Below are 57,671 nucleotides of genomic sequence, written 5' to 3' on the forward strand. Positions count from 1 at the left end.
CCCGCGATCAGCGGGTTTTTTCATGCTTGCCGGAAGATCAGGCTTCAGAAGCCTTGGCCTTGGCAGCCGCTTCCTTGATCAGGGTTTGCAGCTCACCGTTCTCGAACATTTCCAGCATGATGTCGCTGCCGCCAACCAGCTCACCGGCTACCCACAATTGCGGGAAGGTCGGCCAGTTGGCGTATTTTGGCAGGTTGGCGCGAATTTCCGGGTTCTGCAGGATGTCGACGTAGGCGAACTTTTCGCCACAACCCATCACGGCCTGCGATGCACGCGCAGAGAAGCCGCATTGCGGGGCATTCGGCGAGCCTTTCATGTAAAGCAGAATGGTGTTGTTGGCAATCTGCTCTTTGATCGTTTCGATGATATCCATGTAGCACCTCGGCTGAACTATCCGACACAGTCGTCGGCACGGTGTCGCATTGTAACGGAAAGCCGAGCGCCGTGCTCGGCCTTGCCGTTCCTCAAGCGGCCTCGACCTGCACAGGTACGCCATTGAGCGCAGCGTTTCCGGATACCTGGTCCCGAAAGCGCTCATCGGTCAGGTCATTGGCACTCACGCCAGGTTGCGCCTGCGCGATTTGCATGCGCACACCCTGACGACCATGACCAAAGCCATGGGGCAAGCTGACCACACCGGGCATCATGTCCTCGCAGGCCTGCACCTCGACCTCCAGTGAGCCAGTACGTGAACGGATGCGCACGCGCTGGCCATCCTGCAGGTGCCGCTGCTGCAAGTCTTGCGGGTGCATCAACAACTGATGCCGTGGCTTGCCTTTCACCAGGCGATGGAAGTTGTGCATCCACGAGTTGTTGCTGCGCACATGGCGGCGCCCGATCAGCAGCAGTTCGCCCGGCGCCGGGGGCGTCATTTGCGCCAGGCGGTGCAGGTCGTCGAGCAAAACCTGCGGGGCTGCTTCGACAGCCTTGCTGGCAGTCGCCAGCCGCCCAGCGAGGTTGCTGCGTAACGCCCCCAGGTCAAGCCCGTGCGGGTGATCGTCCAGTGTTGCCAGGGAAAGCTGCCAACGCGTTGCTTCACCGTAGCGCCCTTTGCGCAGGGCTTGATCAATCATCTGCGCAGGCGACCAGGTCGGCTTCAACTCCAACTCGGCACGCTTGGCAAACGCCTGCGCCAGACCGACGAAAATCTCCCAGTCATGCAGTGCCCCCTCCGGCTTGGCCAGGATCGCCCGGTTGAAGCGCGTGACGTTGCGCACCGCCAGCAGGTTGAAGGTGCTGTCGTAATGATCGTTTTCCAGCGCGGTGGTAGAGGGCAGGATCAGGTCGGCATGGCGGGTGGTTTCGTTGATGTAGAGATCGATACTGAGCATGAACTCCAACCCCTCCAGCGCCGCATCCAGCTGGCGACCGTTAGGTGTGGACAACACAGGGTTGCCGGCGACTGTCACCAGGGCGCGCACCTGCCCTTCGCCCGGTGTTTGCATTTCCTCCGCCAGGGCCGCCACAGGCAGCTCGCCGCCGTACTCGGGCAAGCCCGACACACGGCTCTGCCAGGCATTGAAATGGCCACCCGAGGTGGTTGCCACCAAGTCGACGGCAGGCTCCGTGCACAACGCGCCGCCACTGCGATCGAGGTTGCCGGTCACCAGGTTCACAAGTTGCACCAGCCAATGGCAGAGAGTGCCAAATGCTTGGGTCGAGACGCCCATGCGGCCGTAGCACACGGCCTGCCCGGCAGCGGCGAAGTCGCGTGCCAGCTGGCGGATGTCCGCTGCAGCAATACCACATTGGGCGCTCATGGCCTCGGCACTGAACGGCGCAATAGCCTCGCGCACCTGCTGCAGGCCGCTGACCGGCAAGTGTGAGCCCCGAGCCAGGCCTTCTTCGAACAATGTGTTGAGCAAGCCGCACAACAGGGCTGCATCCCCACCGGGGCGAATGAACAAGTGGCGGTCAGCCATTGCCGCCGTTTCGCTACGCCGAGGGTCAACCACCACCAGGCGCCCACCACGCGCCCGCAGGGCCTTCAGGCGCTTCTCCACGTCCGGAACGGTCATGATGCTGCCATTGGAGGCCAGCGGGTTGCCGCCAAGAATCAGCATGAACCCGGTGTGGTCGATGTCCGGAATCGGCAGCAGCAGCCCATGCCCATACATCAAGTGGCTGACCAGGTGTTGGGGCAACTGGTCCACTGAAGTGGCAGAGAAACGGTTACGGGTCTTGAGCAGGCCCAGAAAGTAGTTGCTGTGGGTCATCAAGCCGTAATTGTGCACACTCGGATTGCCTTGGTAGACCGCCACGGCATTGCGCCCATGGGCCTGCTGGACCGCCCACAGTTTTTCGGCAGCCAGTGCGAAGGCCTCATCCCAGCCAATGGCGTGCCAATGCTCGCCTACTCGCTTGTGTGGCTGACGCAGGCGATCCGGGTCGTTCTGAATGTCCTGCAACGCCACGGCCTTGGGACAGACATGGCCACGGCTGAACGGGTCAAGTGGGTCGCCCTTGATCGAGCTGATCAGGGCCCGCCCGTCCTGCTCATGGCTGACTTCGATGTTGAGCCCGCAGATCGCTTCGCACAGGTGACAGGCACGGTGATGCAGGGTCTTGGTCATGGCCGCCTCTGCCTTGTTGTTGTCGAACAGTGACTATGCGCCCGCCCCCTGCCTGCGGCCAGTGCGCTTCGCCGTGTGAATCCACCGACATCAGGCGCACGATTTACGACAGCCATTTGCCAAATTGCCGGCAAGCCGTGTACAACCTTGTGTAGCAAATAAAGAACAGCACGGGCCGACGGGCAAAGACACCCTTTGCAACACCCTTTGCGATCAGGCCGCTTTTCCCCCCTTGGCTTCAGGCGACATTTACTTATAGTATTGCGCCTTTCCCTATTTCGTCCGCCCCGTGCGGCTTACGCCGCAGGTCACTCCCGTTGTCAAAAAAACCATACGGTCGACCTGCATACCGTTGCAGATAAGGTAGTCAATCATGAACGCTAGGCACTTTCTCTCCCTGCTGGACTTCACCTCCGACGAATTGCTCGGGGTGATCCGCCGCGGCATCGAGCTGAAGGACCTGCGTAAGCGAGGCGTGCTGTTCGAACCGCTGAAGAACCGTGTACTGGGCATGATCTTCGAGAAGTCCTCGACCCGTACCCGTGTGTCCTTCGAGGCCGGCATGATCCAGCTCGGCGGCCAGGCCATCTTCCTGTCGCCTCGCGACACACAGCTGGGCCGCGGCGAGCCGATTGGTGACAGCGCCATCGTGCTGTCGAGCATGGTTGATGTGGTGATGATCCGTACCCACGCCCACAGCACCCTGACCGAGTTCGCCGCCAAGTCGCGCGTGCCAGTGATCAACGGCCTGTCCGACGAATCGCACCCGTGCCAACTGCTGGCCGACATGCAGACCTTTGTTGAACACCGCGGCTCGATTCAAGGCAAGACCGTGACCTGGATCGGCGATGGCTTCAACATGTGCAACTCCTACATCGAAGCCGCCAGGCAGTTCGATTTCAAGTTGCGCATCGCTTGCCCCGAAGGCTATGAGCCGGATCAACGTTTCATGGCACTGGGCGGTGACCGCGTGCAGATCATCCGTGATGCCAGGGAAGCCGTGCGTGATGCACACCTGGTGGTCACCGATGTCTGGACTTCCATGGGTCAGGAGGAGGAAACTGCACGGCGCCTGGCGCATTTCGCGCCTTACCAGGTCACCCGCGAACTGCTCGACCTGGCGGCACCCGATGTCCTCTTCATGCACTGCCTGCCCGCCCACCGTGGCGAGGAAATCAGCCAGGACCTGCTCGACGACCCACGTTCGGTCGCCTGGGACGAGGCTGAAAACCGCCTGCATGCACAGAAGGCGCTTCTCGAATTCCTTGTAGAACCGGCTTACCACCACGCATGAGTCAACCCCTACTGCTCAACCTGCGCAACCTCGCCTGTGGCTATGGCGACCAGCGCATCGTCCAGAACCTCAACCTGCACCTGAACGCAGGCGACATCGGTTGCCTGCTGGGTTCATCCGGTTGTGGCAAGACCACCACCCTGCGCGCCATCGCCGGTTTCGAGCCGGTGCACGAAGGCGAGATCCACTTGGCCGGCGAGGTCATTTCCCGGGCCGGCTTCACCCTGGCCCCGGAAAAGCGCCGCATCGGCATGGTATTTCAGGACTACGCGCTGTTCCCGCACCTGACCGTTGCGCAGAACATTGCCTTTGGTATCGCCAAACACCCACGCCAGGCCGCCGTCATCGAAGAGATGCTGGAACTGGTCAAACTCGGCGGGCTGGGCGGGCGTTACCCCCATGAGCTGTCTGGCGGCCAGCAGCAACGTGTCGCCCTGGCCCGGGCGCTGGCACCCGAGCCGCAACTGCTGCTGCTTGACGAGCCGTTCTCCAACCTCGACGTGGAGCTGCGCCGGCGCCTGAGCCATGAGGTTCGCGACATTCTCAAAAGCCGCGGTACCAGCGCCATTCTGGTCACCCATGACCAGGAAGAGGCCTTTGCCGTCAGCGACCAGGTTGGCGTCTTCAAGGAAGGTCGTCTGGAACAGTGGGACACGCCCTACAACCTTTACCACGAACCGCAGACGCCATTCGTGGCGAGTTTCATCGGCCAGGGATACTTCATCCGTGGGCAAATGAGCAGCCACGAGGCGGTCAATACCGAAGTGGGTGAACTGCGTGGTAACCGCGCCTACATCATGGCGCCGGGCAGCTCGGTGGATGTACTGCTGCGCCCGGATGATATCGTGCATGCGCCAGGCAGCGCGCTACTGGCGAACATCATTGGCAAGAGCTTCCTCGGCGCATCGACGCTCTATCGCTTGCAGTTGCCCACCGGTAGCCAGCTGGAAGCGATCTTCCCTAGCCACAACGACCACGAGGTCGGTGAGAACGTGGAGATTGCAGTGAAGGCTGATCACCTCGTGCTATTCCCTGTACCGGGTAGCGTTGCGGCACAGTTGCCACGCCAGGAGAATGGCGTGCGTCGTTACAGTTCGGCGACTTGACTTCAGCGCCATGGGGCCGCTTGGCGGCCCCATGCTCTCAGCCTCGACCGATCCCGGCAAACGTGCCCTGCGTATGCTCCGCCAGCACCGCCGCTGCCAACTCCACTTCCAGGCCACGCCTACCGGCGCTGACATGGATAGTTGCAAAACTCTGCGCCGAGTCATCGATAAAGGTTCGCAGGCGCTTCTTCTGCCCCAGCGGGCTGATGCCACCCACCAGGTAACCGGTCGCCCGCTGCGCCGCCGCCGGGTCGGCCATCTCGCACTTCTTCACCCCGGCAGCATGGGCCAGGGCCTTGAGGTCCAGGGTGCCCACCACAGGCACAACCGCTACCAGCAATTCCCCTTTCTCGCTGCTTGCCAGCAATGTCTTGAACACCTGCTGCGGGTCGAGCCCGAGCTTTTCCGCCGCCTCCAGGCCATACGACGCCGATTTCGGGTCATGTTCATAGCTGTGCACGCGATGCTCGGCACGGTGCTTCTTCAACAGGTCTAGGGCGGGGGTCATGCAAGGGCTCCAGTCAGGGATGACTCGGCGGCTACTTTAGGACAATTCCTACATCCCAGCCAGCGGACAGCAATAGCGCACCTCTAGTACGAGGATCCGCAGCTGATTCTAGCGGCCATATCGTGACTGACCGTTCACTTTCGACCTTTGACATCAGCGTTTCTTGTCTATATTTTTTCGTTTCTGAATAAGCGATGCACATTTAAGGTGCATTTCCTACATCACCCGGGGTCAATGGGGATAGACACCGGGTTTTGCTGTCGAGCGCCACGCGCCTCACAACAAAAAAAACGAGGTCATACATGACGACTGCTCTGCGCCAACCCACACTGTCCAGCCAATGCCTGGCCGAATTTCTCGGCACCGCCCTGCTCATCTTCTTCGGTACCGGCTGCGTCGCCGCCCTCAAGGTCGCGGGCGCCAGCTTCGGGCTTTGGGAAATCAGTATCATATGGGGCGTGGGCGTCAGCATGGCCATCTACCTCACCGCCGGTATTTCCGGTGCGCACCTGAACCCAGCCGTGAGTATCGCCCTCACACTGTTCGCAGGGTTCGACAAGCGCAAGCTGCCCTTCTACATGCTGGCCCAGGTATGCGGCGCATTCTGTGGCGCCGCACTGGTCTACACGCTGTACAGCAACCTGTTCTTCGATTTCGAACAAGCCCACGCCATGCTGCGCGGTAGCGAAGGCAGCCTGGAGCTGGCCTCGGTGTTCTCCACCTACCCGCACCCGTCGCTGTCCACCAGCCAGGCATTTCTGGTCGAAGTGGTGATCACTGCCATCCTGATGGCCGTGATCATGGCCTTGACCGACGACAACAACGGCCTGCCGCGCGGCGCCATGGCCCCGCTGCTGATCGGCCTGCTGATTGCGGTGATTGGCAGCGCGATGGGCCCATTGACGGGGTTTGCGATGAACCCGGCCCGTGATTTCGGGCCAAAACTCATGACATTCCTGGCCGGTTGGGGCGAAATCGCCTTCACTGGCGGGCGGGATATTCCTTATTTCCTGGTTCCGGTATTTGCACCGATCCTGGGCGCCTGTCTGGGTGCAGCTGGCTATCGCGGCCTTATTGCACGCAACCTGCCATTAGCGCCCGCCGCGATCCCTGAGACAAATGACATTCGCCAGGGCGATACTCAAGCCAATTGATGCTGCCACCACGCACAGCCCTGACCCTCTATTCTTGCAAGGCCTACGACCATGACAGACACCCAGGATAAGAACTACATCATCGCCCTGGACCAGGGCACCACCAGTTCGCGGGCGATCATTTTCGACCGTGACGCCAATGTTGTGGGTACCTCCCAGCGCGAGTTCGCACAGCATTACCCGCAGGCGGGCTGGGTCGAGCATGACCCGATGGAGATTTTCGCCACACAAAGCGCGACCATGGTCGAGGCTCTGGCCCAGGCAGGTATCAGCCACGCCCAGGTCGCCGCGCTGGGTATTACCAACCAGCGCGAAACCACTGTGGTGTGGGACAAGGAAACCGGGCGCCCGGTGTACAACGCCATTGTCTGGCAGTGCCGCCGCAGCACCGAGATCTGTGCCCAGCTCAAGCGTGACGGCCATGAAGACTACATTCGTGAAACCACCGGCCTGGTCACCGACCCGTATTTCTCCGGCACCAAGCTGAAGTGGATCCTCGACAATGTCGACGGCGCCCGTGAACGCGCCGAGCGTGGCGAACTGCTGTTCGGCACCATCGACACCTGGCTGATCTGGAAATTTACCGGCGGCAAGGTGCATGTCACCGACTACACCAACGCCTCGCGCACGCTGATGTTCAACATCCACAGCCTGCAGTGGGACGACAAGCTGCTGGAGATCCTGGGCATCCCACGGCAAATGTTGCCAGAGGTGCGCCCCTCTTCTGAAGTGTATGGCCACACCAAGAGCGGCATAGCCATCGCCGGTATCGCCGGCGACCAGCAATCGGCACTGTTCGGCCAGATGTGCGTGGAGCCGGGCCAGGCCAAGAATACCTACGGCACCGGCTGCTTCCTGTTGATGAACACGGGCGACCAGGCGGTGAAGTCATCCCACGGCCTGCTCACTACCATTGCCTGCGGCCCGCGTGGTGAGGTGGCCTATGCACTGGAAGGCGCGGTATTCAATGGTGGCTCTACCGTGCAATGGCTGCGTGACGAACTGAAGATCGTCAACGATGCCCTGGATACCGAGTACTTCGCCAGCAAGGTCAAGGACAGCAACGGCGTGTATCTGGTGCCAGCCTTTACCGGCCTGGGTGCCCCGTACTGGGACCCGTATGCCCGTGGTGCGCTGTTCGGCCTGACACGTGGCGTGAAGGTGGACCACATCATCCGCGCCGCATTGGAGTCCATCGCCTATCAGACCCGCGATGTCCTCGACGCCATGCAGCAGGACTGCGGCCAGCGCTTGTCCGAGCTGCGCGTGGACGGCGGTGCAGTGGCCAACAATTTCCTCATGCAGTTCCAGGCCGACATCCTCGGCACCTGCGTGGAGCGGCCACAGATGCGCGAAACCACGGCACTGGGCGCCGCCTATCTGGCAGGCCTGGCCTGTGGCTTCTGGAGCGGCCTGGACGAGCTGCGCGACAAGGCGATCATCGAGCGCGAGTTCAGCCCGCAGCTGGATGAAACGCAGAAAGAAAAGCTGTATGCCGGCTGGAAGAAGGCAGTCGAGCGTACCCGTGACTGGGAAGATCACGAGGCATAATACCTGTTGGGGCCGCCATGCGGCCCCAAACGTCCACTGGCCGTCATCCCTTTCCTACGGCATCATTGCAGAATTTGTCCGGCAGCCCAAAAGGACCGCCCATGAATCTGCCCCCCCGCCAACAACAAATCCTCGAACTGGTGCGCGAACGCGGCTATGTCAGTATCGAGGAAATGGCGCAGCTATTCGTTGTCACTCCCCAGACCATCCGGCGCGACATCAACCAGCTTGCCGAGCTCAACCTGCTGCGCCGTTACCACGGCGGTGCGGCTTACGATTCGAGCATCGAAAATACCGCCTACGCCATGCGTGCCGACCAGATGCGCGACGAAAAACAGCGCATTGCCGACGCCGTGGCCCGACAGATTCCCGACCATGCCTCGCTGTTCATCAACATCGGCACCACCACCGAATCGATTGCCCGGGCACTGCTCAACCACAGCCACCTGAAAGTAATCACCAACAACTTGCATGTGGCTGCGATCCTGGCCGCCAAGGACGATTTCGAAGTGCTGGTGGCGGGTGGCACGGTGCGCCGAGATGGTGGTGTAGTCGGCCAGGCCAGTGTCGATTTCATCAACCAGTTCAAAGTCGACTTCGCTCTGGTGGGCATCAGCGGTATCGACGAGGATGGCAGCCTGCTCGATTTCGACTATCAGGAAGTGCGCGTGTCGCAAGCCATCATTGCCAATGCCCGACAAGTGATTCTCGCGGCTGACTCCAGCAAGTTCGGGCGCAATGCCATGGTACGTCTGGGCTCAATCGACCTGGTCGACTGCCTGGTGACCGACCAGGCTCCTACCCCACCCCTTACCCAATTGTTGAACCAGAACAAGATCAGGCTTGAGGTGGTTTAAGGCTTGTGGGCGCATGCCGCCAGGTTCGTGGCGGCTGTGAAACCAGGCGCCGTCCGCGCGGCGCATCGCCAGCGAAGCTAACGCCTGCATCTGTTTCGGGCCAGTTATTCCTGAGGCAGAGGCGCGCCCCAACCAGAACCCAAGCCGTATCCTCCTGAATTTTCACAAATGTTCACTTTATTGTCATTTGATCAGTCTTTTCTATAAAAACTGGCTAGCGACCGGCTTTCTATTGCGCTAGTATTTTCGAAAGCGAACATTAATGTTCATATTCGATATGAACAGCACCAGGAGGCCTTGCCCGTGTCCCAGCCAGTTTCGTCCCAGCCCCCAACAGCCGACTGCTATGATATTGCCGTAATCGGCGGTGGCATCAATGGCGTGGGCATAGCTGCCGACGCCGCTGGTCGCGGCTTGAAGGTCTTCCTTTGCGAAAAGGACGACCTGGCCCAACACACGTCGTCAGCCAGCAGCAAACTGATTCACGGTGGCTTGCGCTACCTGGAGCACTACGAATTTCGCCTCGTACGCGAGGCCCTGGCTGAACGCGAAGTGCTGCTGGCCAAGGCGCCGCACATCGTCAAACCTATGCGCTTCGTGCTTCCGCACCGCCCGCACCTGCGCCCTGCCTGGATGATCCGCGCCGGCCTGTTCCTCTACGACCACCTGGGCAAGCGCAAGCGCCTGGGCGCCTCGCGTAGCCTGCGCTTCGGCCCGGGCTACCCGCTGAAGCCAGCAATCACCCGCGGCTTCGAATACGCCGACTGCGCTGTCGATGACGCTCGCCTGGTGGTACTCAACGCCATGGCGGCCCGTGAGCTAGGCGCACATATCCACACCCGCACCCGCTGCTTGCGCGCCGAACGTGTAGAGGGCTTGTGGCAGGTAGAACTGCAGCACGCCGATGGCACCCTCCAGACGATCCATGCCCGCGCACTGGTCAACGCCGCCGGCCCGTGGGTGGCCAGCTTCATCAAGGACGACCTCAAGCTCGAGGCGCCTTACGGCATCCGCCTGATCCAGGGCAGCCACATAATCGTGCCGCGCCTGTATGAAGGCGAACATGCCTACATTCTGCAGAACGAAGACCAGCGCATCGTCTTCTGCATCCCGTACCTGGACCGCTTTACCCTGATCGGCACCACTGACCGGGAATACAGCGGCGACCCGGCCATGGTCGCCATTACCGAGCAGGAAACACATTACCTGTTGAAGGTGGTCAACGAGCACTTCAACCATCAACTGAGCCCAGCCGACATCCTGCATACCTACTCCGGCGTTCGGCCATTGTGCAACGATGAGTCGGACAACCCTTCGGCGGTGACCCGGGACTACACACTCGCGCTTTCGGCAGAGGAAGGCCAGGCACCGCTGCTGTCAGTGTTCGGCGGCAAGCTCACCACCTACCGCAAGCTGGCCGAATCGGCCATGGTTGAACTCAAGCCCTTCTTCACCCAGATGCGCGGCGCCTGGACTGCCAGTGCGCCACTGCCGGGCGCAGAGGGCATGACAACGGTACAGGCGCTGATCGATGCCGTGCTGGCACGTTGCGGCTGGTTGCCTGTTGACCTGGCCAAACGCTGGGTGCTCACCTACGGCAGCCGCGTGTGGCGGCTGCTCGATGGCGTTCACGGCCCCGAGGACCTCGGGCAGGCTATCGGGGCCGGGCTGTTCACCCGCGAGGTGGACTACCTGCTGGAGGAGGAATGGGCAGAGCAAACCGCTGACATTATCTGGCGTCGCACCAAGCTGGGCCTGTCGCTGACCGCGCAGGAGCAGAGGGCTCTGGAGGCGTATCTGCAGCAAGCCCGCAAGGTGCGCGCGAATAGTCGCGCAGCCTGATATTGACGGTGAAGCCCTCTTGATTCGTCAAGGGGGCGTATTCGCCCAGCGCTCATAGGCTTCACGCGCCAAACGTGCCAGCAATGCCCGCTCGCTGCGATCGTAATCAGCCTTCAGTGCTTCACAGCGTTGCAGAAACTCGCTTTCGTTGATCACTTGCTCATCTACCTGAGCCTGCAGGGCTTCCATGCGCTGGTGCAGTGGCTGTACCAGTTCTTCAAATCGCTGCGCATGAAACTCTCGCGCGTATTGCTCCCAGAAAGGCCGCTGTGCCAACGAGGCTATCAGGGCATCCGTCGACTCATTTTGCAAAACCGCGTCCTGGACTCGCAGCACGTCGCTGGTGGTTACGTTTGCAAAACCCGGGTAATGCATTTCGTCGAGCTCGATCGGCAAGCCCAAGGGACGCGCAAGCCGCTGTCGGTAAAAAAGCCGTGTCTCGATTTCATCGATATGTGGAGCGTGCTCGGCATGCATGCGTTGCACGTGCAACGTCGCGTGACGGTCGACCTCGTCCAGGCGAAACAAACCACGCGCCAGGCTTAACAAACGAGCTTCCATCCGACTGCCATGAGCATCTTCGACGGCGCGCAGCACCAGAACCCCAAGTTCCATCTGCTCCAGCAACAGCAGCAGGCGGTCTTCACAACTGCGCCGGCCAGATGCCTCGAGAAACAACTGATGACGCAACTGCTCGTGCTGCTCACACGTTTCCAGAATCCGCCAGATACGGCTGCGGTAATGCCCTGGATGTTGTTCAAAGTCCTCGCCGTGGACGAAGTCTGCCAGAAAGCGAAACATTCCATCTGACTGCGGTTCCTCAAGCAGCGCTGTCCATATGGCCTGCTGGCGATCACGCTCGGCGTCGGCTGTACTGTTGGCCCAGGTGTTGAAAAGATCACTGTCAATGGCGCGATGGCGTGCGGACGCAGACCCCCACTGCCCCGGGGTTACACCTCGAGCCTCATCGAGCAGCAATGCGTCAGCTTCGCCTATTGGATTATCGTGCAAGGACAACTGGTGCACCTGCAGGCGCAGCTGCTGCACCTCTCGGCGCAGTGTGCGGATGTTGTTGTTACGCAAGTCTATGTGGGCACGAAATGAAATCCGCTCAGGCAACGCCTCAAGGCCGGCAGAGCGCAGGTTGACTTCACGCAAATTGCCCAGGCGCGTCAGTACCGGCGCCCTTCCCAGCGGGTTGTGGCTGAGGTCGAGGTACCGCAGCGCGCTCATTCCGGCAAGACGCAACTCACCGGCCTCATCCATGATCACGCTGTTGCGGCGCAGGTTTAGCTGCCGCAGGCGGGGCATATGTTCAATGCCGTGAGGGATCGCAGTCAGGCGATTGCCGGACAGGTCGAGCTCAATCAGGTTGGGAAAACGTCGAAGAAAGTCCCCATTGATTTCACCAAGGCGCAGGTCACTGAGGATCAGCCGTCGCACATGATCAAAGCGCACGCCCTCCGGTAATTCGGGCAGACTACCGATACGCTCTCCGCTGATGATCAGCGCGTAGTCCCCGGCCTCGTCGGTTATCTTGCGCCGCCAGCTTCGCCTTACGGCAGTAGCAACACGGCGGCGGCGTAGCGCGTCCAGTGGGTTACTGGCATCCCTGCGCCACTGGCGCAGGCTCTGACGCAGAAGCGTCAACTGCCCCGTGAGCTGGCTGTAGTGCTCCCACAACCCTACTCGCCGCTCCATGAGGTCAAGCAGATAGGCTTGTAGCTCCCCGTCTGTCATTGTCGGAAACACTTGGTGAATACCACGCCCTATGGCACGCCGACTGCTCTCCCCTCGCCCACTCAAGGCATACCCGATACGCCCATCCCCCAACCGGGTCGGGGGTCGCAGGCCAACGCCCATACGGGGCATGCCACAGAGCTCAGCCGCTTGGGTACGATCACCGGCAGCGGCCTCGATCAGCAACGAGCCCAAGGCGCCTGGACTGACAGCAGCATCGCCGAGATCGGCTGTGTGCGTCTCGTCCAGCGCAGACAGCAGTGCCGCCAGGTAGGGGCCGGATGCGCCTTGACCGGCATAGCGGTAGCCGTCGCCGCGGCGCACGATACACCGTACATCCTGCGCAGACTCAGCGCCGATACCGGCCAGATACCGCCCACTCGGGCTACCTTCGCGCAGTTCGATGCGCAGGGCGTCCGGCCATTTCAGCTGACGCTTGAGCAAGCCCAAAGCCAGACGTTCGGTGTCAGGATTGACGCAACGCGGCAGGCGCAACCCCGCACAGGCCCTGTCCAGACGGCTTTCGCGCAGTGACCATCGTGCGCGCTCGGCCACTGCCAAAGGGATCCGCTGCGCGGCGCTGAGCATATCGAGCTGCGCACCGCTGCATTGCTGAAGCAGCTCACGCGTACAACGAGCCGACAGGCCCGGGAAAGTGCGCTGCAATATCCGCTCGATGCCATTGGGCTGCACTTGCCGGGCAGCAACGTACTGCGCCAGTTGCGGCGCGCTGAAATCCGGGTGTAATGCATGTGCCTGATAAAGCTCCAGGGCATCGAGCAATCGTGCAGGTGCACCCATGTGTTCGACGTGCAAACGGCGAATCTGCGCCTCACTCAGCCCTGTCACCTGGAGCAGATAGTCGCATGTCGCTTCCGGTAGCTCTGCCAGGGGCGTACTCAGGCGGCGTACCAGATTGGCCCGCCCTTCCCAGTATTGGGGAGCTTCGAGTTCATGGCGCCAGCCACCGGCGCCATTCTGCTCGATCACCGGCCGGTAGGCGCTGGGACGACCAGGGTGCAGGATCCTGGCGCGACCATCCTGCGGGTCCTCCATCACCCGATAGCGGCCGCTATCGAGGTGCCATAACCATTCCTGTGCGCCGACACCACGCAAAGGTTGGGCATCGTAACCCGGTAGATCCATGGCCATGAGCTTGACCTTGCCTGCGGAGGTGCACACCGGTGCCAAGTCATCCACAAAGGCCAGACGCTCAAGGGCACGCACGGCCACTTGGCTGCCGGCTGCGATCATCCCGCCGACCACCACGTTTTCGGCAACGTTGAACAGGTGGTTCAACGCCCCTTCGCGATCACCTATGCGCCAATCTGCATATCCTTCATAAACCTCGTCAGCGATCTGAACCGCGTTTGCCACCAGCAGCACCTCGCCAAGTACCGGCACGAAGGCCCCCGCCACGCTCAGCAAATTCATACCCAGCTCTTTGTAGCCCTGCATGCGCGCTTCGCGGTCTTCGTCATCTTCGACATCGGTGGGCACCGCGAGCACCTTGGCGTCATCCTTGATCTTGGCGAGGTATTGCCGGCGCAGGTGTACGAACGGCGCGTCAGCGATCGGTGCAGAACGGGCGTCGAGTTCCACCCCGGCTGTCGATGCCTGCGCGACCCGTTCGTTCAATACCCGATAGAAATTGATGCGCTCACGCTCGGTAATGAAGCGCGCGAAAAAGCGCCGATAGGCCGGCGCACGGAAGCGCTTACCGAGGTACTTGTCGAGTGCATCCCAGCTGGCATGACGGGAGACGGGCTGATGAGGGTCATCGGGTATCCAGAGCACCACCGACGCCACTGCGCCATCAGCTGAGGGACGCACTTCCAGCGCCAGCACGCCTTGAACCGGGCGGCCCAGCAGGTACAACTGCCGGGGGACCACAGTGCCAACCAGCGCAGGCACCACCGGTTTTTCGGCAATATGTGGCAACAGAAGAAAATACGTGCGTTCGTCAATGTCCTGTTTCAACGCAGCGATCCGCATCGCCACCTCGAAATGGGCCTTGAAACTCGCTTCGAACAGCCCGTGCAAGCGGGAAATGGCCTGGCCCGGTTCATCCTCCAGGCCGTCTTCAGGCTGCAGATGGTGCGTGAGCAACGCTTGGTACTTGCCACCTGCATCGACCTCGCGACACGCGGAGGCAAACGCGTGGAAGCTCATCGGCAGGCGGTTACCATTGCCATCGACCAGTTCCCCTCTGCGCATCAGCCCGGGGCGTGTCTCCCTGCGATGATAGTTATGCAGCGCCGCCTCCAGCAACGACCGCCTGGAGCGGCGAACATAGGTAGGCCGCAGCAGCGCAGGCGAAGCGCTGGGCAGCAACAGACGCTGCGAGACCCGTACCTTCCAGCCCGTCACGTCCGGGTTGCTGAGGCCGCTCTTGCGCAGTTTCGTTTTGAGCAACTCTGCTGCGTAGGCCTGCAAAGAAGGGATGGCCTGGAGGATCGGGCCAAGCCGCGCATTGCAGTGCGCCTGGCGACGCAGGGCGTTACGTAACGCATCGAGCCTTTCCGGTTGCACGTGGTCGACTAGCCATCCAGGCAAGTTTTGGGCAATCAGGCTATCGATGGAATCGTTCGGGGGCTGGTGCGGTGACATCTGTGAAGCTCTCCAGACAAAGAGGAGAGCACACTACGTCTGCGCCCTTGCCGCGCACTGCATAGTTACCACAAGCGATACCGGGATGCGCGGCAGCCCATGCGCTCGGATAACGTTCGGATTACCGAACGAGCAAGCCCTGTTTATTCGGCCTGACGAACCCCAGAGAGAGGTCGAGACTGTCAAGCGCGAGCAATACCAGTGGTTTAAGGTCGACAGCAGGGCTTGGCACGAGTCATGCTCTACACTTGGTAGCCGAATGCACCCGCTTCTTGCTGTATTCGTTGAACGAAGAGTCCGCCAACGGCTCCATAAAAAAAACAAACACGTCGAGGAAAATTTGATGCGTATCGTTCGTCAATTGCTGGGCGCAGCCATCGCGGCTGCAGTCATCGCTTCGCCGGCCATGGCCGAGGAGCTCACCGGCACCCTGAAGAAGATCAAGGAATCGGGCACCATCACGCTGGGGCACCGCGACTCCTCCATTCCATTTTCCTACCTGGCCGGCAAACCCGAGCCCGTCGGTTATTCGCATGACATCCAGCTGGCTGTCGTCGACGCGCTGAAGAAGCAACTGGGCACGGACATCAAGGTCCGTTACAACCTGGTCACCTCGCAAACCCGTATTCCGCTGGTGCAGAACGGCACCGTCGACCTGGAGTGCGGCTCCACCACCAACAACGTCGAGCGCCAACAACAGGTCGGCTTCTCGGTCGGCATCTTCGAAGTCGGTACCCGCCTGTTGACCAAGGTCAAGGACGGTCAACCTGCATACAAAGACTTCCCGGACCTGGCCGGCAAGAACGTGGTGACCACCGCCGGTACCACCTCCGAGCGCATCCTCAAGGCGATGAACGCCGACAAGCAGATGAAGATGAACGTGATTTCCGCCAAGGACCACGGTGAAGCCTTCAACATGCTCGAAAGCGGCCGCGCCGTGGCCTTCATGATGGATGACGCCCTGCTCGCCGGTGAAATGGCCAAGGCGCGCAAGCCAAAAGACTGGGTCATCACCGGTACGCCACAGTCGTATGAAATCTACGGCTGCATGGTGCGCAAGGAAGACGCTGCGTTCAAGAAAGCGGTCGACGACGCCATCGTTGCCTACTTCAAGTCGGGCGAAGTCAACAAGAGCTATGACAAGTGGTTCATGCAGCCGATCCCGCCTAAAGGTCTGAACCTCAACTTCGAGATGAGCGAAGAGCTGAAAAAACTGATCGCCGAGCCGACCGACAAGGCCGCGGACGAGAAGAAGTCCTGATCCTCAGCAAATAGTGGCCTGGTGCTCACAAGCACGAATCAATTCTGCAGGCCACTCATTAGTGTCTAACCTTTCATCCGAGGGCGCCTTGCGCCCCCGGATGCTCGAAGGTGCCCGTGAAACAACCGTCTGAGGGGAAATCCCGATGAATTACAACTGGGACTGGGGCGTGTTCTTCAAGTCCACCGGCGTGGGCAGCGAAACCTATCTGGACTGGTACTTCACCGGCCTGGGCTGGACCATCGCCATCGCCATCACCGCCTGGATCATCGCGCTGCTGCTGGGGTCACTCCTCGGCGTCATGCGTACCGTGCCGAACCGCCTGGTATCGGGTATCGCCACCGCCTACGTGGAACTGTTCCGCAACGTACCGCTGTTGGTGCAATTGTTCATCTGGTACTTCCTGGTACCCGACTTGCTGCCAGAAGGCTTGCAGGAATGGTTCAAGCAGGACCTCAACCCGACCACTTCGGCACTGATCAGCGTGGTCATCTGCCTGGGCCTGTTCACCGCCGCACGCGTCTGTGAGCAAGTGCGTACCGGTATCCAGGCGCTGCCCAAAGGCCAGGAAGCTGCCGCCCGTGCCATGGGCTTCAGCCTCCCGCAAATCTACAACAATGTGCTGCTGCCACAGGCCTACCGGATCATCATTCCGCCGCTCACCTCCGAGTTCCTCAACGTGTTCAAGAACTCCTCGGTGGCGTCGCTGATCGGCCTGATGGAGCTGCTGGCGCAGACCAAACAGACCGCTGAGTTTTCCGCCAACCTGTTCGAGGCGTTCACCCTGGCCACGCTGATCTACTTCACCCTGAACATGGGCCTGATGCTGCTCATGCGCATGATCGAGAAGAAAGTCGCCGTGCCTGGCCTGATCTCCGTGGGGGGCAAGTAAATGGAAATGGATTTCAGCGAAATCATCCCCGCCCTGCCTGCCCTCTGGGACGGCATGGTCATGACCCTCAAACTGATGGTCATGGGAGTCATCGGCGGTATCGTGCTGGGCACCATCCTGGCCCTGATGCGCCTGTCGTCGAGCAAACTGCTGTCGAACCTGGCCGGTGCCTACGTCAACTACTTCCGCTCGATCCCGCTGCTGCTGGTGATCACCTGGTTCTACCTGGCGGTGCCGTTCGTGCTGCGCTGGATCACCGGCGAAGATACCCCGGTGGGTGCCTTCACCTCCTGCGTGGTCGCCTTCATGATGTTCGAGGCCGCGTACTTCTGCGAAATCGTCCGCGCCGGCGTGCAGTCGATCTCCAAGGGCCAGATGGGCGCCGCACAAGCACTGGGCATGAACTACGCGCAGACCATGCGCCTGATCATCCTGCCCCAGGCCTTCCGCAAGATGACCCCGCTGCTGCTGCAGCAGAGCATCATCCTGTTCCAGGACACCTCGCTGGTGTACACCGTGGGCCTGGTCGACTTCCTCAACTCGGCTCGCTCCAACGGCGACATCATCGGGCGCTCCCATGAGTTCCTGATCTTCGCCGGCGTCGTCTATTTCATCATCAGCTTCTCCGCTTCGTGGCTGGTCAAGCGCCTGCAAAAAAGGATCACCGTATGATTTCCATCAAGAACGTCAACAAGTGGTACGGCGACTTCCAGGTACTGACCGATTGCAGCACCGAGGTCAAGAAAGGTGAGGTAGTGGTGGTCTGTGGCCCGTCGGGCTCGGGCAAGTCCACCCTGATCAAGTGCGTCAATGCACTGGAGCCGTTCCAGAAGGGCGACATCGTGGTCGATGGCACCTCGATTGCCGACCCGAAGACCAACCTGCCTAAGCTGCGCTCGCGAGTGGGCATGGTGTTCCAGCACTTCGAGCTGTTTCCGCACCTGACCATCACCGAGAACCTGACCATTGCCCAGCGCAAGGTCCTGGGCCGCAGCGAGGCAGAAGCCACCAAGAAAGGCCTGGCCCTGCTTGACCGTGTAGGCCTCAGTGCCCATGCCAAGAAACACCCTGGCCAGCTCTCTGGTGGCCAGCAGCAGCGCGTGGCAATCGCCCGCGCCCTGGCGATGGACCCGATCGTCATGCTGTTCGACGAACCCACCTCGGCACTGGACCCGGAAATGGTCAGCGAGGTACTGGACGTGATGGTGCAATTGGCCCACGAAGGCATGACCATGATGTGCGTAACCCACGAAATGGGCTTTGCCCGCAAAGTCGCCAACCGGGTCATCTTCATGGACAAGGGCAGTATCATCGAAGACTGCACCAAGGAAGAGTTCTTCGGTGACCAGAGCGCCCGCGACCAGCGCACCCAGCACTTCCTCAGCAAGATCCTGCAGCACTGACCCGGCCACAGCTTCCGCTGCCAGGGACCACCAGGCAGCGGAAGCTGGTCGTTACAAGGCCACTGTGATGAAATGCGACCCCTCGCTACTTCGCCCTGCCAAGCCTGCCGTGAATTCCCGCCTGATCCGTCAATTGCTGTTACCGCCGCTGATCATCCTGCTGATGGTCGGCCTGGGAATGGCTGGCTACCTGATCAGCGAGAGCAACGGCATCCGCACCCTCAGCGAAAACGGTGAACGCCAGCTGGAGCTGCACGCACGCACGGTCGAAAGCGAAATCAGCAAGTACACCTACTTGCCGAGCCTGCTGGAGCTGGAAGACAGCGTCTCGCACCTGCTCACCGACCCGGACGGCGGCTCACGCCAGACGGTCAATGAATACCTTGAAGGCCTGAATCGTCGCAGTCGCAGTCGGGCCATCTTCGTCCTCGACACCAATGGCCGGGTGCAGGCCACCAGCAACTGGCGCGATGCCGACTCGTTCCTGGGTGAAGACCTGTCGTTCCGCGCCTACTTCCAGACTGCCGTGCGCGGCGAACCCGGGCGTTTCTACGGCATCGGCAGTACCACGGGCGAGGCCGGCTATTACCTGGCCCATGGGCTTGAGGAGCACGGCAAGATCATAGGCGTTGCGGTGATCAAGGTGCGCCTGGACACCCTCGAGGAGCGCTGGCAGCGTGCCCGCCTGGAGGCATTCGTCAGCGACGAGAATGGCATCATCATCCTCTCCAGCGACCCGGCCCGGCGCCTTAAGTCGGTGCGCCCGCTGACCCCGCAAATCAAGGAGCGCCTGGCGCGAAGCCTGCAGTACTACTGGTGGCCGCTGAACGAATTGCAGCCTCTGGCCCGGGAGACCCTGGCCGATGGCGTGGAAAAACTGACCTTCCCGGCCAACACCGAAACCGCTCATGGCAAGCCGCACGAAGTGGCCTACCTGGCGCAAACCAGGCGCCTGGTCGACACGCCCTGGCATTTCACCCTGCTGACCCCCCTGCAGGACCTGCGTCGCGAGTCCATGGTGCAGGGCATTCTGGTGGGCGTGGCCTTTGCCTTGCTGGCGATCCTCGGCATTGCCTGGAACGAGCGGCGCAAAGTGATCGCCACCCGCCTGGCGGCCCGCGAAGCCCTTGAAGAAGCCAACAGCCAGCTGGAGCGGCGGATTGCCGAACGCACCGCCGACCTGCGCGCCAGCAACGAACGCCTGAAGGGCCAGATTCGCGAGCGCCGGCACGCCGAGCAGACCTTGCGCCACGCCCAGGATGAGCTGGTGCAGGCGGGCAAGCTGGCCGCCATCGGGCAAATGTCCACCAGCATTGCCCACGAGCTGAACCAGCCACTGGCTGCGCTGCGCACCTTGTCTGGCAATACTGTGCGTTTCCTCGAGCGCGGGGCGCTGGAAACCGCCAGTACCAACCTGCGCACCATGAATGACCTGATCGACCGTATGGGCCGCATCACCGCCAGCCTGCGCTCGTTCGCCCGGCGCAGCGATGACAGCGGCCAGGCTTCACTGGCCAAGGCGGTGGAGGCCACCCTGCAGGTGCTGGCCAACCGCATCAGTGCCTGTCACTTGAAATTGCACCACCAGTTCGAGGACCAGCAACTGGCCATCGACCAGACCCGCCTGGAGCAGATTCTGGTCAACCTGATCGGGAATGCCCTTGACGCCATGGCCGCGCAACCGCAGCCTGAGCTGTGGCTGGAAGGCGAGTTGCAGGGCGACAAGTACCGTTTGCAGGTGCGCGACAACGGCCATGGCATCGACGCCGAGGCGCGCAAGCACCTGTTTGAACCCTTCTTTACCACCAAACCGGGTGAGCATGGCCTGGGCCTGGGCCTGACCCTGTCGGCGAGCCTTGCTGCCGCCGCCAAGGGAAGCCTCAACGTCGAGCATCCCGCCACCGGCGGCACAGCCTTCGTCCTGGCCCTGCCTCTGGTTTTCCCCCCTAGCGAATCGGCAGAGCATCCATGAACCAAGCGCCTCTTACCGTCCTGATCGTCGAAGACGACCCGCATGTGCTGCTCGGCTGCCAGCAGGCGCTGGCCCTGGAGGATATCGCCTGCGAGGGCGTAGGCAGCGCCGAACAGGCGCTGGAACGCATCGGCGACGATTTCGCCGGCATTGTCGTCAGCGATATCCGTCTGCCGGGTATTGATGGCCTGGAGCTGCTCAATCGCCTCAAGGCCCGTGACCGCAGCCTGCCAGTGGTGCTGATCACTGGCCATGGCGATATCGACATGGCCGTTGGCGCCATGCGTAACGGCGCCTATGACTTCATGGAAAAACCGTTCTCCCCCGAGCGCCTGGTCGACGTGGTACGCCGCGCGCTGGAACAGCGCGGGCTGTCACGCGAAGTGGTGGCCCTGCGCCGCCAGCTGGCCGAACAGAGCAGCCTGGAGGGGCGCATCATTGGTCGCTCACCGGCCATGGAGCACTTGCGCGAACTGATCGCCAACGTCGCCGACACCTCAGCCAACGTGCTGATCGAAGGTGAGACCGGCACCGGCAAAGAGCTGGTCGCGCGCTGCCTGCATGACTTCAGCCGCCGCCAGAGCCACCCGTTCGTGGCGCTGAACTGTGGCGGCCTGCCGGAAAACCTGTTTGAAAGCGAGATATTCGGCCACGAGGCCAACGCCTTTACCGGTGCCGGCAAACGCCGTATCGGCAAGATCGAACACGCCAATGGCGGCACGCTGTTCCTCGATGAAGTGGAGAGCATGCCGATCAACCTGCAGATCAAGCTGCTGCGCGTACTGCAGGAGCGCACTCTGGAGCGACTGGGCTCGAACCAGAGCATCCCGGTGGATTGCCGGGTGATCGCCGCGACCAAGGCCGACCTCGATGCCTTGGGCCAGAGCGGCCAATTCCGCAGTGACCTGTATTACCGGCTGAATGTGGTAACCCTGGAGCTGCCACCGCTGCGTGAGCGCCGTGAAGACATTCTGCAGTTGTTCGAACACTTCCTGCAGCAATCGGCCCTGCGCTTCGACCGGGAAACACCGACACTGGACAGCCAGACCCTGTCGCGCCTGATGGCCCATGACTGGCCGGGCAACGTGCGCGAGTTGCGCAACGTGGCCGAACGCTATGCCCTCGGCCTGCCAGCGTTCAAGAAAGGCCCCAGCGGTGGTGCCAACCAAGGCCTGCTTTTTGCCGAGGCGGTGGAAGCATTCGAACGCAACCTGCTCACTGATGCCCTGCAACGCACCGGCGGCAACCTGAGCCAGGCCAGCCAGGAACTGGGCATGGCCAAGACCACGCTGTTCGACAAAGTGAAAAAATACGGCCTCGGCTGACCTGAACCCAAACTGGAAAGCCTGAGATCGGAGCAGCACCTGTGAGAGCGGGCAAGCCCGCGAAGAAGCCGGCGCGGATTCAAAGCCCTGCGATGTGCGTGACCTCTTGCCTATGCGCCTGCAAATAAGGCAACACCGCCCCCAGCAGCGGCGCCTTGAACGGCTCTTGAAAACGGTGCGCCAGCCCCGGGATCAAGCGCAATTGGCTACCTTGAATATGCGCCGCCAGGTGCACGCCATGCATCACCGGCAATAACGGGTCAGCCGTACCGTGTACCACCAGGGTCGGCACGCGCAGTTGGTTGAGCAACTCGACACGGCTCGGCTCGGCCAGTATCGCCATGATCTGGCGCTTGGCGCCGTCCGGGTTGAACGCCCGGTCGTAGGCCATTGCCGCCTGATGCAGCAACACGTCACGGTCGTCGTGCACTTCCGGGCTGCCCAAGGCCGCCAGCAGGTCGGCCTGCTGCTCGATAGCCACTTCGCGGTTCGGTGCGCTGCGCCGGGCCAGCAACTGCACCAACGCCGGGTCCGGTGCCGGCAAACCCGCCGCCCCTGAACTGGACATGATCAGCGTCAGGCTGCGCACACGCTCGGGCGCCATCGCCGCCAGATGCTGGGCAATCATGCCGCCCATGCTCACCCCCAAGACATGAAACTGGCGCACGCCCAACACGTCCATCAGGCGCAAGCCGTCATCTGCCATATCAGTCAGCGTATAGGGCGCCGACACAGGCAGGCCCAGCTTGTAACGCAACAGCTCGAGCGTCAGGTTGGCGTGCGGTGGCACCTGGTTCCAGCGTGACAGGCCGACATCGCGGTTGTCATAGCGGATCACCCGAAAACCTTGTCGGCACAATGCCTCGACCACGTCGTCCGGCCAATGAATCAGCTGCCCGCCCAAGCCCATGACCAGCAGCAAGGCCGGGTCGCGTGGCGCTCCGACGCTCTGGTACACCAGGCTGACGGCACCCAGTTCAGCACGCTGCACCGGCACATGGGCGTCACAGCGCTGTTCGGCGAAACTCGCCGGTACGCTGAACAGGAAGAAAAGAAAAAGCCAAAAAGCCCGCATGAAAGAAACACCAGAATGCAGATCCCCAGTAGAGCGCGAGTCTGATGAATTCTGTTCGGGCGCGCTGCCACAGTTCGGTGACAGTTTCATGACTCCCGCCAGGCGGTGCGACGATCGCCCAGTCGACAGATGTAGCATCATGAGAGAAACTCAACTCATTACCTGGTTCCTCTATTCCATACCCCGGAGTCATCTGTGCTGGAGATCCGTCACCTGAAAACCCTTCATGCCCTGCGCGAAGCCGACAGCCTGGTGGAGGCCGCCGAACGCCTGCACCTGACCCAGTCGGCGTTGTCGCACCAGTTCAAGGAGCTTGAAGAGCGCCTGGGCCTCCCGATTTTCGTGCGCAAGACCAAGCCGATCCGCTTCACCAGCGCCGGGCTGCGTCTGCTGCAACTGGCCGATGCCACCCTGCCGCTGCTGCGCGGTGCCGAGCGTGACATTGCACGCCTGGCCGGAGGCACTGCCGGGCGCCTGCACATGGCTATCGAATGCCACAGCTGCTTCCAGTGGCTGATGCCGACCATCGACCAGTTCCGTGATGCCTGGCCGGAAGTGGAACTGGACCTGGCCTCCGGCTTTGCCTTCGCCCCGCTGCCGGCCTTGGCCCGTGGCGACCTTGACCTGGTGGTGACCTCCGACCCGGTGGACCTGGCAGGCATCACTTATGTGCCGCTGTTCACCTACGAGGCGATGCTGGCAGTGGCCAACCAGCACCCGCTGGCCAGCAAGCCTTACATCGTGCCGCAAGACTTGCTCGACCAGACGCTGATCACCTACCCGGTGGAACGCGATCGCCTGGACATCTTCACCCGCTTCCTGGAGCCGGCCGATATCGAGCCAGCCGCCGTGCGCACCTCGGAGCTGACGGTGATGATGATGCAGCTGGTGGCCAGCGGCCGTGGCGTATGCGGCATGCCGCATTGGGCGCTGCACGAGTACAGCTCGCGCGGCTATGTGAAGGGCAAACGCCTGGGCGAGAAAGGCCTGTTTGCCACGCTTTATGCCGCCGTACGCACCGACATGCTCGATGCCCCATATATGCGCGACTTTTTGCTGACGGCCAAGGACACCTCGTTCGCCACCCTCGACGGTGTCAGCGCGGTGCGTTGAGCGCCTGGCGATACAGCGGCAGGATCAAGTCGCGGGTCAGGGGGGCCAGTTGCATGACGGGCGCCTGATCTGCTGCCAGCCAGACCACCTCCTCGATCTCTGCGGCCGGCACCACAGCAGCGGCGCTGTCGACACGGAACAGTTCAGCTTGCACTTCGAAGCCTGGCTCGTTGGCGGCGGGGGCACTGAACTGGCCCAGGTGCACGGCCTGAGCCGGGTCGATACGCAGGCCCAGTTCCTCGTGCAACTCGCGCACCAGCGCCTGTACCGGCGTTTCACCGGCATCGATCTTGCCGCCTGGCTGCATGAAAGCCTCGGTGCCACGCTTGCGCACCAGCAGGGTGCGGCCCTGAGGGTCGATCAGCAGGGCAGCGGCGATGCGGATGATGTTGGGCATGGGGGTGGGCTCGCTGAAAAAATGACCCGCGAGGATCCCATGGGGTCATTGGCCTGACAAGGCCGGTCATTCCTGTGCCGGCCTGACAGGCCAACTGGGCGTTACACGTATCTGGTCGAGGCGGCACGCTATTGAGCAGGATCGAAAATCTTGATCACAGCACGTCCCCCCCTGTAGGAGCGGGTTCACCCGCGAATGCGATGGTGAGGCTCCCGACGCATTCGCGGGTAAACCCGCTCCTACAGCGGTATGCGTTGCACCCAGGCAATTCGGCTCGGGTCGAGAATGATTTTCGCTACCCCGATTTTAATTTGCAGCGCCCGGCAACTTGGCTATGGTCGGGGTTTGCCCCCAGGCCCTGAGCCTGACCGCGCCATCGCAAGGACCCTGTATGAGCCTGTCACTTCTCAGTCGCTATGCCTTCTTCGCCGCCTGCGTGCTGTTCACCCTGGCGAGCATCCCCTTCAGCCACCACGAATGGTTGTGGCCGTTCACCCTGACCACTGGCATCCTCAGCCTGGTCGGCCTGTTCGATTTACTGCAGCAGCGCCACGCCGTACGCCGTAACTACCCGGTTCTTGGCAACATCCGCTATCTGGTCGAGGCCATTCGCCCGGAAATCCGCCAGTACCTGCTGGAGTCCGACAGCGATGCCCTGCCCTTCTCCCGCGCCCAGCGCTCGCTGGTGTATGCCCGGGCGAAGAACGAAGCCTCGGACAAACCTTTCGGCACCCTGATCGACGTATATGAATCCGGTTTCGAGTTCATCGGCCACTCCATGCGCCCGGCACCGCTGGCCGACCCGGCCAGCTTCCGCGTTATCGTTGGTGGGCCGCAGTGCAGCCAGCCGTATTCCGCGTCGATCTTCAACATTTCGGCCATGAGCTTCGGCTCGCTCAGCGCCAATGCCATCCGTGCGCTCAACCAGGGCGCCAAGCTGGGCAATTTCCACCATGACACCGGCGAGGGCAGCATCAGCCCCTACCATCGCGAACACGGTGGCGACCTGGTGTGGGAACTGGGCAGCGGCTACTTCGGGTGCCGCACGCCGGATGGGCGCTTCGATCCCGAACGCTTCGCCGCCCAGGCGCGCAGCCCTCAGGTGCGCATGATCGAGATCAAGATGAGCCAAGGTGCCAAGCCCGGCCACGGCGGCATACTGCCCAAACACAAGGTCACACAGGAAATTGCCGAAACCCGTGGCGTGCTGATGGGTGAGGATTGCATCTCGCCGTCGCGCCACAGCGCCTTCTCGACACCGATCGAAATGATGCAGTTCATCGCCCAGTTGCGTGAGCTGTCCGGCGGCAAGCCGGTGGGGTTCAAGTTCTGCCTGGGCCACCCGTGGGAATTCATGGGCATCGCCAAGGCCATGCTGGAAACCGGCATCCTGCCCGACTTCATCGTCGTCGATGGCAAGGAAGGTGGCACTGGCGCAGCGCCCGTGGAGTTCACCGACCATATCGGCGTACCCCTGCGTGAAGGCCTGCTGTTCGTGCACAACACCTTGGTCGGCCTGAACCTGCGCGACAAGATCAAGCTGGGCGCCAGCGGCAAGATAGTCAGTGCCTTCGACATCGCCAGCGTGCTGGCCATTGGTGCCGACTGGGCCAACTCTGCACGCGGCTTCATGTTCGCCATCGGCTGTATCCAGTCGCAAAGCTGCCACACCAACAAGTGCCCGACCGGCGTGGCCACACAAGATCCGCTGCGCCAGCGTGCGCTGGTGGTGCCCGACAAAGCCCAGCGGGTGCTGAACTTCCACCACAACACCTTGCGTGCCTTGGCAGAAATGCTGGCGGCGGCAGGCCTGGAGCACCCGGCTCAACTGGAGGCCAAGCACCTGGTGCGGCGCATTTCGGCCACCGAGATCAAGCTGTTCTCGCAGATGCATGTGTTCTTGAAGCCAGGTGAGTTGCTGACCGGCGAGGTGAACGGGCAGTTCTATTCGCGGATGTGGCAACTGGCTCGGGCGGACAGTTTCGAGCCGCACAGCGAAGTGGCGGCCTGACGGAACGCTGGGGCCGCAAAGCGGCCCCACGTCAGATCAGGAGGCGGTACTCGTCACACCTTGTGCGTCTTTCGGCGCCAGGCGGAGCGTGTAGTACAGCACCGTCAGCAGCACCAGGAACGCCGGGCCGATGTACAGGGCCACACGCGTATCCTCGAAGTACGCCATCAGCCCGACCACCAGCACCAGGAAGGCCAGCGCCAGATACGAACTCAGCGGCCACAGCCACATGCGGTACTTCAGTGCCTTGCGCTCGGCAGTGGTAAGGCCGGCGCGGAACTTCAGCTGTGCCAGCAAGATCATCACCCAGGTCCAGATCGCACCGAAGGTGGCGATCGAGGTTACCCAGACGAAGACCTTTTCAGGCACCAGGTAGTTGGCCAGTACGCCCAACAGCAACGCGCCGATCGACAGCAGCAGCGCATTGCGTGGCACGCCGTTCTTCGAGGTACGGGCGAAGGCCGCCGGCGCCTGGCCGTTCTGTGCCAGGCTATAGAGCATGCGCCCGGTACTGAAGATGCCGCCATTGCACGACGACAGCGCCGCCGTGATGACCACGAAGTTGATGATGCCGGCGGCGGTCTTGATGCCGAGGCGCTCGAAAGTCATGACGAACGGGCTGCCCTGGCTGCCGATTTCGTTCCAAGGGTAAATCGACAGGATCACGAACAACGCCCCGACGTAGAACAGCAGGATGCGCCAGAACACCGAGCCGATGGCCTGCGGAATGGTCTTTTGCGGGTTGCGTGCTTCACCTGCGGTGAGGCCGATCATTTCCACGCCCAGGTAGGCGAACATCACCATCTGCAGCGACATCAGCACGCCAGTCACACCATTGGGCATGAACCCGCCATAACTCCACAGGTTGGAGATACCGACTGCGACACCGTCATTGCCAAAGCCGAAGGCAATGATGCCGATGCCGCCGAGGACCATGGCGATGATGGTGACGATCTTGATCAGCGCGAACCAGAACTCGAATTCACCAAAAGCCTTCACCGCCACCAGGTTGATCGCGCCCATGCTGCCCAGTGCCGCCAGGGCCCAGATCCAGCGCGGTACGTCGGGGAACCAGATGCCCATATAGATGGCCACTGCAGTAATTTCGGCAACACAGGTCACCAGCCACAGGAACCAGTAGTTCCAGCCGGTCAGGAAGCCCGCCAATGGGCCGAGGTAATCCTGGGCATAACGGCTGAAAGAGCCGGCGACAGGGTTATGCACGGCCATTTCACCGAGCGCGCGCATGATCACCAGGATGGCCAGGCCACCGATGATGTAAGACAACATGATGGCTGGGCCGGCCATTTCGATCGCCTTGGCCGAACCGAGGAAAAGACCGACACCGATACAGGCGCCCAGCGCCATCAAGCGGATGTGCCGTTCGCCCAGTTCACGCTTGAGCGGGCCGCCTTCAGTGGCCTGGCCGTGGGCAGAGTGGTTGCCGACTGGCATAGCAATACAACCTCATTTTGTTATTGGATTTGACCTTCGTGCAGCCGCGACCATGCCGATAGGCGTGGCGTTGGCTTGCCAGGCTGGCCTTGTGGGCCTGCCCATGTGCCGGACTAGAGCGCCCGGCAGGGCGAAGGGGGCCAGCAGTATAGGAAGACCGTTGTAGGTGTTTTCACTGTATATATGCAGAAATTTGGCTAGAACTCTGGGGCCGCTTTGCGCCCAAAGAATTGCCAAGGCACCATAGCAACATCGTCCGTTGAAGAAACCCACACCAAAGCCGTATAGCCCCACACCACTTTTTCCAACTTCCTACAAATTTTTCACCCTATCCACTCAACGTCTAAGCTTCAGACAAGCAAGACGAAAACACTTGGCCGGATAGAAGACTATGGGCGCACTGTGGCAATCGGAACCCAGCAGAACGGAAGCTCCCAAGATACCTCAGGCCGAGACGCCACAATCCAAGTCCCCCCGTCAGCGTCGGCTATGGTGGTGGCTGATCATCCTCATCCTGCTGGTGGCACTGGTAGCCATCGCTGTTGCCGCGTATAACGAATTCCGTACCTCCGAACTACAATCGCGCGAGTTCAGCAGACTGGCCAGTACACTGACCTACTCGCTGCAACCCGGTCCCAGCGATGCCATCGTCTACCCCGGTGATGGGCCGTTCGACAAACGCCTGGGCTATAGCGCCCTGGGTGAATTCCTGCCACGCCTGCTCAAGCGCGACTACCTCATCAGCGAACAGGTGAAGTTTTCACCCGCATTGATGAACTACGTCGATCATGGGCTGTTCGCGCCCTATATCGAGAAGATCCAGGCCGGCCTGTCGATCACCGACTGCCGCGGCGACACGCTGTACCAGTACAACTACCCCCAGCACCTGTACCCGGACTTTGCGGCGATACCTCCCGTAATAGTCAACAGCTTGCTGTTCATCGAAAACCGCGACCTGCTGGATACCGACGACCCACGTAACAACCCGGCTGTGGACTGGCCACGCTTTGCCAAGGCCGCCTACAGCCAGGTCGCCAAGTACCTGGCCCTGCCCGGTCAGTCTGCCGGCGGCAGCACCCTGGCCACCCAGCTGGAAAAATATCGCCACTCACCGGATGGCCTGACGGTGTCGGGCGCGGAGAAGATCCGGCAGATGATTTCTGCCAGCGTGCGTGCCTACCAGGGCGGCCCCGACACCACCGAGGCACGCCAGCGTATCGTGCGCGACTACCTCAACAGCGTACCGCTGTCGGCCGTGCCTGGGCATGGTGAGGTACATGGCATGGCCGAGGGCCTGCGGGTGTGGTACGGCGCCGACTTCGACCAGGTCAACCAGGCCCTGAACGCCACCGCCACCGACTCAGAGAGCATGGCCGCGCGTGGCCTGGCCCTGCGCCAGGTGCTGTCGCTGATGATTGCCCAGCGCCGTCCCTCGTATTACTTGTCCAAGGGCCGGGTCGAGTTGGCCGAACTCACCGACTCGCACATTCGCGTGCTTGCCGCCAACAAGATCATCGATCAGCCGCTGGCCGATGCCGCGCTGGTCAGCAAGGCGGTGTACCGCGACTGGGTAGCGCAGCCGACCATCGTACCGATCATCACCAACAAGGGCATCAGCCTTGCGCGCAACCGTCTGTCGGCCATGCTCAACCGCCCACTGTACGACCTCGACCGCCTTGACCTGTCAGCCACCAGTACCTTGCAGGCCGACCTGCAACTGCAGGTCAGCCAGTACCTGAAAAACCTCGCCGACCCGGCGTTTGCCGCACAGATCGGCCTGATCGGCGAGCGGCTGCTCACCGCCAAGACCACCGACCAGGTGAGCTACAGCTTCACCTTGTTCGAGCGCACCGCCGATGGTTCGCGGGTGCGGGTGCAGACCGACAGCACCAACCAGCCCTTCGACATCAACGAAGGCAGCAAGCTGGAGCTGGGCTCAACCGCCAAGCTACGGGTACTGACCACCTACCTGGAGATTATCGCCGAGCTGCACGACAAGTACGCCGGCAAACCTGCCGCCGAGCTGAAGAAGGTCGAAGTGGCCGAACTCGACCGCATCACGCAATGGTCGCTGGAATGGCTGGCGCAGAACAGCAAGAACCAGAGCCTGGACGCCATGCTCGACGCCGCGCTGGAACGCAAGTACTCGGCCAACACCGGCGAAGGGTTCTTCACTGGCGGCGGGATGCATGTGTTCAACAACTTCCGCAAGGAAGACAACAACCGCAACCCGACACTCAAAGATGCACTGCGCGAGTCGATCAACCTGCCGTTCATCCGCCTGATGCGCGACCTCGTGCGCTACGTGACTTACCAGCAACCATACAACCGCGTGGCGCTGCTCAAGGACGACGCCGACCCGCGCCGCCAGGAGTACCTTGCGCGCTTCGCCGACAAGGAGGGCACCAAATACCTGATGCGCTTCTGGAAAAAGTACCAGCGTAGAACCTCGCAACAACGCCTGGACACCTTTATCGACAGCATGCGCGTGACCCCACAGCGGTTGGCGGCAGTACACCGCTACCTGTTCCCCGAGGCAGGCCAGGAAACCTTCAACGCATTCGTGCGTGCCCACCTCAAGGATGACAAGAAGGTGCTGGGCAAACTGACCGATGGCCGTCTGTCAGAGATGTACGCTGCTTATGGCCCGGGCAAGTACGACCTGCCCGACCAGGGTTACATCGCCAAGGTCCACCCGTTGGACCTGTGGCTGCTTGGCTACCTGCTGAAGCACCCAGGCTCGACACTGACCGAAATGATCAATGCCAGCCGTTTCGAACGCCAGGAGGTATATGGCTGGCTGTTCAAGAGCCGCCACCAGAGCGCCCGTGACAGCCGCATCCGCACCATGGTCGAGATCGAAGCCTTCCTCGACATCCACCAGCGCTGGAAACGCGTGGGCTATCCATTCAACCACCTGGTGCCTTCATTGGCCACGGCCATCGGCAGCTCCGGCGACCGCCCCGCTGCCCTCTCCGAACTGGTCGGGATCATCCAGAACGACGGTATTCGCCTGCCAACCCTGCGTATCGATACCCTGCACTTTGCAGCCAATACACCCTACGAGACCAAGTTGATCTCAGACCCGGACCGGGGCGTGCGAATTCTGCCGGTCGAAGTGGCACGTGCGCTCAAAGGCGCCATGTCGCAAGTGGTCGACGCAGGTACCGCGCGGCGTATTTCCGGCAGCTTCAAGCTGCAGGACGGCACGCCACTGGTGATGGGCGGCAAGACCGGTACCGGTGACAACCGAATCGAAAGCTTCGGCGCCGGCGGCCGGCTGATCGGTTCGCGCTCGCTGAACCGCACCGCCACCTTCGTGTTCTTCCTCGGCGACAACCATTTCGGCACGCTGACCGCCTTCGTGCCGGGTCGCACAGCAGAAGCGTTCAAATTTACCTCGGCGCTGCCAGTGCAGGTGCTCAAGGGCATGGCACCGATCCTCATGCCATACCTGCAGCCAGGCAACCCGAATGAGTGCAAGCAGCCACAGGTTGCCCTGCACACACCGCCGCCGACAGGTAACACATCGACTGAGTAGATGATAATCATCAGCATTAAATGGCTTGTCTTTAGATATATCTTGAGTAATATCTTACGATATATCGCAAACGACGGAGCCCTTTCCTTATGCGCGAACATACCCCTCATGATCCCTTCGAGCGGCGCCCCGGCCGTGGCGAGCGCGGCCCGCGTGTCTTCGCCCCTGGTGACCTCAAGCTGCTGATGCTGGACTTGCTGGCCGAGCAACCCGGCCACGGTTACGACCTGATCCGCCAGATCGAGAACTTGTTCGAAGGCAGCTACAGCCCAAGCCCCGGGGTGATCTACCCCACGCTGAACTTTCTTGAAGAAGCCGAACTGATCAGCGGCCAGGTGCAGGGCAGCAAACGCCTGTATGCCATCACCGATGCCGGCCGCAGCGCCTTGGCGGATCAGGCGGTAGCCCTGGATGGCGTGCGCATGCGCATCGAAGTCAGCAAACGCGCCCTGCGCGGCCACGACCGCCCGCCAGAGATTCATGAAGCGGTCGGTAACTTGCGTCATGCACTACACATGCACAGCGGCCGCTGGACCGCGGAAGAAATCGAACGGGTCCGTGACCTGCTCAACCATGCCGCCACGGCCATCGCCTCCGGGCCAACCGAACCTTTCAGGGAGACGCCCCATGAGTGACACCATTCACCGCGTAAACCACGAGATCCGCCAGCGCCGTCTGCAGGTGCTGCGGGTCACCGAGCTGACCCCGCGCATGCGCCGGATCACCTTGGGGGGTGCCGAGCTGCAAGGCTTTACCAGTATGGGCAGCGACGACCATATCAAGCTGCTGTTTGCCGAAACGCCGGAGCAACAACAGGCCATCGAGGCCCGTAATATGGGTAAGGACGGTGGCGCGCGGCCCACCATGCGCGAGTACACACCGCGGCGCATCGATCTGGTGGCAAATGAGCTGGACATCGACTTCGTGCTGCACGGCGACGGCCCTGCCTCTACCTGGGCCGCGCAAGCCGCGCCCGGGCAAACCCTGGACATCGCAGGGCCAAGGGCCTCGCTGGTGGTGCCGGATATTTTCGACAGCTACCTGCTGATCGGTGATGAAACTGCTATCCCGGCCATTGGCCGTCGGCTGGAGGAGTTGCCGGCGGGCCGCCAGGTGCTGGCAGTGATCCAGATCGAAGACGAGCACGAGCGCCAGCCGCTGCCAAGCAAGGCCCAGGTGGAAGTGATCTGGGTACGTCGCCAGGAGGAAGACTTGTTGGCACTGGTGCGGAACCTGAGCTTGCCGCAAGGCCGGCTGTATGCCTGGGTGGCGCTGGAAAAAGCCCTGACTCGCCAGGCCAAGGCGCTATTGCTGGAGAAAGGGGTGCCGGAAGATGCGCTAAAGGCCGCAGCCTACTGGCGGGCCAACGGGACTGCGGACGACGAGTGATCGTGATTGCCTGATCTGCCGTCTTCGCGGGCAAGCCCGCTCCTACAATGATCGGGGATGGGCCCAAATCGGTGGTTGGACACAAATCGGTGGGTGGGCACATATCGGCGGTTGGACACAAATCGGTGGTTGGGCCCAAATCGGTGGTTGGACACAAATCGGGGGTTGGACACAAATCGGTGGTTGGACACAAATCGGTGGTTGGGCACAAATCGGTGGTTGGGCCCAAATCGGTGGTTGGACACAAATCGGTGGTTGGGCCCAAATCGGTGGTTGGACACAAATCGGTGGTTGGACACAAATCGGTGGTTGGACACAAATCGGTGGTTGGACACAAATCGGCGGTTGGACACAAATCGGCGGTTGGACACAAATCGGCGGTTGGACACAAATCGGCGGTTGGACACAAATCGGCGGTTGGACACAAATCGGCGGTTGGACACAAATCGGCGGTTGGACACAAATCGGCGGTTGGACACAAATCGGCGGTTGGACACAAATCGGCGGTTGGACACAAATCGGCGGTTGGACACAAATCGGCGGTTGGACACAAATCGGCGGTTGGACACAAATCGGCGGTTGGACACAAATCGGTGGGTGGGCACATATCGGCGGTTGGGCACAGGCCGTTGTAGGAGCGGGTTCACCCGCGAACACCGGGCAGCCGGTGCCACGCAAAGCGCCGCCTGCTTCGCGGTTTGAACCATTTGATAAGACCAAGCGGTTCAGCCCCGACCACCTCAGAAAAGCTCGACCGCCCACAGCGTATCTACAGGGCGCCACGCCACGTAGTTGCTCACCAACGAAGGTCTCGCTGCCCCGCCAGGGCCTGCGGCCCGAGCCATTGAGCCCCACGCAACAATGGCGTCAACTGCGCTTCAGGCTGCAGCTGGAACACCACCTGCGCCCGGCGCCCTGGCAGGTCGGCATCCACGGCCAGTTGATGTTGCCCTGGCTGCGCCAACTGCCCGCGCAGGTGCCAGCCACTGCGGCAATCCATTTCCAGCCAACCGTGCCCAAGGCCAAGGGACCAAGGGTCGCTCAGAGCCAGGTCGGTTACGATCACGCGGCCTTCACTGGCCTGGCATTGGCGCCCTGCCCCCTGCATCCTCACCCCCCCCTGCCACTGGCCGGCCAGGCGGTAATCCGTCGAGACCGTCGCCAAAGCCCCCTTGGCTGATGCCTCCAGCCGCCACTGCCAAGGCCAGCCTTCTGCGCGCAACTGCCAGGCCTGGCCCTGGAACCCCACTTGCGCATTCGCCTGCAAGCGCCAGGGCTGCAGCGTCCAGCGCAAAGGCCCGACCGGCCCCCATTGTTGTGCCTGCCCTTGCCAAAGGCTTCCGCCGACATCACGTACCGGCAGGCCGAACGCACGCACCACCCAATTGGCCGGAAGCTCGATAAACAGCGTGAGCACGAATACCAATAGCACCCAGGCCATTGCTGCACTGCGGCTCATGGCTGCACCACCAGGTCGAATCGCAAAGCCTTGCCCTGTTGCTCCAGCCCCCATTGCAACGGCAATGCGCCTTCTGCACGCAGGCTCTGCACCCAGCCTTGCAGCATGCGCTCATCGGCCACCTGCCCACGCAGTTGCCAGGCCTTGCCTTGCGTATCGACTTCGATCAGTTCGACCCCACGGGCCTGGGCCGACTGACGTAGCCGCTCCAGGTTCAAACCGGGCCCGCCTTGCAGGCTGGCCGCCTGTTCGGCCAGCACACGCCACTGGCCAAGCGTGCGCCATTGCGCAACGCCTTCACGCAGGGCCAGGAAGGCCAGCAGCAGAGCGATCAGTCCCCAGGCGAACTTGAAGCGATGACGCTGTAGCCAGTCCCGGTTCATGAGGCGGCTCCCAGGTCGAAGATCACCTGGCCCTCTTGAACCTGCACTGTGGCGCCAGCGGCAGCCGCCATATCACGCCATGGCGGCGCACTGCCCTCGCCCTCCAGACGCAGGTGCCAACGCTGACCATCGAAGCGCACCGCTTGCAGGCGCCAATCCGGGTTGGCACGCAGCCAGGCCTGCAAGCGAGCCTGCAGGTCGTCTAGCTGACGTGTACGCAGTTGCTGCTGCAGTACGCTCTCGCGTAGGCGCTTGAGGGCCTGCGCCGCGTGCCGAGGGCTGGCCTGCTCGCCGGTCACGGCAATGACCTGGCTGCGCCAGAGTTGCGCCTGGCGCCATTGCTGGCTCAACCACAGGCCACCCCAAACGGTGGCCAGCACCAGGCAAGCTGCCAGCAGCCGCTGCTGCTGTCGGGACGCCGCTGGCAACGAGCGCACCTTGCGGATGCGTTCGAACAGACCGGGTAATGTGTCGAGCGGCGTAAATACGGCTGGCCAATTGCCGCTCAGCGACGTCTTGTGCAGCCCTGCCCACGGTGGCTGCCGCACTCCCCCCAAGGCATCAGGCCAGGCCAGCCAGTGTTCCTGTCCGTCTTCGGCCAGCCCTTTGTAATAGGACATGCCGGGGGTACGCTGCCATTGCCAGGCGCATCCTGGCTCGGGCGATGGCAGCAACTGTAGCTCCGCCCAGCAGCGCACTACCTGCAAGCCCCAGGCGGCACATTGGCCACGCCATTCATCCAACTGCTGGCGCGCCACTACCAGCAGGCGAAGGTGCCCGGGTTCACGGGCCAGGCAGGCACAGGCCACCTCATGCGGGGCCTGCAGCAAGCGATCCTCAAGCAACAAAGGCCATTCTTCGCGCTTGAGCCCGGGCGGGGCCGGCACGCGAAAACGGCTGCAGGCCTCGGCAGGCAGAACCAGCGCAACATGGGCCTGCGGGTTTGCCGGTGGCTCACCCTGCCCCTGGCTTTGCAAAATACCCTCATGGACCAGCGCCCAGTGCCAGACAACACCCGGGCGCAGCAATAGCCACGCCTGCGCCGGCGTACGCCGCCGCCATTCAAGTTTCATGAGCGCCCCCATGGGAGGGCGAAGGTGCAGACATAGGGGGCTCCATCACGCAGCAGTTCCAGACGCACACCACGGCCTGGGTGTACCGGTTGGTCAGAAGGCCAGGCCAGCCAGCGGCCGCCCTGGTAGTACAGAACGTTCATGGCGCTGACCTGGTCGAGTCGTTCGCGCTCTACCCAGCGCGGGGCGACGGCGGCGTACAAATCGGCCGAGCTTTCCAGCAGCAGGCGCTGCTCACGGACCTCGAAGCGCAGTCGCTGGCGTTGCAGGCGCGAGCCACCTTCGGCCGCCGGCAGGCCGGTGCTGGCGACCCACAGCAACTGGTTGCTGGCGGGTTGCCAGTCCAGCCATCGGCTGGCCAGCGGCAAACGCTGGTCGTAGACACGGCGTAGCACCGGGCTGTCAAAGCGCCGCTCCAGTGCCAGACAAAAGTCCAGCACCGAGGTTTGCTGATTGGTGTGCTGCAGGCGTTCGCGCACCTTCAGCCAGCCGTTGACCAGCGCGGCGAGCATGATGCCGAGTATGGCGGTCAGGGCCAGGGCGACCATCAGTTCGATCAGGGTCAGACCTGCCTGATGGCGTTTCATGGGCGCTCCAGAAACACGGTGTACTGGCCCAGTGGCAGACGCTGATCGTGGTCGGCGAACAATTGCAGTTCGCCACGGCGCAGGTCACGCACGCCGGTGCGGCGCAGTTGCAATTGCCAGTGACACAGTTGGCCACCTTGGCCAAGCTTGCCGGCCACCTGGTTTTCGGCAGGCCAGTACTGCTCGACGGCAAAGCGGGCTTGCAGCTCACGCGCGCACAACAGGCCAAGGCGGTGCTGTTGCAGGTTGTCCTGAACGGCCAGCCGCTGGCGCAGTACCTGGCTGGTGATGACTGCCAGCACGGCGGCAATCGCCAGGGCCACGGTCACTTCCAGCAAGGTGAAACCACGCTGACGCTGCTTCATGGCGCCACCGCCACCCGCAAGTGACCATTGCGGCGCCAAGCCCATTGCTGGCCGCCATCAGCCCAACGCCAACGCACACTGCCCGACTGTGCCCAGCCATGCGGCGTGAACAGCAGGCGCGGCTGCGGGCTCGGGGGCCAGTCCGGGTGAAGGCCCTTGGGCCAGTCGCCGAGCGCGACCTTTTCAACGATCCAGTCATTGCCTTGGCGGCGGACGAACTCCGGGCGCTGGCCATTCCAACGCAGCCCGCGCAGTTGCCCGGCATGCCGGGCCAGCGCGGCCTGGCCGCGGACCTCGGCCGCCAGCCGTTGCAGGGCCTGCTCGACACGGGCCTGGCCGTTGCCGAGGCCAGCCACCGCCAGCCCGGTCATCAGCCCAGCGATGGCCAACACCACCAGCAGCTCGATCAGACTGAACCCATGCTGACCGCGCACCGGTTACAGCGCCCAGTTACCCAGGTCGGCATCCTGGCCTTCGCCACCCGGCATGCCATCGGCGCCCAGCGAGTACACATCGACCCGGCCATGTTCGCCGGGCATGCGGTACTGGTACGGGGTGCCCCATGGGTCTTCCGGCAGGCGACGCACGTAGCCATCACTGCGCCAGGCCCGAGGCAGCGGCTCCTGAGCCGGCTTTTTCACCAGCGCGACCAGGCCCTGTTCGTTGCTGGGGAAGCGCAAATTGTCCAGACGATACATGTCCAGCGCCTGCTCCAGGGTGGCCAGGTCGGCCATCACCTTCTGCTTCATGGCCTTGTCCTGGTTGCCCAGCACGCTGGGCGCCACCACGGCAATCAGCAGGCCGATGATGAAGATCACCACCATGATTTCCATGAGGGTGAAGCCGCGTTGGCGGTTACGTCGATGCTGCATGGCAATACTCCTTGTCGTCACAATTGCAGGCCCTGGTTGAGTTGCATGATCGGCAGCAGCACCGCCAGCACGATGAACAGCACCACGGCGCCCATCACCAGGATCATCAGGGGTTCGAACAGCGCCATGGCGGTATCGACCTGGCGGGCAAAGCCGCGCTCCTGGTCGTCGGCCACGCGCTCGAGCATGTCCGCCAGGGTGCCGCTGGCCTCGCCGCTGCCGACCATGTTCACCAGCAGCGGCGGGAATTGCTGGCTGGCATCCAGCGCACGGTGCAGGCTTGTGCCGCCCTGCACGTGCTGGCGCACCTGCTCCATGGCCAGGCGGATACGCCGGTTGCCAATGGTTTCAGTGGCCACCTGCAAGGCTTCGAGCAGGGCCACGCCACTGCCACTGAGAATCGCCAGGCTGCGCGCCAGGCGCGCGCTTTCCAGCACCTGCAGCAGGTGGCCAATACGCGGCAGGCGCAGCAGCAGTTGGTCGCGACGCAGGCACCAGTGCGGTTTGCGCAGCAGCCAGCCGCCCAGCACCCCGAGCAACAGCGCCCCCCCTAACAGCCAGGGCCCGGCTTGCACCAGCCCCTGGCTCAGGCCGATCAGCAACGAGGTGATCAGCGGCAGGCTTTGCCCGGCGTGGGCGAATTGCTCGGTGAGTTTGGGCACGACGAACGTCATCAGGCCAATCACCACTGCCAGCGATACCCCCATCAGCACAGCGGGGTAGATCAGCGCAGTACGGGCCTTGTGTTGCTGGCGTTGCACCTGCTCCAGGTGGTCGGCCAAGCGGGTCAGCACCTGGGCCAGGTGCCCGGAACGTTCGCCGGCCTCGACCAGCGCGCAGTACAGGCCGGTAAACGGTGCGCCCTGCCGGGCCAGGCTGCGCGCCAGGCCCAGGCCTTCGGCCAGCGAGCCGCGCAAGGCCACCAGCACACTGTGCAGGGCGGGCTGACGCAGTTGCCGTTCAAGGGTGGCAAGGGCATCGACCAAGGGAATACCGGCCCCGGTCAAGGTGGCCAGCTGACGGGTCAGCTCACACAGCTGGGCGCGGCTCAGGCGCTGGCGACGGGGTTGTCGGCTGCCGGCTTCATGACGCTGCAACTGGCGGGCGAACAGGCCCTGCTCGCGCAATAGCTGGCGAGCGTGGCGTTCACTGTCAGCCTGCAGGCTGGCCTTGTGCGATTTGCCGGCGAGGTCAACGGCCTGGTAGCGATAGGTCGGCATGTCTTAGCCCTGTACCACGCGCAGCACTTCGGCCAGGCTGGTCTCACCGCGAGCCAGGCAATCGCTGGCCATCGCCACCAGGCTTTGGCGCCGTTCAGCCAGGTAATCCTGCATGGCCAGCTCACTGGCGCCGTCGTACAACAGGCCGATGAGCCCAGCGTCCAGTTCGATAAATTCGTACAGCCCCAGTCGCCCGATATAACCGCTGCCCTGGCACTGCTCGCAACCCACCGCGTGATAAGTGCTGCCCAGCGCCGCCAGCTCGGGCCACAGCTCGCGCTCGGCAGCCTGCAGCGGGTGCGCCACGGCACAGTTGCACAAACGCCGCACCAGGCGCTGGGCCAGGACGCCGCGCAGGCAAGAGGCGATCAGGAAGGGCTCGATGCCCATGTCGCGCAGGCGGGTCACTGCGCCTACCGCGCTGTTGGTGTGCAAGGTCGACAGCACCAGGTGGCCGGTGAGGCTGGCCTGCACGGCGATCTGTGCAGTCTCCTGATCGCGGATTTCGCCGAGCATGATCACGTCAGGGTCCTGACGCAGGATGGCGCGCAAGCCACTGGCAAACGTCAGCCCCGCACGCGGGTTGATCGCGGTTTGGCCAATGCCGGCGATGGCGTACTCCACCGGGTCCTCGACGGTGAGGATGTTGCGGCTGCCATCGTTGAGGCTGTTCAGGCTGGCGTACAGGGTCGTGGTCTTGCCCGAACCGGTCGGCCCGGTGGACAGCACAATGCCATTGGGACGCGCCAGGCAACCGCGCAGGCCCTGCAGTACCGCTGCCGGCATGCCCAGGTTATCCAGCGCCAGCAGGCTGGCCTGCTTGTCGAGCACGCGCATCACCACCCGCTCGCCATGGATGCCGGGCAAGGTCGAGACCCGCACGTCCACTTCGCGCCCTGCTGCACGCAAGGTGATGCGGCCGTCCTGGGGCTGACGCTTTTCAGCGATGTCCAGGCGGGCCATGACCTTGATCCGTGATACCAGCATGGCCGACAACGCACGTGGAGGACGCAGCACCTCACGCAGGTGGCCATCGACCCGCAAACGCACCACCAGGCTCTGCTCGAAGGTCTCGATATGGATGTCCGAGGCGCGCAGCCGCAGCGCCTGGCCGAACAGGCCGTTGATCAGGCGGATCACCGGGGCTTCGTCGTCGCTTTCAAGCAGGTCTTCGATGCGCGGCATCTCGCTCATCAGGCTATCCAGGTCGACCTGGTCGCCGATGCCTTCGATCAGCGCTTCGGTGGCGGCATCGCCGGCCTGGTACAGCTGGCCAAGGCGCTCGTCGAACAGCGCAGGTTCCAGGTATTCGAGCAGGCTTGGCTGGCCATGCACACGCAGCAACTCCTGCAACTGGGCATTGTCGGCGTCGGGCCGCAGCCATAGCTGCCAGCCCTGCTCCGCCGGGGCCATGGCCACTCCGCTCTGCCGTGCCTGGCGATAGGGCAGCATCACCAGTCACCGCCTTCCAGGCGTGCGCGGCTGGCGGGGAAGACCTGCAACAGCCGCGTGCCCTCTGCAAGGTCCGGCAACTGCAGCGGTGTGGTCTGCTGCAGGGTGCGGTACTTGGCTTCACTGAGGCCCGCCAGGCTCGGCCCGTCGCGCAGGATACGCGGGCGGATGAACACCATCAGGTTCTGCTTGGTGTTGCGGGTGGCATCGGAGCGGAACAACCGGCCAAGGTAAGGAATGTCGCCGAGCAGTGGCACACGCTGGTTGCTGGTACTCAATTCGTCGCTGATCAGGCCGCCAAGTATCACCAGGCCGTTGTCCTCGACCATGACCTTGGTCTTGATCTCGCGCTTGTTGGTGATCACGTCGCTGGCCGAGCTGGTGTCGGCAATCGACGACACCTCCTGGACGATGTCCAGGCGCACGCTGTTGTCGATATTGATCTGCGGCTTGATGCGCAGCTTCACCCCGACTTCCTTGCGCTCGATGGTCTGGTACGGGTTGGCGTTGTTCTGGGTCACGGAGCCGGTGACGAAGGGCACTTCCTGGCCGACCAGGATCGACGCTTCGGCGTTGTCCAGGGTCAGCAAGGTGGGCGTGGACAGCAGGTTGAAGCCGCTCTTGCCCTTCAGCGCGTTGACCAGCATGGCGAAGTTGAAGCCACCACCGAAATGGCCGATGCCCGCCGTGGCACCGGTGGTGGTGGACAACAAATCGCCCAGAGCCTCGTTGTCGCCACTGGCGGCGGCGCCGGCAATGCTGGCGATATTCACCCCGTTACTGCCGAAGTTGACGATACCGGCACCGAACTTCTCGTCGGCAAACAGCCACTGCACGCCCAACTCCTGGGCGCTGCTGTCGGACACCTCGGCGATGATCGCTTCGACCACCACCTGGGCACGGCGAATGTCCAGTTGCTCGACAATGGCCCGGTACGCCGCCAGCTCGCTGTCGGGGCCAACCATGACCACGGCATTGGTACCTTCTTCGTATTCCAGGCGGATGCCCGGGCCACCGGAAGCTGCCATCACCGGCCGATCCTTGCTCTCTGCTTCACCCGCGCCTTCAGCCGGCACCGCACCTTCCTGGCTGAGCCCTCGCAGCACCTTGACCACTTCACCGGCATTGGCATGACGCAGGTAGATCACCTGGGTGCTGCCGCTGCCCGGTGCCTCTTGAGGGCGGTCGAGCTGGCGCAGCAGGCTGGCGATGCGTTCGAGGTTGCTGCGCCAGTCAGTCACCACCAACTGGTGCGCCGCCGGGTACGGTGTAATAACTCCAACCCGTGGGTCGATCAGCGGTTTGAGGATACCCAGTACCTGTTCGCTGGCGGCGTTGCGCACGCTGAATACGCGGGTGGCCACGCTGTCGCTGCCCTCGCCCTGCTGCCCGCCCGCCTCGACTGGCACCGGCTCCAGGCGCGCGGCCTGGTCGGGCACGATCTTCACGCTGCCATTGGGCAGGTCGACGGTGGCATAGCCCTGGGCGCGCAGTTGGGCCAGGAAGATGTCGTAGATGGCGTCGGCGTCGTGCAGGTCGACAGTGCGCACGGTGACCTTGCCCTTGACCCGGGGGTCGACGATGAAGGTGGTGCCGGTGATGCGCGACACGCTGTCGATGAACTCGCCGAGTTCGGTATCGACGAAATTTACCTCGTACATCGGCGTACCGTTGTCATCGAACACCGGCTCTTGGGCATAGGCGATGGACAAGGCCAGGCTCAGCGCAGCCGCCATGCAGTATCTAACAGGCATCGTTCATCCTTGCCGCTTGAAGCCGGTCACGGCGGAGCGTGGCGGCCAGGGCAGGCGCTCACGCCGCCCCTGGTTGTTGAAAATCAGGCCATCGCTGTCGATGTCCTGCAGCACGATCCCTGGCGCCAGGCGCTGACCGCGGGCCAGGGTGCGCACTTGCTCGCCGTAGCGCAGCACCACCACACTGGCGGCCAATGGCTGGGCCTTGAGGCCGCCGAGGTATTGCAGCGGCAGACGGGTGATGGCGATGGCACCATCGTCGGGTGGCACCTGCCAGTGACCGACCATCAGCCCGGGCAGCGGGCTGTCGGCCACCGCAGGTGCCGTGGCCGGGTGTGGCTGCCGGCTCAGCTGCAGCACACACTGCGCAGACAGCCAGCCGGCCAAGGTCAGGCCAGCACCGGTGAGCAGACGCGAGGTGAGCATCACGAGGCCAATTGCCGTGGGTGCCAGCCTGGGTGCCCCTGCACGTAACGCACTTCGGGCAGTTGCAGCGGCGCCAGTTGCCAATCGTCAGGCTGGCGGGCGAGCCAGGCCTCGACCCGCTGCCAAAGTGGCTCACCGGCCTGGCTTTCGAATTGCAAGCCAAAGGTTCGGCACAGACCCTGCACTGGCTCCAACCCCGTGATGCGCTTGCCTTGCGGGCTATAGCTGACGCTCCAGGCCTGGCCCTGCCAGCGCGGCAGGTCCTGGCTGTTGTCCAGCAGCAGCGGGTCACCGAACAATTGCTCCGCGGCGTTTTCCAGCACTTGCTCGACCTGCCGGGCCGGTGCTTCGACCACTGGCGCCGGGTAGCCACCAGTAAGGCTTATCAGGTGTTCGCGGGTAATGGGCGCCCCCGCTGCCAGCGGGTAGTCATAACGCAGGCCCGGCAGCAACACGGGTACGCTGTTAGCGTCGGCCAAGGCTTGATGCAACAGGCGGTCCCAACTGCCGCCACGGGTATCGCGGCGCCACAAGGCCTGGGGCGCGCGGGCCAGCGGTTGGTCGAGCCAGGCCGCGTGGCCGGCCCGTTGCTGGCGCAGTTGCGCCTGCAATTGCGCGACACGCAGCTGCGCGGCAGGCGCCAGTTGCTGTTCAAAGGCCGGGAAAAAACGCCCGTCGAACAGCCACTGCCCGGCCACACGCTGGCAGCGCAGGCGGAAGGCACCGCTGCCCCGGCAGCCGGCAAACAGCACCGGCACGCGCCGACCGCTGGCCTGGGTGACCTCGACCGGCGCGGGCCACAGGTCCTGACCACGGGCACCCAACAGCACGTCGATTTGCGGCACCCGTTCAGCCAGCCACAGGCCGGGGCCCGTGCCTGCATCGGCCATGGCCACCACCAGGTCAGCCTCGCGCCGGGCTTGCTCGAATACCGGCAGCAGTGACTGGTACCACTGTTTAAGAGAGGCTTTCTGGTCCTGTGCGTAGGGGTCGGTCACGCCAACCACTGCAATACGGGCACCGCCGCGCTCGAAAATGTGCAGGGCTTGCACGCCCAGTGCCTGGCGTTGTGCGTCAGCCAGCCCGGCGCCGAGGGTAATGGCGCTGGCCTGGCGATACAGGCCCGTGCTGCGTTGTGGCCACAGTACACGCTCGTCGCTGCTGACCCGCGCTTCGATGCCCAACAGCTGGCTGCCTTGCACACCACTTTCGCCCTGGGTCAGGTAGGCCAGGCCACTGCCATTCCAGCCCTGGCCGTTTTCCAGGGTCAGGCTGTTGCCCGCACCGGCCTCGCCACGCAGTTGCTCCAGCAACGCCGCGAGCACCGCATAACCGCCCAGCTGGGCTGTCGTTGCATGGCGGGCATCGAGCAGCGGCGCCAGTTGCGGGTAGGCGATACTGGCGCTGCTGCCGGTCATCCAGGGCGCACGGCCCAAGTGGCTGACCGGCCCCAACCGGGTAGCCGGTACCACCGGCTGGCCAGGCTGGCGGGCATCGAGGGTATCGGCGACGTACAGCAAGTCGAGCTGGGCGTTGCCACCCTGCTGCCCTGGGAAGGCTGTGCAGGCGCCGAGCAACGGTGCCAAGGCACCGATACCCATCCAGCCGATCACTTCGCGCCTGTGCACACTGCTCGCCATCGCATCGCCATCCTTATCCACGTCCATTCAGGGCCCCGGATGTTGCGGCGTTGGCATTACAGTTTGATGGCAGAAATCCGACAGCAATTCCAATTCGATCTTTAGAAGAGCAATCCAAGAACCGGAAGTTTTAAAAGCTCGTTAACATTTCTGCCAAGGAATCATCACACTTGCGCCTTACAGTCGCGGTTTCTTCCAACTCAGCCAACATAAGGACAACCTGATGAGTCGAGATACCGGCGACAACCTGGACCGGAACCAAAGCGGCAACCTGCCGATGGCCAACGTCATGGACGCCTACCTGAGCCGCCGCAGCGTGATGCGCGGCAGCCTGGGCGCCGCCATCGCCATGATCGCCGGTACCGGCCTGACAGGCTGCTTCGACGGTGGTGGTTCCGATCATGATGATCCGGTCACCGAGCCACCGGTGACCGAACCGCCAGTCACCGAGCCGGAAGTGCCGAAACTGGCGCTGGGCTTCCAGTCCATCCCAGGCTCGCGCACCGACGCCTGTGTGGTCGCCGCCGGCTATAGCGCCTATGTGCTGGCGCCTTGGGGTACGCCGCTGAACAGCAATGGCAACCCGTGGAAGTCCGACGGCAGCAACACCTCGACCGACCAGGCCAACGCCATGGGCATGCACCACGACGGCATGCACTTCTTCCCCATCAACGGCAGCTCGGAAGACGGCCTGCTGGCGATCAATTTCGAGTACATCGACACTGCCGCCCTGCACCCGGCCGGCCCCACGACCGATGTCAACGGCAAGCGCCCGGTTGAAGAAGTGCGCAAGGAGATCAACGCACACGGTGCTGGCGTAGTACGCCTGCAGAAAATCAACGGCCGCTGGCAGGTGGTCGACAACGACCCGCTGAACCGACGCTTCACCACTGCTTCACGCATGGAAATCACCGGCCCGCTGCGTGGCACCGACCACGTCAAGACCAAATACTCCACTGCTGGCACCCACTGCCGTGGCACCAACAACAACTGCGGCAACGGCTATACCCCGTGGGGCACCTACCTGACCTGCGAAGAGAACTGGCCGGGCATCTTCGTCAACAAGGGCACCCGCCCCGAGGACCAGCGCCGCATTGGCGTGGGCACCTCCAGCGGCCAATACAAGTGGGAAAGCGCTGCCGGTGACGCCAGCGAAGTGGACGACGAATTCGCCCGTTTCGACGTTACCGTCAAAGGCGCCAGCGCCACCGACGACTACCGCAATGAAGCCAGCACCTACGGCTACATTGTCGAGATCGACCCGTACAACAGCAGCACCCTGGCCACCAAGCGCACCGCGCTGGGCCGCTTCCGCCACGAGGGCTGCGCCCCCGGCCTGCCCGTCGCCGGCAAGCCGCTGGTGTGGTACATGGGTGACGACTCGAACAACGAGTACCTGTACAAGTGGGTGTCCACCGCCGTGTGGGACCCCGCCGACGCCACCCCGGCCGACCGCCTGGCCACCGGCGCCAAGTACCTCGACCAAGGCAAACTCTACGTGGCCCGCTTCAATGCCGACGGCACCGGCGTATGGCTGCTGCTGGACGTGGGCACCGCCACCACAGGTGGCAGCACCCTGGGCGCGCTGTATGGTGACCTGCCGGGCATCATCCTCAACACCCGTGGTGCTGGCGATGCCGTGGGTGCAACGCCGATGGACCGCCCTGAATGGACGACAGTCAACCCGCTGAACGGCGATGTTTACCTGACCCTGACCAACAACAGTGCACGCACCCCGGACAAGGTCGATGCAGCGAACCCGCGCGGCCCGAACCGCCACGGCCACATCATTCGCTGGCACGACAGCGACGACCAGCTGAGCTTTAACTGGGACATCTTCGTGTTCGGCGCCAACGCTGCCGGCACTGCCGACATCAACCGCTCCGGCCTGACCGAACTGAACCAGTTCGCCAGCCCCGACGGCATGAGCTTCGATAGCCGCGGCGTGCTGTGGTTCGAGACCGACAACGGCGAAAGCACCTTGACCGACTACACCAACGACCAGTTGCTGGCAGTGATCCCTACCGACCTGGTGGATGCCAGCGGCAAGCAGGTGCCGGTGAATGCACAGAACCAGGTGGACTTGCGGCGCTTCTTTGTCGGGCCAAATGGTTGCGAAGTGACGGGGATTACCTTTACCCCGGACAACAAGACGCTGTTCGTCAACATTCAACACCCGGGGAACTGGCCGTATACCGACAAGGCGACCGATGCGACGCCGGCTGGGGCTACCGTACGGCCGCGGGCTTCGACGGTGGTGATCCAGCGTATTGATGGCGGGGAGATCGGCACCGTTTGATCCAGTGCCGGTCAGCCAACCTTTTGCTGGCTGTACCGGCCTCTTCGCAGGCAAGCCCGCTCCTACAGGGATCCCACGGGTTTCAAAACCGGCGTAGGGGCGGGCTTGGCCGCGAAGGCGCCCGTAAACGTTACCAGGCTATCGGCTCCCGGCTACGCACCCGCACTTGCTGCGCTGGCACCCGGGCATGCCATTGCACCACCCCCAGCGCCTCCACCTGGAATTCGCTGCGCATCACCCGCCCCTCTTCCTCGAACGACAGCTGCAACAGAAAATGCCCGCTGTTGAGCAGCAACCCTTCGCTCAACCGCTCGAACGTTTCGTCATCCACCGCCCCCAGCGCCTGGCGCAGCGCCGCGGCATCCACGTACCCCGAAGCCGGCCGACCGCTGATGATGCGGCTGAGCAGCGAGCGCGAATAGCGTCCTTCGTAGAGCGCTTCCAGCAACGGAAGGTGCTCCAACCCCAGTGCATTGGCGTTCAGGCGCCAACCGGTGACCTGAGGCAAGGCGCACAGCATCGGGTAAAGCGCTTGGCGGTTGGCATCTGGCTCCAGCAACAGGTTCAGCTCGCTGGTGTCGAGCATCGGCTGGTTGGCCGCCAGCCGTGGCGGTTGCTGGCGCAGGTACTGGGCGCTCTCGGCGCCCTGCAGGCGGGCATCACTGTCGGCATCGAGCCAGTCGGCCAGGGCATCGACCAGGCGCTCGGCCGCCATATCATTGCCCAGCAAGTAACGCAGCTGGCGCTCGGCGCGTTCGCCGTCGGCGCCGAGCAATGCGTTTACATTGAAGCAGGTGTGCTGGTCGCGTACCTGCAACTGAGCCTGACCAGCGCCAAAATCGTATTTCAGCGGCTGCCCACGCAAGGCTTGCCAGAACAGCGGGCTGAGCCGCCAGGCGGGGTCACGCAGGGCTTGCCCGGCATAGGCCAGGCCGGCCTGCTCCATGCCCCGCACCTGCACCCGCTGGTGTAGCAGGCGCACTTCGTCGACCTGACGTCGGCCATCCTCCACCAGCCAGGCCATGCCCGCCGCCAGCATTGCCAGCACCACCATCACCATCAGCAGGGCCGCACCCCGCTGTTGCCTTCCACCCATCCGTGCGTGCCTCGCTCGCGGAATAAAAACGCCAGTCAACACGCGGGGTGTTTCAGCTAGATGGCAATGCCCGTTCGTCATGTGTACGTCATCTAGGCAAGGCAGGATTGCCCTTCCTTTTCATGACCTTACAGGAGTGGTCGCTATGGGTGGCATTGGAATCTGGCAACTGGTGATCGTACTGCTGATCGTGTTCTTGCTGTTTGGTACCAAACGCCTGAAGGGTCTGGGTAGCGATGTGGGCGAGGCGATCCAAGGTTTTCGCAAGTCCATGGGCGGTGACAATGACGCCAACGCCGCAGGCCAGGCGCAAGTGCAGCAACAGTGCCCGCTGAACGGCCAGGCTGCTCAGCAACCTCAAGCGGACCGCCAGGCCTGATGTTCGAGGTAGGCTTCAGCGAGTTGCTGCTGATCGGCGTCGTCGCGCTGTTGGTGCTGGGCCCCGAGCGCCTACCGGTGGCAGCCCGAACCCTCGGGCGCGGCCTGGGGCAGGCGCGCCGGGCCATGCACGCCTTGCACACGCAGGTGGAGCGCGAAATCGAGATGCCCAACCTCGACAAGGCACCTTTGCAGCGCCTGGAACAGGAGATCCGCCAGGGCATCAGCCTGAACGCGACGCCGGCCAATGATGCGGCCACGGCCGCGCTGCCCAAGGAAAATGCTTCATGAGTATTGCCATGGACCCTGCGGCGAGCATGCCGCTGACCGAACACCTGCGCGACCTGCGCAAACGCCTGGTGCGTTGCCTGGCGCTGGTGGCATTGGTGTTTGCCGGCCTGTTCCCCTTCGCCCAGACGCTGTACACGCTCATATCCGAGCCGCTAAGGCGCTTTTTGCCGGAAGGCGCGAGCATGATCGCCACCAGTGTCACCTCGCCCTTTCTGACACCGTTCAAGCTGACCGCGATGTGCGCACTGTTCCTGGCCATGCCGCTGCTGCTGCATCAGGCCTGGGGCTTTCTGGCGCCGGGGCTGTACCGCCGTGAACGGCGCATTGCCCTGCCGCTGCTGGTATCGAGCATCGTGCTGTTCTATGCCGGCATGGCATTCGCGTTCTTTCTGGTGTTCCCGATGATGTTCGGCTTCTTTGCCAGCGTGACGCCGGACGGCGTGGCGATGATGACCGATATCAGCCAGTACCTGGACTTTATCCTGGCGCTGTTTCTGGCGTTCGGGCTGGCGTTCGAGATCCCGGTGGCGACGTTCATCGTGGTCTGGGCGGGGTTGGCCGATGTGGCCACATTGCGGCGCAGCAGGCCCTACGTGGTCGTCGGGTGCTTTGCGGTGGGGATGATTCTGACACCGCCGGATGTATTTTCGCAGACGATGCTGGCAGTGCCGATGTGGGTGCTGTTCGAGGTGGGGTTGCTGGCTTGTGGAATGTTGAAGCGGCCGGAGCCAGGCAAGGAGATTGTGGCTGGATTGTAGGGCCCTTTCGCGGGCACGCCCGCTCCCACAGGGATACCACGGGTTCTGAAGATTGTGATATCCCTGTGGGAGCGGGCGTGCCCGCGAATAGCCGTGATGCGTTCTAGAACTCGGCGAGCCGCCAGACTTCATAGGCTGGCGTCTCGTACGGGTGGCTCTGCTTGAGCGCAGCGACAACCTGGGCCACCAGCTCGTCAGCCACCACCAGCTCCACCTTCCATTCCTCAACCACCTCGACCTGGCCCGCTTGCCCGAGGAACGGCTGGCTACCGTCCAGCGGGCGGAACTGGCCCTGGCCAAGGGTTTGCCAGGCGCAGTGGTCATAGTCAACGATGCGCCCACCGCCAGCGGCGAACACAGCGGCCTTGACCACTTCGACATGGCTGCCGGGGACGAAGAAGGCGAGCTTGTACACGCCTTAGTTCACCCACACCCGCGCGTTGCGGAACATACGCATCAGCGCGGCATCTTCCTGCCACTCGTCCGGGCGCCAGGAGTTCTGCACAGCGCGGAACACACGCTCCGGGTGCGGCATCATGATGGTCACGCGGCCGTCGCGGCTGGTCAGGCCGGTGATACCACGCGGCGAGCCGTTCGGGTTGGCCGGGTAGGCTTCGGTGACCTTGCCGTGGTTGTCGACGTAGCGCAGGGCCACGCAACCGGACACATCGGCTTCCAGCAATGCTTCTTCGCTGGCGAACTCGGCATGGCCTTCACCGTGGGCGATGGCGATCGGCATGCGCGAACCGGCCATGCCCTGCAGGAAGATCGAGTTGGACTTCTGCACCTCGACCATGGCCACGCGGGCTTCGAACTGCTCCGAGCGGTTGCGCACGAAGTGCGGCCAGTACTCGGTGCCCGGGATCAGCTCGTGCAGGTTGGACATCATCTGGCAACCGTTGCACACGCCCAGGGCGAAGCTGTCGGTACGCTCGAAGAAGGCCTGGAAGGCGTCACGGGCACGGGCGTTGAACAGCGCCGACTTGGCCCAGCCTTCACCTGCGCCCAGCACGTCACCGTACGAGAAGCCGCCACAGGCGACCAGGCCCTTGAAGGCTTCGAAGTCGACACGGCCAGCGAGGATATCGCTCATGTGCACGTCGATGGCGGCGAAGCCGGCGCGGTCGAAGGCAGCAGCCATCTCGACCTGGCCGTTGACGCCCTGCTCACGCAGGATGGCCACTTGCGGGCGCACGCCTTTCTTGATGTATGGCGCGGCGATGTCGTCGTTGACGTCGAAGCCCAGCTTGACCGACAGGCCCGGGTTGTCTTCCTCGAGCAGCAGGTCGAATTCCTGGTCAGCGCAGTCGGCGTTGTCGCGCAGGCGCTGGATCTGGTAGCTGGTTTCAGCCCACTGACGCTGCAGCATGCGACGGTCGTCGTCGAACAGCACTTCGCCATTCAGGCTGATGGTCACTTCAGCGTTGTTGACCGGCTTGCCGATCACCGCGACGCATTCTTCACCCAGGCCAGCAGCGCTGAACTGTGCCAGCACGTCCGGGGTAGCATCCTGGCGAACCTGGATCACCGCACCCAGCTCTTCGTTGAAGAGGATGGCCGGTACTTCGCCCTTGCTGTCGGTCAGCGGGTCGAGTTGCAGGTCGAGACCGCAGTGGCCGGCGAAGGCCATTTCCAGCACGGTGGTGACCAGGCCGCCATCGGAACGGTCGTGGTAGGCCAGCAGGTGGCCGTCGTCGTTCAGGCCCTGGATCACGGCGAAGAAGGCCTTGAGGTCTTCGGCGTCGTCGACGTCCGGAGCCTGGGCAGCGATCTTGCCGTAGGTCTGAGCCAGGATCGAGGCACCCATGCGGTTCTTGCCGCGACCCAGGTCGATCAGGATCAGGTCGGTTTCGCCCTTGTCCATGCGCAGTTGCGGGGTCAGGGTCTTGCGGATGTCGGTGACCGGGGCGAAGCCGGTGATGATCAGCGACATCGGCGAGGTGACGCTCTTCTCGACGTCCCCATCGCTCCACTTGGTCTTCATCGACATCGAGTCTTTGCCGACCGGAATGGTGATACCCAGCTCCGGGCACAGCTCCATGCCGACAGCCTTCACGGTGTCGTACAGGCGTGCGTCTTCACCTGGGTGACCAGCTGCGGACATCCAGTTGGCCGACAGCTTGATGTCGGACAGCTTTTCGATGCGCGAAGCCGCCAGGTTGGTCAGGGTCTCGCCGATGGCCATGCGACCGGACGCCGGAGCATCCAGCAGCGCCAGCGGCGTACGCTCGCCCATGGCCATGGCTTCACCGGTGTAGACGTCGAAGCTGGTGGCGGTAACGGCGCAGTCCGCCACCGGAACCTGCCACGGGCCGACCATCTGGTCGCGGGCAACCAGGCCGGTGATGGTGCGGTCGCCAATGGTGATCAGGAAGCTCTTGCTGGCCACGGCCGGGTGGTTCAGCACGCGCTGGACGGCGCTGTCCAGGTCCAGCTCGCTCGGGTCGAAGTCATCGCCCAGCTCGGCTTCGCGGGTAACCGAACGGTGCATGCGCGGCGGCTTGCCCAGCAGCACGTCCAGCGGCATGTCCACCGGGGTGTTGCCGAAGTGGCTGTCGCTTACGGTCAGGTGCGGTTCTTCAGTCGCTTCACCAACCACGGCAAACGGGCAACGCTCGCGCTCGCAGATGGCCTTGAAGCGCTCGAAGTCGACTGCGCTGACGGCCAGCACATAACGCTCTTGCGACTCGTTGCTCCAGATTTCGTGCGGGGCCATGCCCGGCTCGTCATTGGGCACGTTGCGCAGTTCGAAGCGACCACCGCGGCCACCGTCGTTGACCAGTTCAGGGAAGGCGTTGGAAATACCGCCAGCGCCCACGTCGTGGATGAAGGCGATCGGGTTGTCGTCGCCCAGCTGCCAGCAACGGTCGATGACCTCCTGGCAACGGCGCTCCATTTCCGGGTTTTCGCGCTGTACCGAAGCGAAGTCCAGGTCAGCCGAGCTGGCACCGGTAGCCACCGACGAAGCAGCGCCGCCGCCCAGGCCGATCAGCATGGCCGGGCCGCCAAGCACGATCAGCTTGGCGCCGACGGTGATTTCGCCCTTCTGCACGTGGTCTTCACGGATGTTGCCCATACCACCGGCGAGCATGATCGGCTTGTGGTAGCCGCGCACTTCTTCGCCGTGGGGGGTGTCGATGGCTTGCTCGAAGGTACGGAAGTAGCCGGTCAGGGCCGGGCGACCGAATTCGTTGTTGAACGCAGCGCCACCCAGAGGGCCTTCGATCATGATGTCGAGGGCGTCGACGATACGCTCGGGCTTGCCATAGGCCTTTTCCCAAGGCTGTTCGAAGCCCGGGATGCGCAGGTTGGACACGGTGAAGCCCGTCAGGCCGGCCTTGGGCTTGGCGCCACGGCCGGTAGCACCTTCGTCGCGGATTTCGCCACCGGAGCCGGTGGAGGCGCCGGAGAACGGGGCGATGGCGGTCGGGTGGTTGTGCGTCTCGACCTTCATCAGGATGTGCACCGGCTCCTGCACCGCGCCGTACTGGCGGGTTTCAGGGTTCGGGAAGAAGCGGCCGGCAACGTTGCCGACGATCACCGAGGCGTTATCCTTGTATGCCGACAGAACACCTTCGTTGTGCATCTGGTAGGTGTTCTTGATCATGCCGAACAGGCTCTTTTCCTGAGCCTGGCCGTCGATATCCCAACTGGCGTTGAAGATCTTGTGGCGGCAGTGCTCGGAGTTGGCCTGGGCGAACATCATCAGTTCGATGTCGTTCGGGTTGCGCTTGAGGCCCTGGAAGGCATTGACCAGGTAGTCGATCTCGTCTTCGGCCAGGGCCAGGCCCAGGTCGATGTTGGCCTTGGCCAAGGCGTCGCGACCGCCGGAAAGGATGTCCACCGAGGTCATCGGCTTGGGCTGGGCGTGGCTGAACAGGTCTGCGGCCTGCTCCAGCTGGCCGAGCACACGCTGGGTCATGCGGTCGTGCAATTCGGCGGCGATCAGTTCGGCATCAGCGTCGCTCAGGGTGCCGGCCACGTAGTAGGCGATGCCGCGCTCCAGGCGCTGGATCGACTGCAGGCCGCAGTTGTGAGCGATGTCGCTGGCCTTGCTGGCCCATGGCGAAATGGTGCCCAGGCGCGGTACCACCAGGAACAGACGACCCGTCGGCTCCTGTACCGGCACGCTCGGGCCGTACTTGAGCAGACGGCCCAGCACCTGCTGCTGGTCGGCGGTCAACTCGCCGTCGACATCGGCGAAGTGGGCAAATTCGGCATACAAACCAGTAACAGCGGGGACTTTCTGGCTCAGTTGCTCGAGTAATTTACCGTGGCGAAAGGCAGAAAGGGCAGGAGCGCCGCGCAGGATCAACATCGTCGGGACAGCCTCAGGAAGGGGTGTGCTTAGAGGCCGTGCATTCTAGCCTAATTCGATGGCTTTCGGCACCTGCTCTAAGCCACGCCTGCCGGGCGGCGGAACCGGACTTCGGGGTCAGTTTTCAGAGGTGTCCGGGTTGAGACGAGATCGAGCGCCGCCGGGTGTCCGGCTCAAGACATTCAGCGCCTGGGAGATCGAGCGCCGCAGGTGTCCGGCTCGACACATTCAGCGCCTGGGAGATCGAGCGCCGCAGTGTCCGGCTCGACACATTCTGCGCCTATGAGATCGAGCGCCGCCCGCGCGGCGCTTCGCGGGTAAACCCGCTCCTACGTTTGTTTCGGGCCAATTATGCCTGTGGGATTCGCGCGCGAACGCCTTGGTGCCTATCTCGATGCCTGTGGGATTCGCGCGCGAACGCCTTGGTGCCTATCTCGATATCGCGTCGTACCAACAAGGCGGTCGCGCGCGCCTGGCACAGGAGGGACTGGCCCGAAACAAACGTAGGAGCGGGTTTACCCGCGAAGCGCCGCGCGGGCGGCGCTCGATCTCATAGGCGCTGAATATTTTAAGGCGGACACCTGCGGCGCTCGATCTCCCAGGCGCTGAATATTTTAAGGCGGACACCTGCGGCGCTCGATCTCACAGGCGCTGAATGTGCCGAGCCGGGCACCTGGTCGTCGCTCGATCTCACAGCCGCTGAACATCTCAAACCGGGCACCTGGTAGCCTTGATGCAATCCCCCTCCCCAAACCACACAACCCGCTACCAGACAAGCTAACAGTTGTCGAGATATGGTTGGGCCAGTCCTTTGCGTATACTGCAACCTATGTTCGCCCACACTGCTTTGCGCCAGCGTTGCGCCAAATGGCTTCTCGCAACCGGACTCTTTCTGCTGTTAGGTGCCTGCGTTGAAAAACCCAGCACCCTCGAGCGCGTGAAGGAGGATGGCGTGCTGCGCGTGATCACGCGCAACAGCCCGGCAACCTACTTCCAGGACCGTAACGGCGAAACCGGCTTCGAGTACGAACTGGTCCAGCATTTCGCCGAGGATCTTGGCGTAAAGCTGCAGATCGAGACCGCCGACAACCTGGACGAGCTGTACGACGCCCTCGGCAAGCCCTCCGGCCCGGTACTGGCTGCAGCCGGCCTGGTCAGCAGTGAGCGGCGCAAGACCCAGGTGAAATACTCCCATCCCTATCTGGAGGTGACCCCGCAGGTCATCTACCGCAACGGCCGCCCGCGCCCCACCAGCGCCAAGGGTTTGGTCGGCAAGAAGATCATGGTGCTCAAGGGCAGCAGCCATGCTGACCAGTTGGCCGAGCTGAAAAAGCAGTACCCGGCCTTGCAATATGAGGAATCCGACGCCGTCGAAGTGGTCGACCTGCTGCGCATGGTGGACGAAGGCCAGATCGACTTGACCCTGGTGGACTCCAACGAACTGGCGATGAACCAGGTGTATTTCCCCAACGTGCGGGTCGCCTTCGATTTGGGCGACACCCGCGACCAGCGCTGGGCAGTGGCAGCAGGCGAAGACAACAGCCTGCTCAACGAAATCAACGAATTTCTCGACAAGGCGCAGAAGAACGGCACCCTTCAGCGCTTGAAGGACCGCTACTACGGCCATGTCGACGTACTCGGCTACGTTGGCGCCTACACCTTCGCCCAGCACCTGCAACAGCGCTTGCCCAAGTACGAGAAGCACTTCAAGAACTACGCCAAGGTCGAGCAGGTCGACTGGCGCCTGCTGGCAGCCATCGGCTACCAGGAATCGATGTGGCAGCCGGAAGTCACCTCCAAGACCGGCGTACGCGGCCTGATGATGCTGACCCAGCGCACCGCCCGGGCCATGGGCGTGTCCAACCGCCTGGACCCTAGGCAGAGCATCCAGGGCGGCGCCAAGTACTTCATGAAGATCAAGGAAGAGCTTGACGACAGCATCAAGGAGCCGGACCGCACCTGGTTTGCCCTTGCCGCCTACAATGTCGGTGGCGGCCACCTGGAAGACGCCCGCATCCTGGCCAGGCGCGAAAAGCTAAACCCGAACAAGTGGCTGGACGTGAAGAAGATGCTGCCGCGGCTGGCTCAGAAGCAGTGGTACCGGCAGACCAAGTACGGCTATGCCCGTGGTGGCGAGCCGGTGCATTTCGTGGCCAACATCCGCCGTTACTACGACATCCTCACCTGGGTGACCCAGCCGCAGCTCGAAGGCCAGGTAGCCGAGGGCAACCTGCATGTGCCCGGGGTCAACAAGGACAAGCCAGCGGATAAGTCGTCGCCGATGTAAGCCAGTAGGTCTCTTCGCGGGTAAACCCGCGCCTACAAGAATTGCGCAGAGCCTGAGCGGGCTTGCCCGCGAAGCGGCCGGTGCAGCTCAAGCCTTGGCCCGGCGGGCCTTGAAGAAGTCGCTGAGGATCTGCCCGCACTCTTGCGCCAGCACCCCGCCCTCCACCATCACCCGGTGATTGAGAAAGCCTTGGCCAAAGAACTGCCCTTGGCTCTGCACGATCCCCGCCTTGGGTTCCAGCGCGCCAAACACCACGCGCATCACCCGCGAATGCACGATCAGCCCCGCACACATGCTGCACGGCTCCAGGGTCACATACAGAGTGCTGCCGGGTAGCCGGTAGTTGCTGGCCGACCTGGCTGCCGCCCTGATCGCCACCATCTCGGCATGCGCGCTGGGGTCACTGTCGATGATCGGTCGGTTGAACCCCTGGCCGATCACCTGCCCATGCTGCACCAGCACAGCCCCCACCGGCACCTCGCCCAGCGCCGCGCCTTCGGCGGCCAAGGCCAGCGCCAGACGCATGAATTCCTGATCGCGGCTGCGATCGATGATCTGCGGGCGCATCAGACCACCGCGATCGCGGCCATCAGGCCGGTTTCCATATGGTCGATGACGTGGCAGTGAAACATCCACGTCCCAGGGTTATCCGCCACCAGCGCTACCTGGGCGCGCTCGTTCTTGCCCAGCAAGTAGGTGTCGGTGAACCACGGTTCCTTGATGTCGTGACGGTTGGAGGCGATCACCTTGAAGCTCATGCCATGCAAGTGGATCGGGTGCTGGTACTGGGTCATGTTCTTAAGCTCGAAGATGTAGCTCTTGCCCTTCTGCAACGTGGCGATGGGCCGGTCGGCACAGGTCTTGTCGGTAATATCCCAGGCCTGGCCGTTGATCTGCCACAAGCTAGGCGGTTTGCCCGCATCAGTGGTGACAGAGACACTGGCCGCCCACTCGAAATTGAAGTTCAGCTTTTCGGCATTCTCCAGGTCGGGCTCGGCGATCGGGTTGGGCGGCAACGCTGGCGGCCAGTCACTCGGCGCGTCGTTGCTGGCCACCGAACGCAGGGTGCCCAGGCGCACGAAACCGTCGCGCAGGGAGATCTCCTCACCCGCCTCGGGAATGCGGATGGCCAGACAGATACGCATGCCCGGGCCTAACCAGTACTCATCCAGCGCACGCGGAGTCACCGGGTTGCCGTCGAGGGCATAGATTCTCGCCTCGCAATTGCCTTTGAGGTTGAGGCGGTAGGTCCAGGTGTTGTCCAGGTTCAGCAGGCGCACCCGCACCACCTGGCCGGCCGGTAGCTCGGTGATCGAGTCGGCCTGGCCGTTGATGGTGATCAACCGCCCGGCAGTGCCGTTGCGCGCGGCCTCGCGCGGGATGCTGAAAGGCAGCCATGCGCCCTGCTCGTCCACATGCCAGTTCTTCAGGCTCAGCGTGCGCTCATGCTGGAACCCAGTGGGCTCACGCTCCTCGACGATCAGCGGCCCGACCAGACCGCGGCCTAGCTCCTCGGAGCTGCTGACATGGGGGTGATACCAATAGCTGCCGGCGTCCGGCACGCGGAACTTGTAATCGAAGTATTCACCTGGTTTGACCGGCAATTGCGAAACGTATGGCACACCATCCATCTCCAGCGGCAGGCGGATGCCGTGCCAGTGGATGGTGGTTTCAACCGGCAGGTGATTGATGAAACGCACCCGCAACCAGGTGCCTTGGCGGACTCGCAGTTCCGTCCCTGGTGCTGAAGGGCCAAAGGCCCAGGCCTCGGTCTTGAACCCCGGCACCAGCTCCACTTCCAGTGGGGCGGCGATCAGCTCGTAGTCGTGCCCGGCATTCTCGTCCTCGACCTTGCCCAGCCAGTAGCGCACCGCGCCTCCGGCGCCCAGGCCTACCACAACCAAGCCAGTAAGGCCTTTGAGCATTTGTCGACGGGTAAAGGAC

At 62.9% G+C, this 57,671-nt stretch carries 46 protein-coding genes (1 of these 46 running past the window's edge); 22 read left to right on the forward strand and 24 right to left on the reverse strand.

Annotated elements, in window-relative coordinates; translation table 11 throughout:
* Positions 1-37: 37 nt before the first annotated feature.
* Complete coding sequence (gene grxD, locus J3A98_RS18655; protein WP_021781969.1) at positions 38-373, reverse strand: Grx4 family monothiol glutaredoxin; 336 nt, start codon at positions 371-373, stop codon at positions 38-40.
* A gap of 91 nt (positions 374-464) precedes the next feature.
* On the reverse strand, positions 465-2,573 hold the full coding sequence (locus J3A98_RS18660; RefSeq protein ID WP_209967715.1) for a molybdopterin oxidoreductase family protein: 2,109 nt from the start codon (positions 2,571-2,573) through the stop codon (positions 465-467).
* Between the two features lie 373 nt (positions 2,574-2,946).
* Here J3A98_RS18660 and argF point away from each other — a divergent pair, with 373 nt between their 5' ends.
* Both argF and J3A98_RS18670 read left to right on the forward strand, forming a co-directional pair.
* Entirely contained in the window at positions 2,947-3,867 is a 921-nt protein-coding gene (argF, locus tag J3A98_RS18665) for an ornithine carbamoyltransferase (RefSeq protein WP_176683653.1), read from the forward strand.
* The gene (locus J3A98_RS18670; protein ID WP_209967717.1) at positions 3,864-4,973 is read left to right on the forward strand and encodes an ABC transporter ATP-binding protein; all 1,110 of its coding nucleotides are present in this window, start codon (positions 3,864-3,866) and stop codon (positions 4,971-4,973) included. Before argF ends, J3A98_RS18670 begins: the two co-directional genes overlap by 4 nt.
* A gap of 37 nt (positions 4,974-5,010) precedes the next feature.
* On the opposite strand, the gene ybaK is transcribed toward J3A98_RS18670, so the two are convergent.
* A complete protein-coding gene (gene ybaK, locus J3A98_RS18675) occupies positions 5,011-5,481 on the reverse strand; it encodes a Cys-tRNA(Pro) deacylase (protein WP_176683655.1) in 471 nt (156 codons plus the stop codon).
* Between the two features lie 302 nt (positions 5,482-5,783).
* On the opposite strand from ybaK, the gene J3A98_RS18680 reads away from it, so the two are divergent.
* From J3A98_RS18680 to glpD, 4 genes are all read left to right on the forward strand, one after another.
* Complete coding sequence (locus J3A98_RS18680) at positions 5,784-6,635, forward strand: MIP/aquaporin family protein (protein WP_176683656.1); 852 nt, start codon at positions 5,784-5,786, stop codon at positions 6,633-6,635.
* A gap of 51 nt (positions 6,636-6,686) precedes the next feature.
* On the forward strand, positions 6,687-8,186 hold the full coding sequence (gene glpK, locus J3A98_RS18685) for a glycerol kinase GlpK (RefSeq protein WP_060495345.1): 1,500 nt from the start codon (positions 6,687-6,689) through the stop codon (positions 8,184-8,186).
* Between the two features lie 101 nt (positions 8,187-8,287).
* The gene (glpR, locus tag J3A98_RS18690; RefSeq protein WP_176683657.1) at positions 8,288-9,043 is read left to right on the forward strand and encodes a DNA-binding transcriptional repressor GlpR; all 756 of its coding nucleotides are present in this window, start codon (positions 8,288-8,290) and stop codon (positions 9,041-9,043) included.
* A gap of 303 nt (positions 9,044-9,346) precedes the next feature.
* Positions 9,347-10,885 (forward strand): glycerol-3-phosphate dehydrogenase, encoded by a 1,539-nt coding sequence (glpD, locus tag J3A98_RS18695; RefSeq protein WP_209967720.1) that lies wholly within the window; start codon positions 9,347-9,349, stop codon positions 10,883-10,885.
* Between the two features lie 27 nt (positions 10,886-10,912).
* Here glpD and J3A98_RS18700 read toward each other — a convergent pair whose 3' ends face one another.
* Positions 10,913-15,235, reverse strand: a complete 4,323-nt coding sequence (locus tag J3A98_RS18700; RefSeq protein WP_209967722.1) for an NEL-type E3 ubiquitin ligase domain-containing protein — start codon at positions 15,233-15,235, stop codon at positions 10,913-10,915.
* 343 nt (positions 15,236-15,578) lie between these two features.
* Between J3A98_RS18700 and J3A98_RS18705 the strand changes: the two genes are divergently transcribed.
* The 6 genes from J3A98_RS18705 (at position 15,579) to J3A98_RS18730 (ending at position 22,088) form a co-directional block, all read left to right on the forward strand.
* Positions 15,579-16,496, forward strand: coding sequence for a glutamate/aspartate ABC transporter substrate-binding protein (locus J3A98_RS18705; RefSeq protein WP_209967724.1), 918 nt, complete (start codon positions 15,579-15,581; stop codon positions 16,494-16,496).
* A 145-nt stretch (positions 16,497-16,641) separates the two neighbouring features.
* A complete protein-coding gene (locus tag J3A98_RS18710; protein ID WP_209967726.1) occupies positions 16,642-17,388 on the forward strand; it encodes an amino acid ABC transporter permease in 747 nt (248 codons plus the stop codon).
* Positions 17,389-18,060 carry an ABC transporter permease subunit gene (locus tag J3A98_RS18715; RefSeq protein WP_021781957.1) on the forward strand — a complete coding sequence of 224 codons (672 nt, stop codon included), beginning with the start codon at positions 17,389-17,391 and terminating at the stop codon, positions 18,058-18,060. It begins immediately after the preceding gene.
* Positions 18,057-18,791 (forward strand): amino acid ABC transporter ATP-binding protein, encoded by a 735-nt coding sequence (locus J3A98_RS18720; protein WP_012273899.1) that lies wholly within the window; start codon positions 18,057-18,059, stop codon positions 18,789-18,791. Before J3A98_RS18715 ends, J3A98_RS18720 begins: the two co-directional genes overlap by 4 nt.
* A 67-nt stretch (positions 18,792-18,858) precedes the next feature.
* Positions 18,859-20,763, forward strand: a complete 1,905-nt coding sequence (locus J3A98_RS18725; protein ID WP_209967730.1) for an ATP-binding protein — start codon at positions 18,859-18,861, stop codon at positions 20,761-20,763.
* On the forward strand, positions 20,760-22,088 hold the full coding sequence (locus J3A98_RS18730; protein ID WP_003254975.1) for a sigma-54 dependent transcriptional regulator: 1,329 nt from the start codon (positions 20,760-20,762) through the stop codon (positions 22,086-22,088). The genes J3A98_RS18725 and J3A98_RS18730 overlap by 4 nt, the downstream gene beginning before the upstream one ends.
* Before the next feature lie 79 nt (positions 22,089-22,167).
* On the opposite strand, the gene J3A98_RS18735 is transcribed toward J3A98_RS18730, so the two are convergent.
* Complete coding sequence (locus J3A98_RS18735) at positions 22,168-23,163, reverse strand: alpha/beta hydrolase (RefSeq protein ID WP_209967732.1); 996 nt, start codon at positions 23,161-23,163, stop codon at positions 22,168-22,170.
* 195 nt (positions 23,164-23,358) lie between these two features.
* Between J3A98_RS18735 and metR the strand changes: the two genes are divergently transcribed.
* The gene (metR, locus tag J3A98_RS18740) at positions 23,359-24,276 is read left to right on the forward strand and encodes a transcriptional regulator MetR (protein WP_021781953.1); all 918 of its coding nucleotides are present in this window, start codon (positions 23,359-23,361) and stop codon (positions 24,274-24,276) included.
* On the opposite strand, the gene J3A98_RS18745 is transcribed toward metR, so the two are convergent.
* Positions 24,260-24,673, reverse strand: a complete 414-nt coding sequence (locus tag J3A98_RS18745) for an NUDIX domain-containing protein (protein ID WP_176683665.1) — start codon at positions 24,671-24,673, stop codon at positions 24,260-24,262. The genes metR and J3A98_RS18745 overlap by 17 nt on opposite strands.
* A 391-nt stretch (positions 24,674-25,064) precedes the next feature.
* Between J3A98_RS18745 and J3A98_RS18750 the strand changes: the two genes are divergently transcribed.
* The gene (locus J3A98_RS18750) at positions 25,065-26,684 is read left to right on the forward strand and encodes an FMN-binding glutamate synthase family protein (protein WP_028697979.1); all 1,620 of its coding nucleotides are present in this window, start codon (positions 25,065-25,067) and stop codon (positions 26,682-26,684) included.
* Positions 26,685-26,720: 36 nt separating this feature from the next.
* Here the strand turns inward: J3A98_RS18750 and J3A98_RS18755 are convergent, their stop codons facing one another.
* Complete coding sequence (locus J3A98_RS18755; RefSeq protein WP_176683667.1) at positions 26,721-28,139, reverse strand: amino acid permease; 1,419 nt, start codon at positions 28,137-28,139, stop codon at positions 26,721-26,723.
* Between the two features lie 391 nt (positions 28,140-28,530).
* Here J3A98_RS18755 and J3A98_RS18760 point away from each other — a divergent pair, with 391 nt between their 5' ends.
* The 3 genes from J3A98_RS18760 to J3A98_RS18770 all read left to right on the forward strand — a co-directional run bounded on the left by J3A98_RS18760 (position 28,531) and on the right by J3A98_RS18770 (position 33,069).
* The gene (locus tag J3A98_RS18760; RefSeq protein WP_209967734.1) at positions 28,531-31,680 is read left to right on the forward strand and encodes a transglycosylase domain-containing protein; all 3,150 of its coding nucleotides are present in this window, start codon (positions 28,531-28,533) and stop codon (positions 31,678-31,680) included.
* 89 nt (positions 31,681-31,769) lie between these two features.
* The gene (locus J3A98_RS18765) at positions 31,770-32,315 is read left to right on the forward strand and encodes a PadR family transcriptional regulator (RefSeq protein ID WP_176683669.1); all 546 of its coding nucleotides are present in this window, start codon (positions 31,770-31,772) and stop codon (positions 32,313-32,315) included.
* Positions 32,308-33,069 carry a siderophore-interacting protein gene (locus tag J3A98_RS18770; protein WP_209967736.1) on the forward strand — a complete coding sequence of 254 codons (762 nt, stop codon included), beginning with the start codon at positions 32,308-32,310 and terminating at the stop codon, positions 33,067-33,069. The genes J3A98_RS18765 and J3A98_RS18770 overlap by 8 nt, the downstream gene beginning before the upstream one ends.
* A gap of 796 nt (positions 33,070-33,865) precedes the next feature.
* Here J3A98_RS18770 and J3A98_RS18780 read toward each other — a convergent pair.
* From J3A98_RS18780 to J3A98_RS18835, 12 genes are read right to left on the reverse strand one after another with little or no spacing between them, the layout of a single operon-like run.
* Positions 33,866-34,528: a general secretion pathway protein GspN gene (locus tag J3A98_RS18780; RefSeq protein ID WP_209967740.1), complete on the reverse strand. Its 663-nt coding sequence runs from the start codon at positions 34,526-34,528 to the stop codon at positions 33,866-33,868.
* Positions 34,525-34,911: a type II secretion system protein GspM gene (gene gspM, locus J3A98_RS18785; protein ID WP_209967742.1), complete on the reverse strand. Its 387-nt coding sequence runs from the start codon at positions 34,909-34,911 to the stop codon at positions 34,525-34,527. Before gspM ends, J3A98_RS18780 begins: the two co-directional genes overlap by 4 nt.
* Positions 34,908-35,984: a type II secretion system protein GspL gene (locus J3A98_RS18790; RefSeq protein ID WP_245354991.1), complete on the reverse strand. Its 1,077-nt coding sequence runs from the start codon at positions 35,982-35,984 to the stop codon at positions 34,908-34,910. Before J3A98_RS18790 ends, gspM begins: the two co-directional genes overlap by 4 nt.
* The gene (locus J3A98_RS18795; protein WP_176683674.1) at positions 35,981-36,571 is read right to left on the reverse strand and encodes a prepilin-type N-terminal cleavage/methylation domain-containing protein; all 591 of its coding nucleotides are present in this window, start codon (positions 36,569-36,571) and stop codon (positions 35,981-35,983) included. Before J3A98_RS18795 ends, J3A98_RS18790 begins: the two co-directional genes overlap by 4 nt.
* Complete coding sequence (locus J3A98_RS18800) at positions 36,568-36,936, reverse strand: type II secretion system protein GspI (protein ID WP_209967746.1); 369 nt, start codon at positions 36,934-36,936, stop codon at positions 36,568-36,570. The genes J3A98_RS18795 and J3A98_RS18800 overlap by 4 nt, the downstream gene beginning before the upstream one ends.
* On the reverse strand, positions 36,933-37,370 hold the full coding sequence (gene gspH / locus J3A98_RS18805; RefSeq protein ID WP_209967748.1) for a type II secretion system minor pseudopilin GspH: 438 nt from the start codon (positions 37,368-37,370) through the stop codon (positions 36,933-36,935). The genes J3A98_RS18800 and gspH overlap by 4 nt, the downstream gene beginning before the upstream one ends.
* A 3-nt stretch (positions 37,371-37,373) precedes the next feature.
* Positions 37,374-37,808, reverse strand: coding sequence for a type II secretion system major pseudopilin GspG (gspG, locus tag J3A98_RS18810; RefSeq protein ID WP_176683677.1), 435 nt, complete (start codon positions 37,806-37,808; stop codon positions 37,374-37,376).
* A 17-nt stretch (positions 37,809-37,825) separates the two neighbouring features.
* A complete protein-coding gene (gene gspF / locus J3A98_RS18815) occupies positions 37,826-39,028 on the reverse strand; it encodes a type II secretion system inner membrane protein GspF (protein WP_209967751.1) in 1,203 nt (400 codons plus the stop codon).
* A 3-nt stretch (positions 39,029-39,031) separates the two neighbouring features.
* Entirely contained in the window at positions 39,032-40,480 is a 1,449-nt protein-coding gene (locus tag J3A98_RS18820) for an ATPase, T2SS/T4P/T4SS family (RefSeq protein WP_176683824.1), read from the reverse strand.
* The gene (gene gspD / locus J3A98_RS18825) at positions 40,480-42,216 is read right to left on the reverse strand and encodes a type II secretion system secretin GspD (RefSeq protein ID WP_209969909.1); all 1,737 of its coding nucleotides are present in this window, start codon (positions 42,214-42,216) and stop codon (positions 40,480-40,482) included. The genes J3A98_RS18820 and gspD overlap by 1 nt, the downstream gene beginning before the upstream one ends.
* Before the next feature lie 21 nt (positions 42,217-42,237).
* On the reverse strand, positions 42,238-42,663 hold the full coding sequence (locus J3A98_RS18830) for a pilus assembly protein PilZ (protein WP_209967753.1): 426 nt from the start codon (positions 42,661-42,663) through the stop codon (positions 42,238-42,240).
* Positions 42,660-44,300 (reverse strand): lipoprotein UxpA, encoded by a 1,641-nt coding sequence (locus tag J3A98_RS18835; protein ID WP_209969912.1) that lies wholly within the window; start codon positions 44,298-44,300, stop codon positions 42,660-42,662. Before J3A98_RS18835 ends, J3A98_RS18830 begins: the two co-directional genes overlap by 4 nt.
* Positions 44,301-44,523: 223 nt before the next feature.
* Here J3A98_RS18835 and J3A98_RS18840 point away from each other — a divergent pair, with 223 nt between their 5' ends.
* A complete protein-coding gene (locus J3A98_RS18840) occupies positions 44,524-46,599 on the forward strand; it encodes a PhoX family phosphatase (RefSeq protein ID WP_176683680.1) in 2,076 nt (691 codons plus the stop codon).
* 130 nt (positions 46,600-46,729) lie between these two features.
* Here J3A98_RS18840 and gspK read toward each other — a convergent pair whose 3' ends face one another.
* Positions 46,730-47,695 carry a type II secretion system minor pseudopilin GspK gene (gspK, locus tag J3A98_RS18845; RefSeq protein ID WP_209967755.1) on the reverse strand — a complete coding sequence of 322 codons (966 nt, stop codon included), beginning with the start codon at positions 47,693-47,695 and terminating at the stop codon, positions 46,730-46,732.
* Between the two features lie 145 nt (positions 47,696-47,840).
* Between gspK and tatA the strand changes: the two genes are divergently transcribed.
* The 3 genes from tatA to tatC are packed head-to-tail and all read left to right on the forward strand — an operon-like array spanning position 47,841 to position 49,122.
* The gene (gene tatA, locus J3A98_RS18850) at positions 47,841-48,074 is read left to right on the forward strand and encodes a twin-arginine translocase TatA/TatE family subunit (RefSeq protein ID WP_176683682.1); all 234 of its coding nucleotides are present in this window, start codon (positions 47,841-47,843) and stop codon (positions 48,072-48,074) included.
* Positions 48,074-48,364 (forward strand): Sec-independent protein translocase protein TatB, encoded by a 291-nt coding sequence (gene tatB, locus J3A98_RS18855; protein ID WP_209967758.1) that lies wholly within the window; start codon positions 48,074-48,076, stop codon positions 48,362-48,364. The genes tatA and tatB overlap by 1 nt, the downstream gene beginning before the upstream one ends.
* Entirely contained in the window at positions 48,361-49,122 is a 762-nt protein-coding gene (gene tatC, locus J3A98_RS18860) for a twin-arginine translocase subunit TatC (RefSeq protein ID WP_176683684.1), read from the forward strand. Before tatB ends, tatC begins: the two co-directional genes overlap by 4 nt.
* Before the next feature lie 103 nt (positions 49,123-49,225).
* Here the strand turns inward: tatC and J3A98_RS18865 are convergent, their stop codons facing one another.
* Both J3A98_RS18865 and purL read right to left on the reverse strand, forming a co-directional pair.
* The gene (locus J3A98_RS18865; RefSeq protein WP_209967760.1) at positions 49,226-49,537 is read right to left on the reverse strand and encodes an NGG1p interacting factor NIF3; all 312 of its coding nucleotides are present in this window, start codon (positions 49,535-49,537) and stop codon (positions 49,226-49,228) included.
* A gap of 3 nt (positions 49,538-49,540) precedes the next feature.
* A complete protein-coding gene (gene purL, locus J3A98_RS18870) occupies positions 49,541-53,440 on the reverse strand; it encodes a phosphoribosylformylglycinamidine synthase (RefSeq protein ID WP_209967762.1) in 3,900 nt (1,299 codons plus the stop codon).
* Between the two features lie 829 nt (positions 53,441-54,269).
* Here purL and mltF point away from each other — a divergent pair.
* A complete protein-coding gene (gene mltF, locus J3A98_RS18875; protein ID WP_209967765.1) occupies positions 54,270-55,727 on the forward strand; it encodes a membrane-bound lytic murein transglycosylase MltF in 1,458 nt (485 codons plus the stop codon).
* A gap of 87 nt (positions 55,728-55,814) precedes the next feature.
* Here the strand turns inward: mltF and tadA are convergent, their stop codons facing one another.
* Together tadA and J3A98_RS18885 are read right to left on the reverse strand one after the other, a co-directional pair.
* On the reverse strand, positions 55,815-56,294 hold the full coding sequence (gene tadA, locus J3A98_RS18880; protein ID WP_012051365.1) for a tRNA adenosine(34) deaminase TadA: 480 nt from the start codon (positions 56,292-56,294) through the stop codon (positions 55,815-55,817).
* Positions 56,294-57,671 carry the 3' portion of a multicopper oxidase family protein gene (locus J3A98_RS18885; RefSeq protein WP_209967767.1) on the reverse strand. Its footprint extends 2 nt past the window's final position, so the window shows 1,378 of its 1,380 coding nt (coding positions 3-1,380); its start codon straddles the right edge of the window (only 1 of its three bases is visible, at position 57,671); it ends in the stop codon at positions 56,294-56,296. The genes tadA and J3A98_RS18885 overlap by 1 nt, the downstream gene beginning before the upstream one ends.

The organism is Pseudomonas sp. BP6, assembly GCF_017875935.1.
Lineage (GTDB): Bacteria > Pseudomonadota > Gammaproteobacteria > Pseudomonadales > Pseudomonadaceae > Aquipseudomonas > Aquipseudomonas putida_Y.

What these genes read in the sequence shown, in the direction of transcription:
- grxD (WP_021781969.1), bottom strand. Translation starts at nt 373, where the DNA reads ATGGATATCATCGAAACGATCAAAGAGCAGATTGCCAACAACACCATT.
- J3A98_RS18660 (WP_209967715.1), bottom strand. Translation starts at nt 2,573, where the DNA reads ATGACCAAGACCCTGCATCACCGTGCCTGTCACCTGTGCGAAGCGATC.
- argF (WP_176683653.1), top strand. Translation starts at nt 2,947, where the DNA reads ATGAACGCTAGGCACTTTCTCTCCCTGCTGGACTTCACCTCCGACGAA.
- J3A98_RS18670 (WP_209967717.1), top strand. Translation starts at nt 3,864, where the DNA reads ATGAGTCAACCCCTACTGCTCAACCTGCGCAACCTCGCCTGTGGCTAT.
- ybaK (WP_176683655.1), bottom strand. Translation starts at nt 5,481, where the DNA reads ATGACCCCCGCCCTAGACCTGTTGAAGAAGCACCGTGCCGAGCATCGC.
- J3A98_RS18680 (WP_176683656.1), top strand. Translation starts at nt 5,784, where the DNA reads ATGACGACTGCTCTGCGCCAACCCACACTGTCCAGCCAATGCCTGGCC.
- glpK (WP_060495345.1), top strand. Translation starts at nt 6,687, where the DNA reads ATGACAGACACCCAGGATAAGAACTACATCATCGCCCTGGACCAGGGC.
- glpR (WP_176683657.1), top strand. Translation starts at nt 8,288, where the DNA reads ATGAATCTGCCCCCCCGCCAACAACAAATCCTCGAACTGGTGCGCGAA.
- J3A98_RS18700 (WP_209967722.1), bottom strand. Translation starts at nt 15,235, where the DNA reads ATGTCACCGCACCAGCCCCCGAACGATTCCATCGATAGCCTGATTGCC.
- J3A98_RS18705 (WP_209967724.1), top strand. Translation starts at nt 15,579, where the DNA reads ATGCGTATCGTTCGTCAATTGCTGGGCGCAGCCATCGCGGCTGCAGTC.
- J3A98_RS18710 (WP_209967726.1), top strand. Translation starts at nt 16,642, where the DNA reads ATGAATTACAACTGGGACTGGGGCGTGTTCTTCAAGTCCACCGGCGTG.
- J3A98_RS18715 (WP_021781957.1), top strand. Translation starts at nt 17,389, where the DNA reads ATGGAAATGGATTTCAGCGAAATCATCCCCGCCCTGCCTGCCCTCTGG.
- J3A98_RS18720 (WP_012273899.1), top strand. Translation starts at nt 18,057, where the DNA reads ATGATTTCCATCAAGAACGTCAACAAGTGGTACGGCGACTTCCAGGTA.
- J3A98_RS18725 (WP_209967730.1), top strand. Translation starts at nt 18,859, where the DNA reads ATGAAATGCGACCCCTCGCTACTTCGCCCTGCCAAGCCTGCCGTGAAT.
- J3A98_RS18730 (WP_003254975.1), top strand. Translation starts at nt 20,760, where the DNA reads ATGAACCAAGCGCCTCTTACCGTCCTGATCGTCGAAGACGACCCGCAT.
- J3A98_RS18735 (WP_209967732.1), bottom strand. Translation starts at nt 23,163, where the DNA reads ATGCGGGCTTTTTGGCTTTTTCTTTTCTTCCTGTTCAGCGTACCGGCG.
- J3A98_RS18745 (WP_176683665.1), bottom strand. Translation starts at nt 24,673, where the DNA reads ATGCCCAACATCATCCGCATCGCCGCTGCCCTGCTGATCGACCCTCAG.
- J3A98_RS18750 (WP_028697979.1), top strand. Translation starts at nt 25,065, where the DNA reads ATGAGCCTGTCACTTCTCAGTCGCTATGCCTTCTTCGCCGCCTGCGTG.
- J3A98_RS18755 (WP_176683667.1), bottom strand. Translation starts at nt 28,139, where the DNA reads ATGCCAGTCGGCAACCACTCTGCCCACGGCCAGGCCACTGAAGGCGGC.
- J3A98_RS18760 (WP_209967734.1), top strand. Translation starts at nt 28,531, where the DNA reads ATGGGCGCACTGTGGCAATCGGAACCCAGCAGAACGGAAGCTCCCAAG.
- J3A98_RS18765 (WP_176683669.1), top strand. Translation starts at nt 31,770, where the DNA reads ATGCGCGAACATACCCCTCATGATCCCTTCGAGCGGCGCCCCGGCCGT.
- J3A98_RS18770 (WP_209967736.1), top strand. Translation starts at nt 32,308, where the DNA reads ATGAGTGACACCATTCACCGCGTAAACCACGAGATCCGCCAGCGCCGT.
- J3A98_RS18780 (WP_209967740.1), bottom strand. Translation starts at nt 34,528, where the DNA reads ATGAGCCGCAGTGCAGCAATGGCCTGGGTGCTATTGGTATTCGTGCTC.
- gspM (WP_209967742.1), bottom strand. Translation starts at nt 34,911, where the DNA reads ATGAACCGGGACTGGCTACAGCGTCATCGCTTCAAGTTCGCCTGGGGA.
- J3A98_RS18790 (WP_245354991.1), bottom strand. Translation starts at nt 35,984, where the DNA reads ATGAAACTTGAATGGCGGCGGCGTACGCCGGCGCAGGCGTGGCTATTG.
- J3A98_RS18795 (WP_176683674.1), bottom strand. Translation starts at nt 36,571, where the DNA reads ATGAAACGCCATCAGGCAGGTCTGACCCTGATCGAACTGATGGTCGCC.
- J3A98_RS18800 (WP_209967746.1), bottom strand. Translation starts at nt 36,936, where the DNA reads ATGAAGCAGCGTCAGCGTGGTTTCACCTTGCTGGAAGTGACCGTGGCC.
- gspG (WP_176683677.1), bottom strand. Translation starts at nt 37,808, where the DNA reads ATGCAGCATCGACGTAACCGCCAACGCGGCTTCACCCTCATGGAAATC.
- gspF (WP_209967751.1), bottom strand. Translation starts at nt 39,028, where the DNA reads ATGCCGACCTATCGCTACCAGGCCGTTGACCTCGCCGGCAAATCGCAC.
- J3A98_RS18820 (WP_176683824.1), bottom strand. Translation starts at nt 40,480, where the DNA reads ATGCTGCCCTATCGCCAGGCACGGCAGAGCGGAGTGGCCATGGCCCCG.
- gspD (WP_209969909.1), bottom strand. Translation starts at nt 42,216, where the DNA reads ATGGCGGCTGCGCTGAGCCTGGCCTTGTCCATCGCCTATGCCCAAGAG.
- J3A98_RS18835 (WP_209969912.1), bottom strand. Translation starts at nt 44,300, where the DNA reads ATGGCGAGCAGTGTGCACAGGCGCGAAGTGATCGGCTGGATGGGTATC.
- J3A98_RS18840 (WP_176683680.1), top strand. Translation starts at nt 44,524, where the DNA reads ATGAGTCGAGATACCGGCGACAACCTGGACCGGAACCAAAGCGGCAAC.
- gspK (WP_209967755.1), bottom strand. Translation starts at nt 47,695, where the DNA reads ATGGGTGGAAGGCAACAGCGGGGTGCGGCCCTGCTGATGGTGATGGTG.
- tatA (WP_176683682.1), top strand. Translation starts at nt 47,841, where the DNA reads ATGGGTGGCATTGGAATCTGGCAACTGGTGATCGTACTGCTGATCGTG.
- tatB (WP_209967758.1), top strand. Translation starts at nt 48,074, where the DNA reads ATGTTCGAGGTAGGCTTCAGCGAGTTGCTGCTGATCGGCGTCGTCGCG.
- tatC (WP_176683684.1), top strand. Translation starts at nt 48,361, where the DNA reads ATGAGTATTGCCATGGACCCTGCGGCGAGCATGCCGCTGACCGAACAC.
- purL (WP_209967762.1), bottom strand. Translation starts at nt 53,440, where the DNA reads ATGTTGATCCTGCGCGGCGCTCCTGCCCTTTCTGCCTTTCGCCACGGT.
- mltF (WP_209967765.1), top strand. Translation starts at nt 54,270, where the DNA reads ATGTTCGCCCACACTGCTTTGCGCCAGCGTTGCGCCAAATGGCTTCTC.
- tadA (WP_012051365.1), bottom strand. Translation starts at nt 56,294, where the DNA reads ATGCGCCCGCAGATCATCGATCGCAGCCGCGATCAGGAATTCATGCGT.